Annotated in this window: 45 protein-coding genes and 1 riboswitch (1 of these 46 running past the window's edge); of the genes, 20 read left to right on the top strand and 25 right to left on the bottom strand. The window is 65.8% G+C overall.

Annotation, left to right across the window (positions count from 1 at the left end):
* A protein-coding gene (locus DOM56_RS15630) for an aldo/keto reductase (protein WP_110710001.1) crosses the window boundary here: on the bottom strand, positions 1-947 show its 5' portion. 40 nt of this gene lie to the left of the window's left edge; only the first 947 of its 987 coding nucleotides appear in the window; it begins with the start codon at positions 945-947; its stop codon lies off the left edge, out of view.
* A gap of 147 nt (positions 948-1,094) precedes the next feature.
* Here DOM56_RS15630 and DOM56_RS15625 point away from each other — a divergent pair, with 147 nt between their 5' ends.
* Genes DOM56_RS15625 through DOM56_RS15615 form a run of 3 tightly spaced genes read left to right on the top strand, consistent with a single transcriptional unit; the run spans position 1,095 to position 8,401 of the window.
* The gene (locus DOM56_RS15625) at positions 1,095-2,543 is read left to right on the top strand and encodes a hypothetical protein (RefSeq protein ID WP_110710000.1); all 1,449 of its coding nucleotides are present in this window, start codon (positions 1,095-1,097) and stop codon (positions 2,541-2,543) included.
* Positions 2,544-2,546: 3 nt separating this feature from the next.
* Entirely contained in the window at positions 2,547-3,488 is a 942-nt protein-coding gene (locus DOM56_RS15620) for a hypothetical protein (protein ID WP_232822330.1), read from the top strand.
* Positions 3,485-8,401 carry a hypothetical protein gene (locus DOM56_RS15615; RefSeq protein WP_110709999.1) on the top strand — a complete coding sequence of 1,639 codons (4,917 nt, stop codon included), beginning with the start codon at positions 3,485-3,487 and terminating at the stop codon, positions 8,399-8,401. Before DOM56_RS15620 ends, DOM56_RS15615 begins: the two co-directional genes overlap by 4 nt.
* Positions 8,402-8,545: 144 nt before the next feature.
* Here DOM56_RS15615 and cfa read toward each other — a convergent pair whose 3' ends face one another.
* Positions 8,546-9,697, bottom strand: coding sequence for a cyclopropane fatty acyl phospholipid synthase (gene cfa, locus DOM56_RS15610; protein ID WP_110709998.1), 1,152 nt, complete (start codon positions 9,695-9,697; stop codon positions 8,546-8,548).
* 475 nt (positions 9,698-10,172) lie between these two features.
* On the opposite strand from cfa, the gene DOM56_RS15605 reads away from it, so the two are divergent.
* Positions 10,173-10,472 carry an MTH1187 family thiamine-binding protein gene (locus tag DOM56_RS15605; protein WP_110709997.1) on the top strand — a complete coding sequence of 100 codons (300 nt, stop codon included), beginning with the start codon at positions 10,173-10,175 and terminating at the stop codon, positions 10,470-10,472.
* 195 nt (positions 10,473-10,667) lie between these two features.
* On the opposite strand, the gene DOM56_RS15600 is transcribed toward DOM56_RS15605, so the two are convergent.
* On the bottom strand, positions 10,668-11,051 hold the full coding sequence (locus DOM56_RS15600; RefSeq protein WP_110709996.1) for a hypothetical protein: 384 nt from the start codon (positions 11,049-11,051) through the stop codon (positions 10,668-10,670).
* Positions 11,052-11,214: 163 nt separating this feature from the next.
* Complete coding sequence (locus DOM56_RS15595) at positions 11,215-12,123, bottom strand: LysR family transcriptional regulator ArgP (RefSeq protein ID WP_110709995.1); 909 nt, start codon at positions 12,121-12,123, stop codon at positions 11,215-11,217.
* A gap of 103 nt (positions 12,124-12,226) precedes the next feature.
* On the opposite strand from DOM56_RS15595, the gene DOM56_RS15590 reads away from it, so the two are divergent.
* Entirely contained in the window at positions 12,227-12,841 is a 615-nt protein-coding gene (locus DOM56_RS15590) for a LysE/ArgO family amino acid transporter (RefSeq protein WP_110709994.1), read from the top strand.
* Positions 12,842-12,848: 7 nt separating this feature from the next.
* On the opposite strand, the gene DOM56_RS15585 is transcribed toward DOM56_RS15590, so the two are convergent.
* Together DOM56_RS15585 and DOM56_RS15580 are read right to left on the bottom strand one after the other, a co-directional pair.
* Complete coding sequence (locus tag DOM56_RS15585) at positions 12,849-14,216, bottom strand: TrkH family potassium uptake protein (RefSeq protein WP_110709993.1); 1,368 nt, start codon at positions 14,214-14,216, stop codon at positions 12,849-12,851.
* 79 nt (positions 14,217-14,295) lie between these two features.
* A complete protein-coding gene (locus DOM56_RS15580; RefSeq protein WP_198655813.1) occupies positions 14,296-14,952 on the bottom strand; it encodes a TrkA family potassium uptake protein in 657 nt (218 codons plus the stop codon).
* 239 nt (positions 14,953-15,191) lie between these two features.
* On the opposite strand from DOM56_RS15580, the gene DOM56_RS15575 reads away from it, so the two are divergent.
* Positions 15,192-16,637 carry a sodium-dependent transporter gene (locus DOM56_RS15575; protein ID WP_110709991.1) on the top strand — a complete coding sequence of 482 codons (1,446 nt, stop codon included), beginning with the start codon at positions 15,192-15,194 and terminating at the stop codon, positions 16,635-16,637.
* Positions 16,638-16,683: 46 nt separating this feature from the next.
* Here DOM56_RS15575 and DOM56_RS15570 read toward each other — a convergent pair whose 3' ends face one another.
* Entirely contained in the window at positions 16,684-17,502 is an 819-nt protein-coding gene (locus DOM56_RS15570; RefSeq protein WP_110709990.1) for an SIMPL domain-containing protein, read from the bottom strand.
* Between the two features lie 123 nt (positions 17,503-17,625).
* On the opposite strand from DOM56_RS15570, the gene DOM56_RS15565 reads away from it, so the two are divergent.
* Positions 17,626-18,543 (top strand): cobalamin-binding protein, encoded by a 918-nt coding sequence (locus tag DOM56_RS15565; protein WP_157958254.1) that lies wholly within the window; start codon positions 17,626-17,628, stop codon positions 18,541-18,543.
* Here the strand turns inward: DOM56_RS15565 and cobO are convergent.
* From cobO to DOM56_RS15545, 4 genes are all read right to left on the bottom strand, one after another.
* On the bottom strand, positions 18,537-19,136 hold the full coding sequence (gene cobO / locus DOM56_RS15560) for a cob(I)yrinic acid a,c-diamide adenosyltransferase (RefSeq protein ID WP_110709988.1): 600 nt from the start codon (positions 19,134-19,136) through the stop codon (positions 18,537-18,539). The genes DOM56_RS15565 and cobO overlap by 7 nt on opposite strands.
* A 47-nt stretch (positions 19,137-19,183) precedes the next feature.
* Entirely contained in the window at positions 19,184-19,492 is a 309-nt protein-coding gene (locus tag DOM56_RS15555; protein ID WP_110709987.1) for a winged helix-turn-helix domain-containing protein, read from the bottom strand.
* A gap of 88 nt (positions 19,493-19,580) precedes the next feature.
* Entirely contained in the window at positions 19,581-20,570 is a 990-nt protein-coding gene (locus DOM56_RS15550; protein ID WP_110709986.1) for an SDR family NAD(P)-dependent oxidoreductase, read from the bottom strand.
* A 58-nt stretch (positions 20,571-20,628) separates the two neighbouring features.
* Positions 20,629-22,251, bottom strand: coding sequence for a glycosyltransferase family 39 protein (locus DOM56_RS15545; RefSeq protein WP_157958253.1), 1,623 nt, complete (start codon positions 22,249-22,251; stop codon positions 20,629-20,631).
* 219 nt (positions 22,252-22,470) lie between these two features.
* Here DOM56_RS15545 and DOM56_RS15540 point away from each other — a divergent pair, with 219 nt between their 5' ends.
* Positions 22,471-23,133 carry a response regulator transcription factor gene (locus DOM56_RS15540; RefSeq protein WP_110709984.1) on the top strand — a complete coding sequence of 221 codons (663 nt, stop codon included), beginning with the start codon at positions 22,471-22,473 and terminating at the stop codon, positions 23,131-23,133.
* The gene (locus tag DOM56_RS15535; RefSeq protein WP_110709983.1) at positions 23,130-24,530 is read left to right on the top strand and encodes an ATP-binding protein; all 1,401 of its coding nucleotides are present in this window, start codon (positions 23,130-23,132) and stop codon (positions 24,528-24,530) included. The genes DOM56_RS15540 and DOM56_RS15535 overlap by 4 nt, the downstream gene beginning before the upstream one ends.
* Positions 24,531-24,642: 112 nt before the next feature.
* Here the strand turns inward: DOM56_RS15535 and DOM56_RS15530 are convergent, their stop codons facing one another.
* The 4 genes from DOM56_RS15530 to DOM56_RS15515 all read right to left on the bottom strand — a co-directional run bounded on the left by DOM56_RS15530 (position 24,643) and on the right by DOM56_RS15515 (position 28,794).
* Complete coding sequence (locus DOM56_RS15530) at positions 24,643-26,388, bottom strand: glycosyltransferase family 39 protein (RefSeq protein WP_110709982.1); 1,746 nt, start codon at positions 26,386-26,388, stop codon at positions 24,643-24,645.
* Positions 26,389-26,402: 14 nt separating this feature from the next.
* Positions 26,403-26,699, bottom strand: coding sequence for a lipid-A-disaccharide synthase N-terminal domain-containing protein (locus DOM56_RS15525; protein ID WP_110601067.1), 297 nt, complete (start codon positions 26,697-26,699; stop codon positions 26,403-26,405).
* Positions 26,696-27,493 carry a glycosyltransferase family 2 protein gene (locus DOM56_RS15520; protein WP_110709981.1) on the bottom strand — a complete coding sequence of 266 codons (798 nt, stop codon included), beginning with the start codon at positions 27,491-27,493 and terminating at the stop codon, positions 26,696-26,698. The genes DOM56_RS15525 and DOM56_RS15520 overlap by 4 nt, the downstream gene beginning before the upstream one ends.
* Before the next feature lie 233 nt (positions 27,494-27,726).
* Positions 27,727-28,794: a PA0069 family radical SAM protein gene (locus DOM56_RS15515; protein ID WP_110709980.1), complete on the bottom strand. Its 1,068-nt coding sequence runs from the start codon at positions 28,792-28,794 to the stop codon at positions 27,727-27,729.
* Between DOM56_RS15515 and DOM56_RS19970 the strand changes: the two genes are divergently transcribed.
* On the top strand, positions 28,793-29,008 hold the full coding sequence (locus DOM56_RS19970) for a hypothetical protein (RefSeq protein WP_232822329.1): 216 nt from the start codon (positions 28,793-28,795) through the stop codon (positions 29,006-29,008). The genes DOM56_RS15515 and DOM56_RS19970 overlap by 2 nt on opposite strands.
* Here the strand turns inward: DOM56_RS19970 and DOM56_RS15510 are convergent.
* From DOM56_RS15510 to DOM56_RS19960, 5 genes are all read right to left on the bottom strand, one after another.
* Positions 28,975-30,813: a TonB-dependent receptor gene (locus DOM56_RS15510; protein WP_198655812.1), complete on the bottom strand. Its 1,839-nt coding sequence runs from the start codon at positions 30,811-30,813 to the stop codon at positions 28,975-28,977. The genes DOM56_RS19970 and DOM56_RS15510 overlap by 34 nt on opposite strands.
* A 171-nt stretch (positions 30,814-30,984) precedes the next feature.
* Positions 30,985-31,266: riboswitch (cobalamin riboswitch) on the bottom strand.
* An 87-nt stretch (positions 31,267-31,353) separates the two neighbouring features.
* Positions 31,354-32,208: a flagellar motor protein MotB gene (locus DOM56_RS19965; RefSeq protein WP_110709978.1), complete on the bottom strand. Its 855-nt coding sequence runs from the start codon at positions 32,206-32,208 to the stop codon at positions 31,354-31,356.
* Positions 32,205-33,023, bottom strand: a complete 819-nt coding sequence (locus tag DOM56_RS15500; RefSeq protein WP_110601073.1) for a MotA/TolQ/ExbB proton channel family protein — start codon at positions 33,021-33,023, stop codon at positions 32,205-32,207. Before DOM56_RS15500 ends, DOM56_RS19965 begins: the two co-directional genes overlap by 4 nt.
* An 84-nt stretch (positions 33,024-33,107) precedes the next feature.
* Positions 33,108-33,908, bottom strand: a complete 801-nt coding sequence (locus DOM56_RS15495) for a glycerophosphodiester phosphodiesterase family protein (protein ID WP_110601074.1) — start codon at positions 33,906-33,908, stop codon at positions 33,108-33,110.
* A 239-nt stretch (positions 33,909-34,147) separates the two neighbouring features.
* On the bottom strand, positions 34,148-34,474 hold the full coding sequence (locus tag DOM56_RS19960; RefSeq protein WP_232822328.1) for a hypothetical protein: 327 nt from the start codon (positions 34,472-34,474) through the stop codon (positions 34,148-34,150).
* On the opposite strand from DOM56_RS19960, the gene DOM56_RS15490 reads away from it, so the two are divergent.
* From DOM56_RS15490 to DOM56_RS15445, 10 genes are all read left to right on the top strand, one after another.
* On the top strand, positions 34,464-36,503 hold the full coding sequence (locus DOM56_RS15490; protein WP_232822327.1) for a TonB-dependent receptor: 2,040 nt from the start codon (positions 34,464-34,466) through the stop codon (positions 36,501-36,503). The genes DOM56_RS19960 and DOM56_RS15490 overlap by 11 nt on opposite strands.
* 78 nt (positions 36,504-36,581) lie before the next feature.
* The gene (locus DOM56_RS15485; protein ID WP_198655811.1) at positions 36,582-37,469 is read left to right on the top strand and encodes an iron-siderophore ABC transporter substrate-binding protein; all 888 of its coding nucleotides are present in this window, start codon (positions 36,582-36,584) and stop codon (positions 37,467-37,469) included.
* Positions 37,466-38,491: an iron ABC transporter permease gene (locus DOM56_RS15480; protein ID WP_110709976.1), complete on the top strand. Its 1,026-nt coding sequence runs from the start codon at positions 37,466-37,468 to the stop codon at positions 38,489-38,491. The genes DOM56_RS15485 and DOM56_RS15480 overlap by 4 nt, the downstream gene beginning before the upstream one ends.
* Positions 38,484-39,512: an iron ABC transporter permease gene (locus tag DOM56_RS15475; protein ID WP_110709975.1), complete on the top strand. Its 1,029-nt coding sequence runs from the start codon at positions 38,484-38,486 to the stop codon at positions 39,510-39,512. The genes DOM56_RS15480 and DOM56_RS15475 overlap by 8 nt, the downstream gene beginning before the upstream one ends.
* A 3-nt stretch (positions 39,513-39,515) precedes the next feature.
* A complete protein-coding gene (locus DOM56_RS15470) occupies positions 39,516-40,304 on the top strand; it encodes an ABC transporter ATP-binding protein (protein WP_110709974.1) in 789 nt (262 codons plus the stop codon).
* The gene (locus tag DOM56_RS15465; protein WP_110709973.1) at positions 40,301-41,071 is read left to right on the top strand and encodes an IucA/IucC family C-terminal-domain containing protein; all 771 of its coding nucleotides are present in this window, start codon (positions 40,301-40,303) and stop codon (positions 41,069-41,071) included. Before DOM56_RS15470 ends, DOM56_RS15465 begins: the two co-directional genes overlap by 4 nt.
* A 139-nt stretch (positions 41,072-41,210) precedes the next feature.
* The gene (locus DOM56_RS15460; protein ID WP_232822326.1) at positions 41,211-41,786 is read left to right on the top strand and encodes a hypothetical protein; all 576 of its coding nucleotides are present in this window, start codon (positions 41,211-41,213) and stop codon (positions 41,784-41,786) included.
* Positions 41,787-41,887: 101 nt separating this feature from the next.
* Positions 41,888-42,865, top strand: a complete 978-nt coding sequence (locus DOM56_RS15455; RefSeq protein ID WP_110709971.1) for an NADPH:quinone reductase — start codon at positions 41,888-41,890, stop codon at positions 42,863-42,865.
* A gap of 101 nt (positions 42,866-42,966) precedes the next feature.
* Positions 42,967-44,763 carry an SLC13 family permease gene (locus DOM56_RS15450; protein WP_110709970.1) on the top strand — a complete coding sequence of 599 codons (1,797 nt, stop codon included), beginning with the start codon at positions 42,967-42,969 and terminating at the stop codon, positions 44,761-44,763.
* Between the two features lie 69 nt (positions 44,764-44,832).
* Positions 44,833-45,405 (top strand): septal ring lytic transglycosylase RlpA family protein, encoded by a 573-nt coding sequence (locus tag DOM56_RS15445; RefSeq protein ID WP_110710234.1) that lies wholly within the window; start codon positions 44,833-44,835, stop codon positions 45,403-45,405.
* Positions 45,406-45,487: 82 nt separating this feature from the next.
* Here DOM56_RS15445 and DOM56_RS15440 read toward each other — a convergent pair whose 3' ends face one another.
* From DOM56_RS15440 to betA, 5 genes are all read right to left on the bottom strand, one after another.
* Positions 45,488-47,956, bottom strand: a complete 2,469-nt coding sequence (locus DOM56_RS15440) for an acyl-CoA dehydrogenase (protein ID WP_110709969.1) — start codon at positions 47,954-47,956, stop codon at positions 45,488-45,490.
* A 255-nt stretch (positions 47,957-48,211) separates the two neighbouring features.
* Positions 48,212-51,316, bottom strand: a complete 3,105-nt coding sequence (locus DOM56_RS15435) for an efflux RND transporter permease subunit (protein WP_110709968.1) — start codon at positions 51,314-51,316, stop codon at positions 48,212-48,214.
* Entirely contained in the window at positions 51,313-54,468 is a 3,156-nt protein-coding gene (locus tag DOM56_RS15430) for a multidrug efflux RND transporter permease subunit (protein WP_110709967.1), read from the bottom strand. Before DOM56_RS15430 ends, DOM56_RS15435 begins: the two co-directional genes overlap by 4 nt.
* A complete protein-coding gene (locus DOM56_RS15425; protein WP_110709966.1) occupies positions 54,465-55,700 on the bottom strand; it encodes an efflux RND transporter periplasmic adaptor subunit in 1,236 nt (411 codons plus the stop codon). Before DOM56_RS15425 ends, DOM56_RS15430 begins: the two co-directional genes overlap by 4 nt.
* A 296-nt stretch (positions 55,701-55,996) precedes the next feature.
* Entirely contained in the window at positions 55,997-57,670 is a 1,674-nt protein-coding gene (gene betA, locus DOM56_RS15420) for a choline dehydrogenase (RefSeq protein WP_232822325.1), read from the bottom strand.
* Between the last annotated feature and the right edge of the window lies 1 nt (position 57,671).

The following is a 57,671-nucleotide window of genomic DNA, read 5'->3' as shown; positions in this document are numbered from 1 at the left end:
TCCAGTTTCTCGATCTCCTCCGCCGTCAGGGTGATATCCAGCGCACCCAGGGCCTGATCCAGATGATGCGGCTTGCTGGCGCCGACGATGGGGGCGGTGATCCCGGGTTTCTGCAGCAGCCAGGCCAGCGCGATCTGGGCGGGCGAGACGTTGCGCGATCCGGCGACTCCTTGCAGCGCCTCGATGACCGGGGCGTCACGCTCGAGCCCCAGCTTCCAGTTACGCATCTGCTCGTCGCTCCTGGCGCGGGTGGTGCTGCCTTCGCTGCCCACCGGTTTGCTGCCGGCGAGAATGCCGCGGGCCAGCGGGCTCCAGGGAATCACGCCCACACCCTGATCCAGGCACTGGGGGATCATCTCGCGCTCCTCCTCGCGGTAGATCAGATTGACCATCGGCTGCATGGTGGCGAACCGGGTCCAGCCGTTGCGTTCGGCGACGTGCTGGGCCTTGGCGAATTGCCAGGCGTGCATGCTGGAGGCGCCGATATAGCGCGCCTTGCCTGCCTTGACCACTTCGTGGAGCGCTTCCATGGTCTCCTCGATGGGCGTGTCGTAATCCCAGCGGTGGGTCTGGTAGAGATCGACGTAGTCCATCCCCAGGCGTTCGAGCGAGGCGTCGATGGCGTGGTGAATGTGCTTGCGCGACAAGCCGCACTCATTGGGCGACTTGTTGCCGGTGGGGTTGTAGACCTTGGTCGCCACGACCACCTCCTCGCGCCGGGCGAAATCGTTGAGCGCCTTGCCGACGACGCGCTCCGACTCGCCGTCGGAGTACATGTCGGCGGTATCGAAGAAGTTGATGCCGGCAGCCAGTGCCTGCTGGATGAAAGGGCGGCTCTCGGCATCGTCCAGTACCCAGTCGCGCCACTGCGGCGTGCCGTAGGTCATGGTACCGAGACAGAGGGGGGAGACCTTGAGGCCGGTGCGGCCGAGACGACGGTATTCCATGCGAGAACTCCCGGTGAAGCGTGGGTGAAGGGGGACTTCTCACCATAGCAGTCAATGGCGACTTCGTTACGCGGATCGCCATGACCCGACAGGCCATCCTTGGCATAATGCTGCGCTTTCTCTCGTTGTTCCCCGTCTGGAGTCGACATGACCGCCTGGAACAAGCTGCTGGTCGCGACGACGCGGCTGCTGGATCTACACGACAGCGCCCACGAACCGGGCTCGCCCTTCGTCCAGGTCTCCCAGGAGCAGCGTCGCGGCCTTCGCGATGGCTACTGGCTCGACCTGGGCTGCCTGCTGCTGGACTACCTGCTCGAGGTGGACTTCGCCACCAACAGCGCCTTCGTCACCCAGCGTCGCTGCCTGGCCCACCTGCGGGGGGATTATCCCGAGCTGCCTGCGGATGACCTGAGCTTCGTCATCAACCTGCTGGCGACCCCCAGCGAGATCCACTATCGGGAGTGGCAGCCGGATGCCGCCGACAGCGGTACCGATGAAGGCGAAACCTCACCGGGAACGCGCAGCGGCCGCAGCACCAAGCGCACGGCGTTGATCGAGAAGCAGGGCCAGACCGGCCAGGTGCGATTGACCCCCAGCGGTCGCCAGGCAGTCACCCTGGCCAGCCAGGTCGAGGACCTGCTCTATTCGGAGTATGACGCCGCCAAGGTCATCGCTGCGCTCTCGCGAGGGGACTACGCCCGCGTGCCCGACATCACCCAGCAGATCCTGATGGCGATCCGCGCGCTGACCCAGGAGCTGCGGCGGGTTCGCGAGAACCCGACTCACGAGGGCAAGCTGGCCGCGCTGCTGGACAACGAGCGTCACTACCACAATGCGTTGAGCACCATCCAGAGCACGCTGCTCAGCGCGCGTTCGCAGCTCTCGACGCCGACCCTGACCGCCCATTTCGAGGCCTGGGCCGAGCGCCAGGAGGAGGAGTGGGACCTGCGCATGCTCTCCGCCACCATCGGCCGTGTGTTGAACGCCATCGAGAACCTCTCCCGGCGACTCTCCGAGCTGCTGTCGGATATCGCCGAGGGGCGGATCCAGTCGATGGGCGTGATCGACTTCGCCGGGCTGGCGCACCAGTTGCTGCTCTCTCCGCCCCCCGAACGTCTGCAGGATGCGGTGGTCGCGCGGATGATGCCGCTCGGCACGCAGGTGGCGATGCCACGGGTGGAGACGCTGCTGCCGCTGGTGGAAACCCGTCGCGCCGAGCGCAGCGGGGCGGCGCTGGTCTTCGACGAGGCCAGTGACAGGCCCAGTGCCGATCCGCTGCTGGCGCGCTATCTCAAGGCGCGTGGCCCGGCCCTGCGCCGGCGTCTGCGCCAGTCGCCGCTGTCGCTGCCGGACGCCCTCAGCGAGGGCTGGCACCACTTCGAGATGGAGTCGGACTCGGTTCACGCCAAAACCCTGGACTGCCTGCCGCAGCTGCTCAACACCTTCGTCGATACCCAACTGCTCGACGACCAGCTGAGCGTCGGTATCGACGACACCCCATTCGCGATCGCGCTGCCCGACGGCCGCCGCATCGAGGGCGCGGTGACGCCCTCGCTGCGCCTGCGACCGGCGCCAACGAAAGAACAGGAAGTTTGACTGATGAACATGATGGAAATGGGTGAAGTCGTTGCCTATCTGTTGCGCTACCGAACCGCGGAACGAGTCCCCAGCGGCGGTCGCAAGCGCCGCGCCGCGCGCGAGGGCCAGCTCTCCGAGCGTGACGTCTGTGCGCTGATCGACGATGCCCAGGAGAACGAGCGCGAGGCGCTGCGGGACTTTCTTGCCGGCCAGGGGCTGCGGCTCAAGGCGTTCGAGTCCGGCGACTATCCGGGCATCGCGCCGGGATCGCGTTTCTTCGCGCTGCTACCGGATCCTGAACTCGAGCAGCCGCCGCTCTACACCCGTGAAGCGGTGTTCGAGGCGCTCAAGCTGCGCCAGGAGAGCCGGGCCGAGCTGGCATTGTGGTACCTGCAGCTGTGGCTGTTGCTGCACACCCTGATCTACACCCGGCTGAACCGCGCGCTCTCCGACGTCAGCCGCTATCAGGAGGCCACGTTCGTCACCCGCGAGCTGGTCGAACTGGTGCGCGATCAACTGGAGACGCTGCGCGGCCTGGGCGATCGGGCACCGGAGAACAGCCGGGTGCTGCTCGACGAGCGCGGCGAGGACATCCCTCGCCGGGTCAAGGCGTTCATCGATCTGCTGGTGCGTGCCGGCCATCTCGAGGCGGTCCGCGAAGCCGCCGACGAGGATGTCTGGCAGCAGACCCTGCTGGGCGCGCTGGAGGCCGAGCAGATCGGGGTCAACCACCTGACCCACCTGATCGAACTGACCTCCACCGAGCCCTCGGACCGGCCCTTCGAGGGTGCCGGGCAGGAACTCGCCGACGAGGCGCCGGCGCAGGATGCGGACGAGGGCTCCCGAGATGCCGACGTCGACGGCGGCGAAGAGTCCGAGACACGCGCCGCCGACATGTTCGACCAGCCGACGGAAGACGCGAATGGCTCGACGACCGAGAACGCCGAGGAGAATCGCCGGTGAGTGTCATCAACCGTATCGAGATCGCCAACCTGCTCAACAAGCACGGTGACATCGCTTCGCCCTGGGAAGCCAAGATGCGCCACCTGCTGCTGGACCTGCGCGGACAGTCGAGCGCGATCAGCATGGAGAACGGCTTCGGCAAGACCACCATGGCCGAGGCCCTGATCGGCATGCTCTCCCGCGATCGCCAGCTCCTGACCCGGACCCGGCGCAAGTGTTCGCCGTCGAAGGTCAACGGCGAGGGCCGCAGCTGGACGCACCTGCGCGTCGAGTTTCGCGCCCAGGACAGCGCCAGCCAGCAGGACGACATGCTGGCCGTGGCCGGCGAGGAAGTCGCCGGCGAGACCTTCGTGTTCGGCATGTACGGCTACAGCGACGGCAGCGGGCTGGTGTTCTACCACTATCCGGGCAGGCTGGCCGACGTGCCGGTGCATCACATCACCCGCGATGGCAAGCTGGCGCTCTACGCCAATGCCGACTTCCAGAGCACGATGCGCGCGCAGGGAGTGACCCGAGCCCACAACCGCGAGGAGTGGTTGGAAGCGGTGGGAGCGCATATCTCGCGCCGTGAACTGGCGCAGATGGCGGCGTTCCAGAAGGAGGGCGGTGCCGACAAGAGCCAGATCTTCAACGCGATCAAGCCGCGGGCCGGCGAGAAGGCCGATCAGGCGTTCTTCTACGAAGTGCTGGCGCCACAAATTCTCTCCGGGGCGACTCGCGGCGAGACCGACGAGGAAGAGGAGCTGATCGAGGATGTAATCCTCAACTCCGGCACCCGGATCACCGAACTTCGCCATCGGCTGGCGGAAGCCGAGAGCGATCAGCAGCGCGCCAGCGACAAGGTCGAGCGGCTGGCCACCTTGAACGAAGAGGGCGAGGGTCTGCTCGAGGCGCGTCGCCAGTTGACCGAGCTCGATGCCTCGCTGCTCGAGGCCGAGCGACTGCTGGGCGGGCAGGCGCTGGCGCCGCTGCCGGGCCTGCCGGGAGGCAGCGGCAGCGTCGAACAGGCAGCGCCCGCCAAGGAGGCGGCCGACAACGCGGCTGGCTTTGCCTGGGTGGCCGGCGATACCGAACGGCCGCGGGTCTCCACCTGGCTGCTGGCCAAGCTGTCGCGTCAGGCCGAGCGCAACGTGCGGCTGGCGCTCTCCGAGCGCGGCGCGCGAGTCGACACGCATCGTCGTCTGATCCACCTGCCGCAGGCGGCCTGGACCACGGCCCGCGACATCGGCCATGTCTCGTTCGACCAGGCGCGGGCCTGGCTGGCGGACAGCCACGCCTTCAATGACGACGCCTCGCGCTATCGTGCTCTCGGCCTGCTCGACGACGCCGCCGAGGCGTTCGAGTCGATGGATGGCAACCGTTTCCGCGAAGAGGTGATCGCCGACCGCGAATATCGCCGTTCGCTGCGCCTCGATGCCGAGCAGCTCGACGAGGAGATGGAGCGGCTGGAGCAGGAGCGCGAGCAGTTGGAATCGCGTCAGCGCGACTTCATCGACAATCAGAGCGTCTACACCCAGGCGCTGGCCGAGGGGCTCTTCACCGAGGCCGAACTGGAAACGCCGGAAGCCACCCGCGAGAGCGCGCAGGCGAGGCTGGCCGAGGCCCGCAAGGCGCATGCCGACCACCTGGGGCGAATCGGCGAGTTGAAGCAGCCGGCGCAGTGGTACGAAGCGTTCCTTGCCGAGCACCCCGATACCTCACCCGACGAACTGCTGGCGACCAAGGAAGCGCAGCAGGAGCAGCTGGAAGCGCAGCTTGACGATTGGGACGCGCAGGCAAACTCACTGGATAACCAGCGCGAGACGGTTCGCGAAGTGCTGCAGGCGCGACGCGAGCAGCGCCAGCGCCTGGAAGGGGAGCTGGCGCCGCTGGCCTCCGGCCGGCAGGCCTGGCAGACCTTCGCCGAACGCTGGCCCGAGCATTCGGCGGTGGGGTTCTGGAGCGAGCGCAAGAATGCGCTGGCAGCACACGAGCAGGCGCTGGCCGAGAGCCGGCGGGCCCAGAGCGATGCCCAGGCGCGTCTCGAACGGCTGGCGCCGCTCAGGGACGCCGCCGAGCGTTATCGTCACTGGCATGGCGAGGCCTCGCCGGTGCATCTGCGGGACACCCTCTATCGCCAGTCACGGGAAGCGCAGGATGGGCTGTATCGACTCGACCAGCAGGTCCAGCAGCTCGGGGTCCTGCGGCAGGCGCTGCACGACTTCCGGGAACTCAGTGAACAGGCGCCGTCGGCCTGGCTCAAGGATGCCAAGGCGCGCTATCCCCGCCTGCTGCGAGAGCAGGAGACGCTGGCTGCCGCCATCGACGCGCGCGAGCAGTATCTCGAAAGCTTGAGCGGCGACCCCCTGGCCCGGCTCGCTTCCGAGGCCGAAGCCTGGGCGTGTCTCGATGCCCGGGAGATCGCCTTTCGCCCCCTCCACGAGGTGCTGGCCGCTATCGAGGCGGAAGATGGCCAGCGCCGTGACTGGCTGGCCCAGGCTGCCGGCCAGCTGTTCGCCCCGGTGGTCGAAGGCGAGGACAACGCCCGCGAAGCGTCGCAGTGTCTGGTCGATGCCGGCTGCGGCGTTCCGGTGCTCGAGGCCGGTCGCCTGCAGGCAACGCTGGCACGTGGCGAGTTGCCGCTGGGGGCGGTGCAAGGTGTGGAAACGCTGGCGGTCAAGGCCGCGCTCGATCCCGCTTATCTGACCGCGCTGCGGGAGGAGACCCAGCAGCGTCTCGCGGTCGACCGTGAACGCCGGCTGGCGTTGGAAGCCGAGGTCCAGCGGCTCGACCCCCACGGCGAGCGTTTTCATCTGGCGCTTCAGGCCGACGAAGCGGTCAGCCAGGATGTCGAAGTGCAACTGGCGGCGCTGGAGGAGCAGCGCGAGCGGGCGGAGAGCGAACGGCAGGCGCTCGAGCCGCGCTTGAGCGAGGCGGCGATGAAATCGATCGACGATTTCCAGCGCTTTCTCGAGGAGGGCGGCGAGCCCGCGCTGGAAGCGGCCGTCGAGGAGAGCGAGACCGCCGCGGCTCGTATCGAGACGCTGAGCCCGCAGCGCGAGCAGGCCGCCAGGGAGCTGGAGACCCACGGTGAGCTCTGGCTGTCGGCAGAGCGATTCGCCGCGGCCGGCGGTGTCGAGCGGCTGGAGGAGATCGATGCCAGCCTGGCGGCGCTGACCGAAACCCTGACCGAGCACGAGGAACGGTTCGCCGAAATCGCGCTGCAGAGTGAAGAGTTGAACGCCCGTCGCGACGAGTGTCGCGAGCAGTTGCGTCATCTGTTCGCCGACGGAGAGCGTGAACGTCTGCGTCGCCTGGCAGCGTTCGTCGCCGAGGAGGGACCCGGCTTCATGCGCGATGCCGAGGCGCGGGAAACGGCGCTGGCGGCCGCCCTGGCCCAGGCCAGCCGACGAGCCGACTTCGATTTCGCGCGGATCCGGGCATTCCTGGATGTCCGCGACGACCAGGGGGGCAATCGCACCCTGGAACGCGATATCGGCCGCCTCAAGCAGTCGCTCAAGGAGGCTCGGGAGCGGCGCAAGGCCAATGGCCGCGAGCAGGGCGTGGTGGAAACCCGCGTGGCCCGTCACCAGCAGGCGCTGATGGTGGTGGATCAACTGGCGGTGGCGTGGCTGGAGGTCTTGCGTCAACTGCCCGAGGGCTGGCTGGAACGTGCCGCTGCGGACGCCACGGCCCGCTGGCCGGCGGTGGGTGTCGATGCGCCACGGCTCGACGCTGCCATGGACGAGTGGTGCCAGTGGCTGGCATCGGCACTGGATGATCCCGGCGAGGAGACGGATGCCGCCGCGCTCGACCTCGAGGCCTTGGAGACCTGTCAGCAGACCCTGCTGGAAGGGTTGGGCGGGCTCAACCTCGGCGAGCGTGCCCGCAATCGGGAGCGTCAGGCCCGCGATGTGACGGCCCGGGAGAAGGCGCTGGCCTTGTCGCTGGAGTCGGCCAGTGCCAGCCGGCTGTTCAACGAAACCGAGCGCGCGCGACTGGATACGCTGGAGGGCGTCAGCCACGCGGCGCTGGAGTCGCTGCGCGGCCTGCACCGTCAGTTGGGAGGGCAACTGGATGAGCATCGCCAGCGTGTGGCCCGGTTGCACGCCTCCCGGGAGCAGATCGAGGACACCCTGGTCGAGCGCCTGAGTTCGATCATCATCGACGCGGCCGGCAATCTGGAGATTCTCAAGCGTGTCGCGAAACGCTCCAGCGGTGGCGGCGCCTACTTCGAGGTCAAGGCCGACCTGATCGCCGACGAGTCGGTGCGGGAGCTGATCCAGCAGTTGCTGGCGGACATCGACGCCCATCTCGCGGTCCAGCGGCGGCGCCTAGAGCAAGCCGGCGATGGCGCGCAGGCCAAGGGCGGCCGCGACGACGAACTGACCCGCCAGATTCGCCGGCGCATCTACCGCGGGCTGTTCTGCGACGTCACCATCCGCCTCAAGCACGATGCGATCCGTCCCCACGGCCGGCTGTTCTCGCTCAACGAGGACATGTCGGAAGGCCAGCGCGAGGCGGTCTCGCTGATGTGGCTGGTGAAGCTCTCCGAATTCGCCATCGAGCGCGAGCTGCGCGAACTGCCCGGCAGCCACAAGCGGCGGGCCCGTGCCAGCCGCGAGAGTGTCATCCTGCTCGATGGCCTGTTCTCCAAGCTCTCCCACCGCCGCCTGATCCAGGATTCGCTGGAGTCGTTGCGCAACACCCGCGGGCGTTTCCAGATGATCGGCCTGATCCACAACCCCAACTACGAGAACGATCCGAGCATCTTCCCCACCTATCTGGTCGGCAGCGTGATCGGCGGCCAGCAGGGGCAGGGCGGTCACGTCATCGTGCGTGAGGGACAGGCAGTGGCTCCCGAGGAGACCGGTCGGGGCAGCGGCGAAGCCAGCCTGTTCGGTATCCACGTGACCCCGGCTCCGGTGGAGTGATCGGCAAGGCCCGGAAAATGGCCCAGTCTCATGACACTCGCGGCGATGAAGTAAGGTAAAGAAAAAGGGCTTGCCGCTGTGGCAGGCCCTTTTTCTCTCACGTGAGTTGCAGCCTTCAACACTCTTCGTCGCTCGTGGTCCAGATCAGCGCGGCGAGTCGTAACGTCCGCCGCGACCGTTGGAGTAGACCACCTGCCAGAGCTGGAGATCCCGCGCCCGGAAGGCGCCGGCGCAGGAGCCGAGATAGTAGAGGAACATCCGCTTGACCCGCTCCCCGTAGTTGTCGGCGATCTCGTGCCAGTGGGCGAGCAGATTCTCCTGCCACGCCATCAGCGTGGTGTCGTAGTCGGCACCGAAGTTCTGCCAGTCCTCCATCACCAACTTGCCTTCGCTGGCGTCGGCGACTTGCTGGACCGAAGGCAGGATGCCGTTGGGGAAGATGTACTTGTTGATCCAGGGGTCGACGCTGACATCGTTGGTGTTGGAGCCGATCGTGTGCAACACGAACAGGCCACCGGGCTTCAACAGCCGTTTGACGGTATCGAAGTAGGTGGCGTAATTGCGCTGACCGACGTGTTCGAACATGCCGATCGACACGATACGGTCGAATTCGCCGCTGAGCTCGCGATAATCCTCGAGCAATATCTCTACCGGCAGCCCGGCGCAGCGCTCACGGCCCAGCTTTGCCTGCTCCTCGGAGATTGTGATACCGGTGACTTCGACGCCGTACTGGCGGGCGGCGTGCTCGGCGAAGCTGGCCCAGCCGCAGCCGATGTCGAGCACCCGCATGCCGGGCTCGAGATCGAGCTTGCGGCAGGCGAGATCGAGCTTGGCGACTTGGGCCTCGTGCAGCGTTCGGGCTTCCTTCCAGTAGCCGCAGGAGTAGCAGAGCGTCTCGTCCAGCATGCGAGTGAAAAGATCGTTGCCGAAGTCGTAGTGCTCCTTGCCGACGATATAGGCCCTTGCCTTGCTCTGCAGGTTCATCAGGCTCGACTGCAGTTTGTAGACGATGCGCTCGGCGGTGGTATGCGCGATGCTGCCGAGGCCGTGGCGCAGCAGGCGATGAATCATCTCGTCGATACGATCGCACTCCCACCAGCCATCCATGTAGGCCTCGCCGAAGCCGATGGAACCCTGGCGGATGACTCTCGAGAAGAGATCGGGGTGGTGGACGCGGATATCCCAGGGTTGATTGCCGTTGAGGGTGACGCCGGAGCCCTCGAGCATTCTTGCGAGGGTCTGGCGGGCGCGGGTATCGGGCAACGCGACGGGGGCGATAGGCGTATTACTGGTCATATTGTTTCCTAGCAAGGGGCGCAATGCGTCCCCCGGCCGCCTGAAAACATCGTTTCGTTCGAACGACGAAAAATAACCATGTGACTTGCGGATTCGACCGCGCTGACGCGTTTTTTCGGTCATTTTCCACTCGCTTGAAACGGTCCGAAGGATCAAGCTATGGCGGCGGAGGCGTGGTGCGCCACGGTCCCTGTTCCCTACTGGCCATGCGGTACCCGAAGCCGCCGTGTTCGCCGACGTTTCAGACACAGCCCAGCCTGGTGGTATTAGCCGTATTTACATTGCGTGCTAACGTCTTTGCCGTCAATAAGCCTAGCGCTATTGTCACGATAGTCCAGACCGGATTGCGCTTTTTACAGAGGATCCGTTGCATCGATACACTGGATCGGCCCCGGTCGAATCCACCCACCGGCGGGGTCGGGATGCGAACGGCACAGTATCGCGCAACGGAAAAATCGATCAGAGGAGCGAAATCATGCACGTCATCGTCGATCTATGCGTCGTGCCGCTGGGGGTCGGGGTCTCGGTGTCGACCCATGTGGCGGAGTGTCAGCGAATCATCGAGGCGTCCGGTCTCCATCACCGGATGCACGCCTATGGCACCAACATCGAGGGGCCATGGGACGAGGTGATGACAGTGGTCAAGGCGTGCCACGAAGGGGTTCATGCGATGGGAGCGCCGCGTATCACCACGACGTTGAAGATGGGGACGCGGACGGATCGCGAGCAACGCATGGACGACAAGGTCGAAAGTGTCGAGGCGCTGCGCCGCTAGCGCTACCTGACAATTACGCCGTCTGAAGAACGCCTACGCTCACCCTTGTCGCGTCAGAACCGGCCCACCGAACCACGTTCGGAACGGCCCGGTCTCTCCCTTGCTGGCGGTTTTTTAGAATGGAGCCTTGACCGCGTCGACGGATGGTCAAGGCCAGGAGGGTAGTCGCCGGCCGTGACGGCCGGCGAGAGGGGATCAGCCGCAGCGGATGGTCCAGGTCACCTTATAGCCATCGCCTTCCTGGGTAGCGGCCTGGAGTTCGGTATCCTCGTCTACCGTCGCACCCTCGAGTTGCTGATCGGTGCTGGCGGCCTTGCTCGACTCCTCGCCGGGCCCCATCGTCTGCTGTTTCACGATCACGAACTTGTCGTAGTCCTGCGCCTCGCACTGTTCTAGGGCGCGCTCCTTGGCGTTGCTCATCGCCTCGTCCTGATCGTCGCCCAGCCCGGTCACGACATAGCGAGTCGCCTCTTTCTCGATCGAGCTGCTGTCGCTGGCGCAACCCGCGAGAGTGCCCAGCGCCAGCAGGCCGACCAAGGCCATCCAGGTCGGTGTCGTTGCCATCGTCTTCTTGCTCATGTCACTACTCCTTGTGTCACGGTGTTCCATCGGCTCGCCATGATGCACTGCAATGCCGGATGATCATTTCAGTTTAGAATCTGGGCCGCCATTCGCAAGTCCGTGAATGACGTAAGTCTTTCTATGGCCGGGAAAATGTCGCCTTTATGCGACGCGTTGCCGATCAGGCCGAGGCAGTCGGCGTCGCTTCCGGCGCTCTCAGCCACGTATCGCCGGCGGACAGCAGGTGCGCGGTCAGGGCATCGAGCAGCTCGCCGCCGTGACGCCAGAAGTGCCAGTAGAGCGGCACATCCAACGGGCGTTGCGGGTCGAGATCGACCAGGTCGCCGCTAGATAGCCCGTCGCTGCCCTGGCACTCGGGAATCATGGCATAGCCGATACCGGCGAGAGCCATGTGCAGCACGCCTTCCGACGATGGGCAGAGGTGGTGCGGAAACGGATCCTTGAACCCGTGCAGGTCGAGATAGCGCTGATGCAGACGATCTTCCGGTCCGTAGAGAATCGCTGGCGCCCGCTCCAGCGCCTGCTGGGAGATGCCTTCCGCGAAATGACGCTCGGCGAATCCGGGGCTGGCCATGACGCGATAGCGCATGGCGCCGAGGGCGCGGGACCGTGCACCCTGGACCGGCCGCGCGGTTGCACAGATGCAGCCGGCCACCTCGCCATCGCGCATGCGGCGCAGCGCCACCTCCTGATCGTCCACCACCAGGTCCAGCAGCACTCCGCGACGATGGCAGAAATCGCCGAGGGTCGGTGCCCACCAGGTTGCGAGACTGTCGGCGTTGATCGCTAGCCTGAGCCGTTGCGTTCCCTCGCCCAGCGCCGGAATTCGATCGAGCAGGTCATGCTCCAGCAGTCGCACCTGTTGGGCGTGATTGAGGAGTCGCTGGCCCAGCGGGGTCGGCAGCAGGCGCGGCGTGCGAACGACCACCGGCTGGCCCAGACGCGCTTCCAGCAGCTTGATGCGTTGGGAAACTGCCGATTGGGTCAGGTTGAGCTGTTGGGCGCCACGATCGAAGCCACCTTGATCGACGATGGCAGAGAGCGCTTCGAGGAGTTTGTAATCCAGCATCAAGTTTTCTAATGCCTCATTAGCTGATTCATTTTTATTAATAGCCGATGTCGCCGCATGATGCGAATCCCCGTGCTTTCACGCCGTCATACGAGACACCGCCATGATCACGTCCATCATCCAGGGGTTGCTGATCGGCTTCACGCTGATCGTGGCCATCGGGGCGCAGAATGCGTTCGTTCTGAGGCAGGGGCTACGTCGCGAACACGGCTGGCTGGTGGCCGGGATCTGCGCCTGTTGCGACTTGGCGCTGGTAGCCGCCGGGGTGGCGGGCCTCGCACCGCTGATCACCTCGAGCGCTACCGCGCTGCAATTGGCTCGGTGGGGTGGCGTCGGCTGGCTCGTGTGGCAGGCGTCGATAGCGTGCCGTCGTGCAATGCGCCCCCGGCACCTGGAGGTGGCAGCGACCGCGAACGGCCTCCCCGCGATGGCAGCAAGGCCGGTGATCCTGGCCACCCTGGCGGTCACGCTGCTCAATCCCCATGTCTATCTGGACACGGTGGTGATGCTAGGCATCATCGGTGGCCAGCAGCCGAGTCCGGCCGGGTTCGTGGCCGGCGCCTCGCTGGCGTCGCTGGTCTGGTTCTTCGGCCTGGTCGGAATGGCCCACTGGCTGTCGCCCAGACTTCAGGACCCGCGATGGTGGCAGGGCATCGATATCGCCGTCGGTGCGATCATGCTGCTGGTCGCCTGGCAGCTCGCGACCCGTACGCTGTGAACAGGGGCTAGCCAATCTGAATTTCGCCCCTGGCGTAGCGCACGCCCCTTGCCTGCCGCGTCGCCAGGAAGTAGCCGACGGAGAGCGGGCCCACACGGCCCAGCAGCATGGTCAGCCCCAGCAGGAACTGTCCCGGCAGCGAGAGATCGCTGGTGATGCCCCGGGAGAGTCCCACGGTGCCGAAGGCAGATACGGTCTCGAACGCCAGGTCGAGAAACGACTGCTCGCCGTCGGTGATGGTGAGCCCGAACAGCGTCAGCACTACCAGCAGCACCCCGGCCAGCGCCACCGTGATTGCCTTGATCACCGTCTCCTGGGGGATCGAACGGCCGAAGGCCGTCGGGTGTTCGGTATTGCGGTAGAACGCGCGGGCCGTCAGCAGCAGTACCACGAAGGTGGTGATCTTGATGCCGCTGGCGGTGGAACTGGAGCCGGCGCCGATGAACATCAGCACCATCACCAGCAGTGTCGAGGCGTCGGTCAACGCACCGGTCTCCAAGGTGTTGAAGCCGGCCGTACGCGGGGTGACGGCCTGGAACCAGGCTGCCTGCAGCTTGGCGAAGCCATCTTCCAGACCGCCCAGGGTGCCCGGGTTGGACCACTCCAGGCCGAGCAGGATCGCGGTGGCGATCACGTTGAGCCAGAACGTGGCCAGCAGGACGACCTTGGTCTGCATCGCCAGGCGCGACCAGCGACGATGACGATAGAGATCGCTGACGACCACGAAACCCAAGCCGCCGACGATGAACATCAACGTCACCGTGGCATTGACGAGCGGGTTGCCGACCTCCTGGATCAGGCTGTCGGAAAAGGTCGAGAAGCCGGCGTTGTTGAACGCCGAGACGGCGTGGAAGAGGCTGTGCCACAGGCCCATCGCCAGCCCCTGTTCCGGCACCCAGTGGCAGGCCAGCAGCAGCGTGCCGATGGTCTCGGTGATGAAGGCGAAGGCGATCACCAGCTTGACCAGGTCGCGGATGTCGCTGAAGGCGATCTCCCCCAGCGCCTCGCGGACCAGGTTCTGCTGGCTCAGCGGTAGTCGCGTGCCCAGCAGCAGCACCGTCAGCGCGGCGAAGGTCATGAAGCCCAGGCCGCCGACCTGGATCAGGACCAGGACCACCAGTTGGCCGATGAATGTCAGGTCCTTGCCCACGTCGATCACGCTGAGACCGGTGACGGTGACCGCGGAAGTCGCCGTGAACAGGGCCTCGTGCCAGGCCAGGGGATGCGTCGCACTGCCGGGAAGCCACAGCAGCAAGGCGCCGGCGGCGCAAAGCAGGGCGAACCCGAGCAGCAGTATTTCCGGCGGCGAGAGCCTGATCACACCGCCGTGCGGGGCGCGGCGGAAGGGCTGCTTGAGTCGTTGCCAACGTCTCACGTGCGAGCTCCAGCATCCCCATTGGGGCAATTGGCGAGCGCCTCGAGACCGTCTCGGTCGGCGGATGAAGACGACCCGCTCATATCTGCTTGCCGATTTCGCGCAGCGCTTGCAGGTCGCCCATCAGGATCAGGCTGTCGCCGGAGCGGAGTGGCGTGTCGTCATCCGGATTGCGAATCACCTCTTCGCCCCGCTTGATCGCGACCAGGAACAGCGCCTCGGGGTCGATCGACAGGTTGGCGACGCTGGCGCAGTTCTCTACCAAGCGGTCGGTGGTCTCGATCTCGACGATGAACTGGCGCTCGCCCAGCCGGATGAAGTCGACCATGGCGTGATAGTTGAGGCTCTCCGCGACCCGCACGCCGACGTCGTATTCCGGGTAGACGACCCGATCGGCGCCCAGCCGCTTGAGCAACTTGTAGTGGGCATCGGAGTGCGCCTTGGCCCAGATCTCCTTGGCGCCCAGCTCCTTGACGTGGAGCGTGCAGGTGACGCTGGCCTCGACATTGTCGTCGACATCGATCACCACGACATCGTAGGCGTCCAGGGAGAGCTCGCCGAGCGCCTTCTCGTCGGTGAGGTCGGCGATCACCGCATGATCGAGTATGTCCGACAGCGCGTCGACCCGCGTCTCGTCGGCGTCGACCCCTAGCACCTGGTTCTGATGACGTTTCAGTTCGCGTGCAACGGTGCTGCCGAAGTAGCCCAACCCCAGAATGGCGAAGTGCCGGGACATCGGAATCTCCTTGTCGATCGATGCCGGTAATGCCGACCGGCGAGTGGGCGGGATCATCGCTGTGGGCCAAGCTTTGCACAAGCCCCGGCATCCTAACAATCACGACCCGGTCGCGCATGTCATGCGCCGACGCTACAATCCTCCGCCGCATCGTCCGCCATCGGGCGACGCCTTGCGCCGCACCCGGCTTCGATACGGGCTGGCCCATTCAGGCCGTCCACTGGAACGAAAGAGGAAGCATGACCGCAATCGCACGACCCAAGAACCTGTGGCTGGGACGCTGGGGCTTCGTCCTGGCGGCGACTGGCTCGTCCGTGGGCCTGGGCAATATCTGGAAATTCCCGTACATGACCGGCGAATACGGTGGCGGCGCCTTCGTCATGGTCTACCTGGTCTGTATCGCGGCCATCGGCGTGCCGGTGATGATGACCGAGATCGCGCTGGGACGCAGAGGCCGGGGCAGCCCGGTGGATGCGATCCGGCGGGTGGTGCGGGAGTCCGGGCGCAGCGGCCTGTGGTCGGGACTTGGCTGGATGGCGATGCTGTGCGGTTTCATGATCCTGTCGTTCTACGTCGTGGTTGCCGGCTGGGCCGTCTCCTATCTGTGGAAGTCGCTCAGCGGCGGCCTGACGGCCGACAGCGTCGAGGGCATGGCGGCCATCTTCGGTGCCAACAACGCCAACCCGTGGAATCTCGGCTTCTGGAGTACGCTCGTCACCGTGGCGACGATGGCGATCGTCGGGCTGGGTGTCCAGGCGGGCATCGAGCGCAGTGTGCGCTGGATGATGCCTGGGCTGGTGGTCATGCTGGTGGTGATGATCGTGTACGCGGTCTTCTCCGGCAGCTTCGGTGCCGGCGTGCAGTTCCTGTTCGCCTTCGACCCCGGCAAGCTCACCGGGCAGGCCATTCTGGCGGCAATGGGGCACGCCTTCTTCACCCTGTCGCTGGCCTCCGGCGCGATTCTCACCTACGGCGCCTACCTGCCGGCGGATCAATCCATCGGCCGCACCACGCTGGTGGTCGCTCTCTGCGACACGCTGGTGGCACTGATGGCTGGGTTGGCGATCTTTCCCGTGATCTTCGCCAACGGCATGGACCCGGCTTCCGGTCCTGGTCTCATCTTCATGAGCCTGCCGCTGGCATTCCAGCAGATGCCGCTGGGCGGGGTGATCGAGACGATCTTCTTTTTGATGCTGACCGTGGCCGCGCTGACCTCCGCCATCTCGATGATCGAAGCCACGGTCGCGTGGCTGAACGAAAGTCATGGTCTGTCGCGGGTCAGGGCGGCCTGGGGCGTCGGCATCCTGCTGTGGATCGTGAGCACGCTGGCGATGCTGTCATTCAATGTCGGGGCGGACTGGAAGCTGGCGGGGCGCCACTTCTTCGACTGGCTGGATTTCCTGACCTCGCGATTCCTGATGCCGCTGGGCGGCCTGGGGACGGCGCTGCTGGCCGGCTTCGTGCTACGTCGAGAGAGCCTCGAGGAGGAGTTGGGGCTGCCATCGGCCCTCTACGCCCTGTGGCGGTTCACCGTCCGCTACGTCTGTCCGGTGGCGATCGTGATGGTGTTCCTGGATGCTCTGGGGGTGCTGAACTCAGGTTTCGACTGGCGTTGGCTGGCAATGGTGCTGGTGCTGGCGGTGCTGGCGGAGGTAGCCCTCGCTCGCCTGACACGTCGGGCGTGAGCCTGGTGTCACGCCATGGGCGAGCCTTGCGGCCCGCCCGACATCGTCAGTCGTCGATTTCCCAGGTCACGCTGACGCCGGCGTCGATACTGATCTCGCCGCTGCGATATTCGGCCGAGCTGGCGCTGTCGGCCTCGGCGGCGCGCATCATCATCTGCGGTTGATAGCGGGGCGCCGTGGTCTCCTCGATATTGACGACGTCGCCCAGGTCGACATTCAGGGTGTCGGCCATCATCTCGGCCTTCTGGCGCGCGCGCTCCAGCGCCTGCTTGAGGGCACGGTCGTCGGCCGCGTTGCTGTCCTGCAGGCCGTAGCTGACACCGTCGAGGGAGTCGACGCCAGCGGTGGTCAGGGCATCGAGCACCCGTGGCAGCCGGTCGAGGTCGTTCAGCGTCAACGACACCGACCGCTCGATCCGGGTGCGCACCTTCGACGGCGAGTCGCCGTCGCCCCGGCTGCCGGTCTGGACGATATCCGGGCGCACGCTGAGGGAGCCGGCACGGATCTGCTGGCTGTCGATGCCGGCACTCTCCAGGGTACGGATCAACTCGCCGGTGCGGCTCTCCAGCCGGTCACGCGCGGTCTTGATGGCGTCACTGTCGCCCGAGGACTCTTCTCCCTGAACCTGGGCCGGCGTCAGCTCCCACAACCGCGCATTCAGCGTTGCCTGATCCGGCGCGACATCGATCGTGGCATTGGCCTGGACATGGAGCTGGTGTGGCGTCTTGTCGGCGAGCGCCGGCGTGGCCAATGCCACGGTCGCCATCATCCCGGCGAGCCCCAGGCCCAGGTGACGGGCCAGGCGACTGCGGCGGGATGAGGTGTGAGTGTGGGCCGAACGATTGAACAGAGCGTCTCGAGACATGGAACTTCCTCTATCGAAAAACGGATGTCGTGCAAGATGTGGGCGCTGCATAGACGCCTCCGGCGTCATTCGGTTCCCATGCTATGCTCGCCGACACCTTCAGCCCAACTCGCAGAACCGATGATGCGCTCTCTTTCCCCATTGCGGCACGCCGCGATGTCGTGCTTCCGGTGGTGGCCGGCGCTCGCTGTCATCGGCGCGCTGTTGTTGCCGCTGCATGCGCCGGCGGCGAGCGATGCCATCAGCGTCGTGGACGACAGCGGACGTACCGTCGCGCTGGCCCGACCCGCCCAGCGGATCGTGGCGCTGGCGCCGCATCTGGTGGAGATGAGTTACGCCGTGGGTGCCGGCGGCCAACTGATCGGCGTCATCGAGGGCAGCGACTATCCATCGGCGGCGAGAGAGATCGACCGGGTCGGCAGCTACCGTGGCATTCCCCTCGAAGCGATCGTCGCCAAGCAGCCGGATCTGGTGCTGTCCTGGGGCAGTGGCACCCCGGCATCGCTGGTCGAGCAACTGGACCGGCTGGGCATCCCCGTCTACCGCAGCGAACCGCGGCGCCTCGAACAGATCGCCGGCGATCTGCGCGATATCGGCCGACTGACGGGGCACGACGCTGCCGGAGAACAGGCCGCCTCGCGGTTCGAGGACGGGCTGAGACGCAGTTCACAGACGTTGTCGCCGGCACCGCGGGTCTTCTACCAGTTGGGGCAGTCGCCATTGACCACGCTGGCCGGCGGGCAGATCGTGACTCAGGTCATTCGTCACTGCGGTGGCGTACCGCTGTTCGAAGAGGCCTCGGTGCTGGTGCCGCAGATTGGCTGGGAATCGCTGCTCGAAGCGCAGCCGGAGATCATCCTGGCAGCCGGTGCCGACGACCGCTGGAAAGCGTTCTGGACCGGCCATGACGAGCTGCCGGCGGTGCGTAACGGCGCGTTGTACACCCTGGACCCGGATACGATCAGCCGCCCCGGGCCGCGCATGATCCAGGCGGTGCGAGAGGTGTGCAGGGCATTGGGCGGAGATCGCTTTTCTCAGTAGTCGATGCCGCGGCGCGCCTGCACTCCCGCATCGAAGGCGTGCTTGGTGTCGTGCATGTCGGTGACCGTGTCCGCCATTTCGACCAGCTCGCGATGGGCGTTGCGCCCGGTGACGATGACGCTCTGCTCCGGTGGGCGATTGGCGATGGCGCGCTTGACCGTGTCGATGTCGAGATAGCCGAACTTGAGCATGTAGGTGATCTCGTCGAGTACCACCAGATAGACCTCGGGGTCGGCGAGCAGCCGCTCGGCTTCGCGCCAGACCTCGAGGCAGGCGGCGGTATCGCTGGCGCGGTTCTGGGTATCCCAGGTGAAACCCGTCGCCATGACGTGGACCTCGAGATGGGAGTCCTCGATCAGCCGCTCGCGTTCGCCGCACTCCCAAAGTCCCTTGATGAACTGGATCACGCCGATACGGTAACCGTAGCCCAGCGCCCGGGTCACCGTGCCCCACGCCGCCGTGGTCTTGCCCTTGCCGTTGCCGGTGAAGACCAGCAGCAGGCCGCGCTGCTCGGTAGCGGCGGCGACCTTCTCGTCGACATGGGATTTGAGCTTCTGCATGGCTTGCTGATGACGCTGCTGGCGATCGCTCATGGGCGACTCCGGTTGCTGATGGTCGGGAGGGCGGCGGCGTGGCGAACTCAGGGCCTGGGCAGCGGATAGCCCAGGGCACTGGCGATCTGCTCGACATGGTCGTTCACCCAAGTCGAGGAAATGGGGCCCCAGTCACGGATCACGTAGCGGCCGATCTGGTGGCGTTCGCCGCGGGACTGCTCGAACTCGCAGCGGATATCGAGTTCCGCGAGCGCCGCCAGGGTGTCCTGGGCCGTGCGGCGCGGCATGCCACTGAGCTCGACGATGGCCGGAACGCTGGCGGCGAGGCCGGCATCGATCAGGTGGGCGACGTAGAGGCGGCGATAGAAACTGGTTCGGGTCTTGCTCAACGGCATGCTTGGACTCGTCGTTCGGGGAGTTGTGCCAGATGCTACGCCAACGCTTCCCGTTCGACGACCACCGAACTTGCGGTGGTGACGGCTATCAAGCGGCCATGGCATCCAGCATCAGCTCGCGGTAGTCGAGCAGCCAGGTGACGAACTGGTCGATTCCTTCCTCGAGGGAGACTCGAGGGGTGTAGTCGATGACCGATCGCAACTTGTGAGTATCCGCCCAGGTTCGCTCGACATCACCCGGCTGCATCTGCTTGAAATGTCTCGTGGCATCAACTCCCAGACGCTTTTCCAGCGTGTCGACGAAGTCGAGCAGGGCGACCGGCTTGCCGCGGCCCAGGTTGTAGATTTCGTGGGGCGCGGGCCGGTCAGCATCGGGGTGTGGTGCATGAGGCAGCAGCCGCACGATGCATTCGACCACGTCGTCGATATAGGTAAAGTCCCTTGCCATGCGACCGTGATTGAAGATCTCGATAGGCTCTCCCCGCAACAGGCTCGACGCGAACAGGCAAGGTGCCATGTCCGGGCGTCCCCACGGGCCATAGACCGTGAAGAATCGCATCCCGGTGGCGGGCAGCCGGTGAAGGTCGGCGTAGCTGTAGGCCATCATCTCGTTGGCGCGCTTGGTGGCGGCGTAGATCGACGCGGGCTGGTCCACCGGGTCGGTTTCCCGGAAGGGCAGCGTCTTCTGGCGCCCGTAGACCGAGCTGGAGGAGGCGTAGAGAAGATGTTCGATGTCGTGTCGCTTGCACACGTCGAGCAGGTTGAGAAATCCCGTCAGATTGCTGCGACCGTACTCGTGGGGATGCTCCACGGAGTGGCGTACCCCGGCCTGCGCCGCGAGATTGACGACATGGGTGAAGCGTTCGCGTGCGAAAAGCGTCTCCAGCGATTCGAGGTCCGCGATATCCATGCGATGGAAGGGAATGCCCGTCAATCGTTCCCTGCGCGCCTGCTTGAGCGACACGGCGTAGTAGTCGTTGAGATTGTCCAGCGCGACGACGCTGTGGCCCTCGCGAGCGAGGCGGTCGGCAAGGTGAAAGCCGATGAATCCGGCCGCGCCGGTGACGAGAATTTTCATGCTGGTTCCTGTATTGAAAGAATCTTCACCGCTCGGGCCGGTGAGCCGCGACCGAATTCTACCAGTCGCAAGCGGGTCGTCGGGGACTAAATGACAGCGCAGTGACAGGCACGATGTCCAGCTTTCCGCCACGATAGTCGAATACGTGGGCGGCGCCATCCTGGGCGATCAGCGGGCCCAGGTCGCGATCTCGACCCACGATCCAGCCGGTTGGAGACTGTTGCCCGAACCGGCAGAGGTCTGCGGGATTGCCGGAAAGCGTGACCAGTGGCCTTTCCAGGCGTCCGGCAAACTGGAAGGTGGCCTGATAGTTGTCGCCATTGAAGGCGACGGGAACACCGCTGGCTTCGAGCCTGGCCAACAGCCTGCTCGGCGCGCCGATGTCGTAGTGGCTCCAGAGCGGGGCCAGCACCAGCTGAGCCGTTATCAGCGTGGCGACAGCCGTGCCCAGCGCGAGGCCGCGGGTAGCCTGGGCGCTGCTTCGCCAGCGTTGCCGCCATACGATGGCGGCGAACGCGAGCAGCACCAGTGCGCCGAAAGGCGAAATCATCGAGCCGACGACCTCGGCGCGGCCGAACCCCGCCAGGCCGAGCGCCGCCACGCCCAGCAGCATCATCGCCGTTGCCGCCGACCGTAGGCGGAATGGCTTGTCCGGGGCGACCTGACCCAGGCGGTCCATGACCAGCAGCGCCAGTGCAGGCAGCAGCGGCATCAGATAGTGGATCTGCTTGCCGCTGATCAACGAGAAGACCAGTAACGGTGCGATCAGCCAGATCCAGGCCAGTCGCTGATGGCGCTGCCGTGGGAGGCGTGGCCACCCGGCGGGCCACAGCGACCACGGGAAGGTCAGCAATGGCAGCCACGGCAGGTACCACCACGCCGGGCGCGCATGGGCCATGGCGTGCTGCAGGCGGTCGACACTCTGACCCCAGAGCAGGTCCTTGGCGTAAGCGGCACCGCCCAGCCAGGCGGCGGATAGCGCCCAGGCCAATAGCATCGAGATCCCGAGCACCAAGGCGAAGGCCAGGCGCCGCCGGCCGGGCCCGCCCAACGGAGAGGCGCGCCAGAGCGGAATCGACAGCAGAATCGGCGCCAGCGTCACGAAGGCCGCCGGCCCCTTGGCCAGCAGCGCCAAGCCTAGCCACAGTCCACTGATGATGGCCTTGCGTGAGGTGAACTGACCCGCTATCAATGGCGAGATGGCGCCCAGCAGGCAGGCACTCAGCAGTACGTCGAACATCAATGCGCCAGCGTAGAGATTCCACATCAGCATGGCGCCAAGCACCATCGGCGCCAGGCGCGCCTGACTACCGGCGTACCCCAGTCGGCGTGCGATTCGATAGAGATGGATCATCGCGATCAGCGAGGCCAGCGGCGAGATCGACTTGGGCCACCAGTCATTGACGCCGAACAGCGTCCAGCCTGACTGGATCAGCCAGAACAGCAGCGGAGGCTTGTCGGCGTAGGCTTCGCCATTCATGAGCGGCAGCCAGAACGAGTGGTTGTGCCACATCTCCCAGGCCACCGAGACGTAACGCGTCTCGTCGATCGGCATCAATGGCCTGAACAGCGCGCAGGCCAGCGACATCGCCCACAGCACGAGGATGACGAGGGCGTCTCGATGCCTGGCCTGCAACCGTAGCGTGTACGATAAGGGCGAAAATTTCTGGATGCTGATCACGCGATGACGTCCCGAGGTGGCTTTGAGAGGCCACTTTGGCGCCGCTGGCTTAACGAAACATTATCCGGCAGGCAAGACGGTCGGCATCCGGCCGGGTAGCCCACCCACAGGAATATCGAGGCAGGATGTGATAAGAAATCGTTAAGCCAGGTGTGCCTCAATATGGAAGAAGAGCGAGATCCCCTGGATCTCCACGGGTAAACCAAGACGGAAACCGCAATGCGCGTATTGTTGGTGGAAGATGACCCCTTGCTGGGTGACGGCATCCGCACTGCCCTGATCCGAGAGGGCTACGTCGTCGATTGGCTGCTGAAAGGTCGCGACGCACTGGAAGCGGTGCGCGTCGAACCGTTCTCGCTGGTCATTCTCGACCTGGGGCTGCCGGATATCGATGGGTTGATGGTATTGAAGGAGATGCGTCGGCAGCATTCGATCCCAGTCCTGATCCTGACCGCACGCGACGCCGTCGAACAGCGCATCCAGGGGCTGGATGCGGGGGCCGACGACTACGTCCTCAAGCCGTTCGATCTGCAGGAGCTGCTGGCGCGGATGCGGGTAGTGACCCGGCGCGCCGAGGGGCGTTCGACCCAACTGCTCTCGATTGGACAGTTGACGATCGATGAGTCGCAGCATGTGGTCAGTTGGCGAGGCGACACGATCACCCTCGGGCGCCGTGAGTTCGCGTTGCTGCTGGAACTGGCCAGAAACAGCGACAAGGTGATGTCCCGGCCCAAGCTGGAAAGCCTGCTCTATGGCTGGGGCGAGGAGGTCGGCTCCAACGCGCTCGAAGTCCATGTCCATCACTTGCGGCGCAAGCTCGACAAGCACCTGATCACCACCGTCAGAGGGATCGGTTATCGCCTGGATAGCCGCGTGGCATGACATCGATTCGCCGCTATCTCAATTTTACCCTCGCTGGTGTTCTACTTCTGGTCATGGCCCTGGCCGTGACCGCCGCCTACCTGATCACCCGTCATGAGATGGAAGAGATATTCGACGCCCAGTTGAGCCTGCAGGCGCGCGTGGTGTCGGGGCTCGTCGATACCGACACCACGCCGCAAGCCTATGCCGCCATCGCGGAGCAGCTCTCTCAGCCGGGCCATTTCGCCCACTGGTATGGCCAGGCCGAGCCGCAGCTTTCTCCGGATACCGATCCGAAGCTTTACGATCACGAGGAGCGGATGCTGTCAGTGGGCTTCTGGGACGACGAGCTTCACCCCATCCTGCTGGGTTCCCGCTGGGGCGAAAATGACGAGGGATTTCCTCCCCCACGTAAGACCGGACATCGCTGGGTCACCTACGAGGGGCACCGGTGGCGGGTCTTCAGCATGCCGGTAGACGGTGGTCGCTGGATCAGCGTCGGTTTGAGAGAGTCTTTTCAGGACGAGCTCTCCAACAAGGTCGCGCTGGGCAATTTCGTGCCGTTACTGCTGGCATTGCCTGTTCTGATCTGGCTGATCGCGCGGCTGATCCGACGTGGTCTGGGGCCCATCGATCATCTGTCGCGCCAGGTCAGATCACGGGACGAAAAAGACCTCAGCCCGATCCGGGTGGCGGTACCTAGGGAGTTGCAGACCCTGCGTGGCGCGCTCAATGACTTCATCGATCGACTCGGGCAGACGCTGGAGCGCGAACGCCGCTTCACCGCCGATGCCGCCCACGAGCTGCGCACGCCACTGGCCGCGATGAAGATTCATCTGGACAACGCCCGCTTCGGTGAGCCCAGTGCGCTGGACAAGGCCTACAACGGCATCGAGCGGTTGCAGCGAGTGGTCGAACAGCTACTGCTGCTGGCCCGGCTCGATATCGATCAGCCGCGACCGGCTCCCGAACCGGTCGCGTTACCGGCGCTGGTCATGGATCTGGCTGCCGATCTATGGCCGCTGGCCGAGTCGCAGCAACAGGCGCTGGAAATCATCGAGGGCAAGCCCGTCACCGTGATGGGCAACGCCACCGAGCTGGGGATCCTGATCCGCAACCTGATGGACAACGCGCTGCGTTACACCCCGCCGGGAGGGCGGGTCGTCGTTACCGTGGGGATCGACGGCCAGCGACCGTGGTTGAGCATCGAAGACTCCGGGCCGGGAATCCCCGAATCGATGCTGGAAGCCGTGACCCAACGCTTCCAGCGGGCTTCCGACCAGCGCATCAGCGGCAGCGGTCTGGGGCTGTCGATCGCCGTCGAGATCGCCGAGCGCCAGCGTCTGAGCCTGTCTCTCGCCAACCGCGACGACGGCGGACTGAGGGTGCGGCTCGACTGGTTGGATACCGTGGCCTGAGTCCCTGCCTCGAGCCATGAGTCTGGCCCCGGTTTCGGGGCGCCAGATTCAACGCCTCGCAAGGTGCCCGGATCCCAGTGGAGCCCTCCCTGGGGCGAGAAACCCGTTGTCGTCAGACCCTGGGCGCGCTGCCGGTGTGATCCGGCAGCGTGGTGGGTGCCACGAACACCGGTGCTGCGTTGGCGTCGCCCTGGCACCGATCGACGGCGGTTGCCGGGATGAGCCACCAGTCGTCGCCGTTCTGAATGCCCAGGTCATGAATCTGGTCCCGGTCGATGCAGTCGTAATCCTCGGCCTGGCGCTGCATCGCGAACATCCAGCGGCTTCGATCCTGCTGCAGCCAGGCGAACGCCCGCCGGAACTGGGCGCTGGCGGGGGTGCGGTCGCCGAACTGGATGCTGGGCTGGCGGGACTGGAGCAGGAATTCCTCGTCGAAGTCCGGCATGGCCAACCAGGCGTCGGCGCCAGTGATCGACCGCACCTGCGCCATCATGTCACGCGGCGAGCGCGCATGATCCTGCAGCGCGTAGCCCCAGGTCGACCAGCTCACCCAGAACACCACCAGCCAACTGGCCAGTGCCCAGAGTCCGCGGCGAGGCCGCAGGGCGACTAGCAGCCCCACGGCGATGGCGCCGATCACGATCCACCAGGCCCACGGGGAGACGGCGTGACGCTCGGCGACCTTGGTCAGCGCGGGCAGACCGGCAGCGCCGAGAATGCCCGCGGCCAGCAGCAGCCCGCCCAGCAATGCCAGCAGGCCGAAACCCAGCCACTGCAGGCCCTTTCGGGTGACGAGCCCCGGCAGCAGCGGTGCCATCGCCAATACCAGCAACGGCAAGGTCGGCAGCATGTAGACGCCGCGCTTGCCGGGCGAGAGGGAAAAGAAGGTCACGATCAGTATCACCGAACTGAGCGGCAGCAGGATTCGCGGATCGGAGCGTCGCAGCCGACGCCACCAGGCGGGGAGTGCCCACGGAAAGGCCAGGACCAATGGCATCCATGCCCAGGGCAGCACGCTGACCAGGTAGTAATACCAGGGTTCGAGGTGGGTCCAGGAGTCGGCATACCGCTGGCCGGTCTGCTTGAACAGAATGTTGTCTCGGTAGGCTGCCAGCGAGGGATCGTCTCCCCAGGTCGCCATCACGATCATCGGCACGGCCCAGGCCGCGATGCAGGCCACCATGACGGCCACCCCCTGGAGGGCAGCCTTGAGCGTAATGGGGGCGATTCGTCCCCGAGCACGCCTGGAGTAGGCCAGCCATAGCCAGGCCGGAAGCAGCGTCAGTGGCAGGATGCCGACACCTTTGGTGATGATGCCCAGCCCCATCGCTGCCCAGCCCACCAGCCACCAGCGCCGGGCCGGGCCCAGCAGGGCGTGGCGGAGCAGGCCATAGGTGGCGAGCGTGGTACAGAAGGTCAGCATCATGTCGATCTGTGCGGTCTTGGCCTGCAGCACGAACTGGAACGCGCTCAGCAGCGCCAGCCCCGACATCAGCGCGATGCGACGGCCGTACAGGCGGCGACACAGATCGACCGTCAGCAGCAGGGTGCCGATACCCGCGAGCGTGGTGGGGATCAAGAATCCCCAGCGCACGGAGCCGGTCAGCCAGATGCTCAGCGCCGACGCCCACATGAACACCGGCGGTTTGTCGGGATAGAGTTCGCCACCGCGATGGGGAAACCAGAACTGGCCGGTGCGCAACATCTCCAGCGCGTTGAGGGCGAAACGCGGTTCGTCGGCCGGCCAGGGGTCCCGCAGGCCGATACCGATGCCCAGCAGCACGGTGGTGAACAGCAGCAACAGCAGCCAGGCGCGCCGATAGTGGGCCTGTGAGGGATCGGACAGGAAGCGCCGCATGAGCGAGATCTCGTTCAGGAATTCGAGGGGGTTTCCGGGACGCTAGCCTGGTGCTTCTCCCGCCGGATCAGCATCAGATTGCGAACGTAGATGACCAGACCGGCACCCTGACCGGCGATGAACACCGGGTCGCGACGGTAGATCGCGTAGGCCAGCAGGGTGGCACCGCCGCCGATGCTGAAGAACCAGAAGGCGACGGGAATGATGCTGCGCCTGGCGCGCTCGCTGGCGAGCCACTGAATGATGAAACGGGCCGAAAACAGGGTCTGGCCGATAAAGCCGATGATCACCCATATCCACTCTTGGCTCATGATGTCGCCTCCTCACCGTCGGGGTGCCGGTGATCGGCCGCGTCACCCGGCGCCGTCATCGTGCCCGTCAGCTCGAGGCACGCCGCGGGCAGCCGGCTACGGCGGCGCAACCACATGACGCCGACCATATCCACCAGCCCGACCCACAGGCGATTGTTGAGCCCGTAGTGCGACGTTCCGGTCCCCCGAGGGCGGTGGTTGACCGGAACGGAGACGCACTGGCCGCCCTGGGCGCGGATCAGCGCCGGCAGAAAGCGGTGCATGTGGTCAAAGTAGGGGAGTGACACGAAGGCATCACGGTGCACCACCTTCAGCCCGCAGCCGGTATCCGGCGTGGCGTCGTTCAGCAGCGCCGAGCGCACGCGATTGGCCACCTTGGAGGACAGGCGCTTGATCCAGTCGTCACGGCGATTGGTGCGGTGTCCCGAGACCAGCGCAACATCCCCGCGCCGGGCGCGTTCGAACAGCCTGGGGAGATCGGCCGGGTCATTCTGGCCGTCGCCATCGAGCGTGCCGAGCCAGACACCTCGTGCGGCCCTGGCCGCCTGCCAGACCGAGGTGCTCTGCCCCGCACTCCGGGCGTGACGCATCGGGCGCAGGCGAGGGTTCCGCGCGGCCCGACGTTCCAACAGATCCCAGGTGCCGTCGGTCGAGGCGTCGTCGACCACGATGACTTCGTGATCGATATCCGCCAGTGCCTGCTCGATCTCATCGAGCAGGCTTGGCAGATTGCCGGCCTCGTCCTTGGCCGGGATCAGGATCGAGAGCAGGGGAGAGCGAAGGGATGAATGCATTGATGGCAATTTCCTGGCGAGTTGACCGATGGCCTGGGCAATGGATGAAACCCGCCTCTCTGGACTGATGGCCCAAGCGGTTCGGTCTGGCGCGGTTGAATCGTGTCGCGGAGCGCGCGAGCGGCGTGCCGCCATGGTCGCGGGACAGACTTAACGGAAGCTTAAGCGATAAACGCGACAATGACATTCCTACCATGGAACGTCGTCGGCAGGTGCTGGCCGGTTCCCGAGAATCAGCCGAACAGGTCCTGCTGGGCGTGAGGCGCGCGGAAGCGGGTGGTATCGAGACCCATGTCCGCCCGTCGACCCATCCCTAACCGCTTGGCCGCGCGGCGGAAGCGCTGACCGATCATGTCCACGAACAGGCCCTCGCCACGCATGCGATGGCCGAAGCGACTGTCGTTGGCGTGGCCACCGCGGGACTGGCGGATCAGGCTCATCACCTTGCCCGCACGCTCCGGGTAGTGCTCCTCTAGCCAGGCCTCGAACAGCGGCGACACCTCGCGCGGCAGGCGCAGCAGCGTCCAGTTGGTGGTTCGGGCGCCGGCGTCGGCGGCCCGGGCCAGAAGGGTCTCGATCTCGTTATCGTTGATGGCAGGAATGACCGGCGCCACCAGCACGCCGACCGGTATTCCCGCCTGGTGCAGCTCCCGGATGACCTTGATGCGCGCCGCCGGAGAGGCGGTACGCGGCTCCAGGGTGCGTTTCAACTCATTGTCGAGCGAGGTCAGACTGACGAAGACCCTGACCAGACGCTGGCGCGCCATCTCGGCCAGCAGTTCACGGTCGCGCAGAACGAGCGCGCTTTTGGTCACCAGCGTGACCGGGTGGCGACACGCCAGCAGCAGCTCGAGCAGCGAGCGCGTCGTCCCATGCTGGGCCTCGATCGGCTGGTAGCAGTCGGTGTTGCCGGAGAGATTGATGGGGCGGCAGACGTAACCGGGCTTGCACAGCTCCTCGCGCAGCCGGTCCACCATGCCGGACTTGGCGATCAGCCGGGTCTCGAAATCGATGCCGGGAGAGAGATCCCAATAGGCGTGGCTGGGCCGGGCGTAGCAGTAGATACAGCCGTGCTCGCAGCCGCGATAGGGGTTGAGCGAGCGATCGAACCCCAGATCCGGCGATTGATTCCAGGAGAGCGCCGTGCGAGGCGCCTCGAACTGGACCTGGGTAGCGATTCGCGGCGGCAGCTCCTCCTGCCACCAGCCGTCGTCTTCACGGGTGCTGTGGGTCGGCTGAAAACGGTTGTCGGGGTTGTAGGTCGCGCCGCGGCCTTTCATGGGCCTGGAGGGAGACGTCATGCCAGCGACTCCTGTGGTGACTGTTTATATATACAGTATCACCGGGCGCGAAGAGGGAGAAGCTGTTTCAAGAGGGAAGAGGGAAGAGGGAAGAGGGAAGAGGGAAGAGGGAAGAGGGAAGAGGGAAGAGGGAAGAGGCAGCGGCGCCGGGGAGTCGGCGCCGCTGGATGTGAAAGGCAGTCAGAAGCTGAGCTTCACGCCACCTTCGAGATAGCGGTCCTGGGTGTTGTAGCCATCCACCAGCTGATAATCCTTGTCGAAGGCGTTTTCCAGCTTGGCTGACAGTTCGACGGTCGGCGTGACCTGCCAGGCGGTGCGCAGGTCGACCACGCCGTAGCCAGCGTTGATGGTATCGCTGTAGTCGCTGTCGGGACGCTCCTGGGATCCGCGAAGCGTCATCCCGACACTGACGGCCTGATAGCTGTAGTCGGCATCGATACGACCGTAAAGTTCGGCTCGTCTTGCTAGCTGATCGCCGGTTTCACGATTTTCAGGATCTTGCCGGGTTAGCGCCGCGCTTAACGTCAGGCCGCCAGAGGTCCAGCCGCCCGAGAGTTCTACACCGCGAACTCGGGCTTCGTCGACATTGTAGTAGCGGTAGAGACCGTCCGAGCCGAGCTCGGTGTTAAGTAGGTCATCGATACGGTTTTCGAATACGCTGACCCGGGCGCGCCAGCCATCGCGATCGTAGGCCCAGAAGAGCTCAGTGCTTTTGGACTTCTCGGCATCGAGGTCGGTATTGCCATAGGCGCTGTAGAGCTGGTAGAGCGTGGGCGCCTTGTAGGCCGTGCCATAGCTCGCCCCTAGCTGCTGGTAAGCGGTGAGCTGATAGGCGTAGGCCACGTTGCCGGTCGTTTCGTCACCGAAGAGGGAGTCGTCATCGTATCGCAGCGAGCCGCTCAACTGGTGGCGGCCGTATTGACGCTGAATCAAACCGTAAACGCCATAATTGTCGCGGCTATCGCGATCGATCGTGTCAAATGTGCTGTCGTAGTCGATAGCATCGTGGCGATAGTCGATACCCAGGCTCTCGACGCCGTTATCGTGGATGAAGGTGTGCTGCAGGCCCAGTTCGTCACGCTTCGTCTTGGCCAGGGTCTGACGAATTCCGGCATTGCGATCATCGCGTCGTTCATCGAAATGACCGGCTGTCAGCTGCATGTTCCAGGTCGGCTCCAAGGCGATATTCAAGTCGCCGCTGAAGTTCTGTTGATAGCCCTCGCTGGTGTAGTCACTCGCGCCGAAGCTGTCGTACTCACTGTCGAAGTCCTGACGCAGAGCTTGGACACTGCCATCGACGGTATCGCTGAACCGATGCGACAGGCCGACCTGGGCGCCTCTGGCTTGGTAGCCATCTCTTTCGCCGCTGGTATCGGCTTCGGTGGCATTGAACCCATCGCCATCGCGGTGAAAGAGCGTTGCATTCAAGCGCGTATCCGTATTGCCTGTCGACAGGTGGGCGCTCTGCTTGCCGAGACTGTTCTCGCCCGCTCGCAGGTTCAGCTCACCATGGGTGCCTTCGCCACCTTGACGAGTGAAAATCTGGATGACACCACCGATGGCATCGGCCCCGTAGGCGGCTGCTCGTGGGCCGCGCACGATCTCGATACGCTCAATGGTCGCCGGATCGAGAAATTCGAGGCTGGTCGCTCCATTGGAAGAGGCTGCCGAGTTGATTCTGACGCCATCGACCAGTACGAGCGTGTGATTCGAATTCGTGCCGCGCATGAATAGGCTGGAAACAGTTCCTGCCGGCCCACTCTGGGTGAGTTCGATGCCGGCGCGACCCTGCAGCAGTTCGATCACGCTGTCGGCCTGGCTGCGCTCGATCTCGGCGCGGTCGATGATGGTGGTGCTGGCCAGCACGTCGGCCTGCGATTGCGGCAGGCGATTGGCGGTGACCTGGACGTCGTCGAGCTGCTGCTGTCGGGCCGAGACCTGCTGGGCATGGGCCGGCAGCGTGGCCATGGCCACCGCGAGCGCTACGCCCGAGGTAACGGCGCTTTTCTTGTAACGCATGTGATGTGATCCCCAACTGCGTGGCGCCATCGACTACCGCCGCTGGTGGGGCGAGGCCGATGGGGCTGAATCCTGACGAGAACGCAATGGGAGGACGGACGTGACGAGACCCGCCCCAGGCGTCGGAGCCCTCGGGCAGGTGGGGTCGTCACTGGATGAGCCCTCCGCATCAACCAGTGAGGAGAAACGCGCCGGTCTCCGGACTCTCGCGGGGTGACCCTCGGGTCATCCGATACACACGCCTTCCCATGACCCCGGACGTTCCCTTGACACGAACGCTTTCGAATCGATATCCGGTGGATCACAGTGGCTGGATGGCTCGATGGCGCATCCCGGTGGTATCCAGGGAAATGCAACATTCCCAACGCGATTACCGTTGCGGGGGCAGTGCGGGGTTCTCACCCGCTTCCCGTGCATACGTCTCTCGACGGGGCGGATTGTCGCAGCTTCCTTCCCACAAGTGAATTCAGGATCGGCAGGGATGGCCGATGGCATTCCTGCGCGGGGCGGCGCTCGCGGCGCCGCGATCCGGGGCAGTCGTCACGGCGTCGGCGAGTTCGATTCCTGAAGCACCAGCTCCACGCGGCGATTGCTGGCGCGACCGGTGGGGGTGTGGTTGCTGGCCAGAGGGTGGGTCGAGGCGTAGCCGATCGCTCGTAGCCGATCGCCGTCGATGCCGGCCAACCGCAGCACGCGCACCACCGCCGAGGCCCGCGCCGCCGAGAGCTCCCAGTTGGAGGGGAAGCGCGGGGTCGAGATCGGGACGCTGTCGGTATGGCCTTCGACCGAGATGGTGCCGTTGAAAGCCTGCAGTGTCGGAATCAGCCGTTCGACCAGTTGTCGGCCGCTGTCGCTGAGCCCCACGGCGCTGCTGTCGAAGAGCAGGTGATCCTGGATCCGCAGGTTGAATCCGTGGGGAATCGCGGTGACCTCGACGCCGTCGATCTGCGGCAGTGCGGCTGCGGGCGTGGCGTCGGGCAGGTCGAACAGCGGCACGCTGAACACCATCGGTGCCTCGGCCACCCTTTCTTCTGGGACCGCGACCGGGCCGGGCGAATAGAAGCCGACATCACTTGCCAGCGGCGCCGGGGCGAGCTGTCGCGGTGGGCGATAGAAGTCGCCGACGGTCGCGGCGGGGAGAGGCGCCGGGGGGCGAACCGCCGGCACGTGCAGCGGCAGGGCCGTGACCGCGGACGTCTCGAGGTCGCGATCGACGAGCTGGCCGCCGTAGAGCGCCAGCATCAGCACGAAGAAGGTGATCAGCAGCATGAGCATGTCGAGATAGCTCATCAGCCAGGAGTCGCTCTCGCTGCTGCGGCCGGCGTCGTCGAAGGGGCCGTCGTCGAACAGCGGGTCGGAGAAGGGGCCGCCGGGGGAGATTGCGGCCAGGCTCATGCGGATTCGGCCGCGGCGTCGGCGGGCTGCGGGCGTCGCGCGTCGCGCATCTCGTCGCGATGTTCGGCACGGTAGGTGTTCAGCGCCTCCTCGATGAACGCCGGCAGACGACGCTTGCTGACCATCATGATCCCTTCGAGAAGCAGCGTCATGGCCATCAGCCGGGCCTCGGTGCGGCGTTCGAGCTTGACCGCGATCGGCTTGAACAACAGGTTGGCCAGCAGAATGCCGTAGAAGGTCGACATCAGTGCCACCGCCAGGCGTGGGCCGATCACCGCCAGGTCGCCGGCCTGGATCACCTCGAGCATGTTGATCAGTCCGACCAGCGTGCCCAGCATCCCGAATGCCGGCGCATAGACCGCCATGGTTCGCAGGATCTGCGCCTCGGTGCGCTCCTTGGCCTTCACCCGCACCATGCGCCAGCGCAGCATTTCACGGATCTCCTCCTCCCGGGTGTTGGCGATCACCATCTGTATGCCGGTCCGCAGGAAGGGGTTGGTGGTGCTCTCCAGTGCGCCTTCGATGGCGCGGATATTGCCACGGCTCCAGTGGCGCGACATTTCGATCAACTGCTCGAGGTCGCTCTCCAGCTCGCTGGCCTGGGGCTCGCGTCGAAACACGACGGCGATCTGGCGGCACAGCCGCTGCATCTCCCGAAGCGGGTAGCTGATGAAGCTGGCCGCCAGCGTGCCGGTGAGCACGATCGCGAGCCCCGGCAAGTTGAAGAAACTGCTCGGGGCCTGAGCGGTGAATAGCACGACGGTCGCCAGCAGCAGTGCGCTGGCGATGATGCCGATGAGCGTGGATGGGTTCATGAACGGCTCGCGACCTGGAAAACGGGCATGGTGCCCATCTTATGCCCAGGAAGGCGCCGTCAAAGGTTCTAAATGACGGGTGTATCAGGCGCTTTTTGTCTCCGACGCGCGGGCGGCGGCCTCTCCCGCGTGGACGACGAAACGCGTGGGATCATCGCTGATCACGCCATCGACGCCCCAGTCCCAGAGCTTTTCGAAGGTGACCGGGTCGTTGGCGGTATAGCAGAACAGCTTGATCTCCTCGTCGGCGATCTCCTGGGCCCGCTTGATCTTCAGCTTGCGCCAGTCCAGGTGCAGGCTGTAGGCCGAGAGCCGCTCGGTTTCCAGCCACCAGCGCTTGGGGGCCTTGTCGTCGAGCACGCCGAGGCGCAGCCGGTCGGGATCGGACTCCAGTGCCCGTGCCGCCGTGAGGGCGTGACGATCGAACGAGGAAACGATCAGTTTCTCCGCCGGCAGCGCTTCCAGCGTCGGCGGCAGGGCGGCCTGCACGAGCTCGATGGCGTTGCGGCCGCGACAGACCTTGAGTTCCAGATTGAGGCCCAGGCCGAGTCGCGTGATCAATGCCAGCATCGCTTCCAGGGTCGCCATGGCCTCGCCCCGATACTGCGCGCCGAACCAGCTGCCGGCATCCAGCTTGGCGGCGCTCTCGGCATCCAGCTTCACCAGCTTGCCACGGCCATCGGAACAGCGCTTGATCCCCGCGTCGTGCCAGATCACGGGGGTGCCGTCGCCAAGCAACTGGACGTCCAGCTCGACCCACTCGCAACCGGCGTCGTACGCCGCCTGCACGGCCGCCAGGGTATTTTCGGGGGCGCGTGCGGACAGGCCGCGATGCGCGATGTAACGGGGGGCGTCGCTGGCTGGCGCGGTCACACTCTGAGTCATTGCGTCGAGGTCTCCGGCGACTACCGTCTGCGGCACTCGCCAACAATCCATGTTCCAGTGATAGAGAGCTCCCCTGTCGCGGCGCTGGCGCACCGAGGCGCTGCGGATCACACCGGGGAAATGCAGGCGCGGCCATGGGGCGCCGTGCCAAGGGTTGACCTTCGGCTACGCGGGGGCCGTCGTCAAGCTGAACCGTCGGATGAGGACCGCAAACGTTCAAGCGTAGCGGTGCCGGGGCGTCAGGCGGAAAAAATAGCGCAGCAAGATGACGATTGCGTGATCCCGCCATCGATTTTCATATGAGAATGTTTATCGTTAGTTGTTGCGTTTGCATATTGTTTGCAATAATGCGCCGCCAGTCTCTCCGGCCAGTCGGCGCGAGGCGAGGCGAGGTTGAAAAATAACGACGAGAAAATCGGCGAGAGGCGGATCATGCGGATGAACGGCGAGAGGGTATTACTGGGAACGTTGCTGATATCGGCGGGGTGGGGCGCGGCGGCGCAAGTCTTGGCGGCCGATGCCGCTTCCACCACGGCGGACGTCTCGAACGAAACGATGGTCATCACGGCGACGCGCTCCGGTGCCGAGCGACAGGACTCGCCGCAGGTGATTCGCGTGATCACGCGCGAGGAGCTCGAACAGCAGCAGCGGATCACCTCTGACTCGTCGGAGGTGCTCAGCAACCTGCTGCCGGACTATTCGCCCCCGCGCCAGAAGATGAGTGGCAGTGGCGAGACGCTGCGCGGGCGTGCGCCACTGGTCATGATCGACGGTATTCCGCAATCCAACCCGTTGCGCCCCACCGGGCGCGAGCTGCACACCATCGACTTCTCGATGATCGACCATATCGAGGTCATCAAGGGGGCGAACGCCACCAATGGCCTGGGCGCTGCCGGTGGCGTCATCAACCTGATCACCAAGCGACCCGAGCCGGGCGCGTTCAATCAGCACTTCGAAGCCGAGGTGACCACGCCGACGTCGGAGCTGAACGGGGACACCATCAGCTATCGCACCAACTATGGTTTCAGTGGTAACAAGGACGCCCTCGACTATCTCTTCTCGCTGAGCTACGAGGACCAGGGGCGCTACGTGGATGGGGACGGCGATCCCATCGGCGTCGACAATACCCAGGGCGATCTGATGGACTCCGACGCCTACGACGTGTTCGGCAAGGTCGCCTACTGGTTCGACGATGACCGCCGGTTGCAGTTGAGCGTCAATCACTATCGCCTCGAGGGGCAGAACCACTACGTCAGCGTCGCGGGCGATCGTGAAGCAGGGGTGCCCACCACTTCGGCGCGTGGTGACCCCGAGGGCCACAGCCAGTACAACAGGGTCTGGACCACGGGCGTCACCTGGGACGACTACGATCTGGCGGGAATGCACTTGAACGTGCTGGGCTTCTACCAGGATTACGAGTCGCTGTTCGGTGCCACCGATTCGGGGTCGTTCCAGGATCCTGCCATCGCGCCGGTGGGAACGCTCTACGACCAGACGATGGCGGAGACGCAGAAATACGGGCTCAAGACGTCGCTGACCAAGGATGGCCTCTGGGACGATCGCATCAAGCTCACGCTCGGTCTGGATCTCATGCGTGACGATACCGAGCAGTATCTGTGGGGCACGGGTCGCACCTATGTACCCAAGGTGAAATACACCGATCTGTCGCCATTCGTGCAGGTGGATTTCAGTCCCATCGATTCGCTGACGCTCTCGGCCGGTGCGCGCTACGAGTATGCCAAGCTCGATATCGACGGCTACCGGACCGTTGCCGCGAACAACGGTGTCGAGGTCGAGGGCGGTTCGCCCGACTTCGAGGAGACGCTCTACAACGCCGGTGTGGTATGGCGCCCGATTCAGCACTGGAGCCTGTTCGCCAACTATTCCGAAGGCTTCGTGATCCCCGACGTGGGGCGCGTGCTGCGTGGCATCCGCACGCCCGGGCAGTCGGTCGACAACTTCTCGAACCTGCGGCCCATCGTGACCGACAACGTGGAGACCGGCGTGCGCTACGACGACGGGCGACTAAACGCCGAGTTGAGCTACTACGTCTCCTCTTCCGACTTCGGTTCGCGAATCGCGACGCAGGGCGACGCCTTCGTCATGCAGCGTGAAGAGACACGGATCGATGGCATCGAGGCTTCGGTGGGCTACCAGTTCAACGAAGCGCATTCCGGCAAGCTGGCGTACTCCCACATGCGGGGCCGCTATGACAGCGACAACAATGGCACGCTGGATGCCAAGCTGGATGGCCTGAACGTCTCTCCCGATCGTCTCGTCGCCAGCTGGTCGGCCCAGTGGTCGCCACTGTGGACGACTTTCGTGCAGCTCAACCACGCCTTCGACAAGGACTTCGACGACAGCGACAACGGCTGGGATCGTGATTTCGATGGCTACACCCTGGTCGACGCCGCCGTCGGTTACCAACTGCCGGTGGGCGAACTGAACGTCGGCATCGCCAACCTGTTCGACAAGCAGTACATCACCTACTACTCCCAGAGCGCGCTCGACAGCCCCAATGCCGACTACATGAACGATCGCTATTTCGCGGGGCGCGGACGGACGCTGTCCGTGGGCTACAGTGTCGACTTTTAATCAATGGCGCGGCAAGCGACCTGGTCCTGGGGATCGGTGGCAGGCAAGGGCCCGATGACGCGGCGCGAGTTATTGGTCATGGCACTGGCCCTGGGGGTGGCGCCCGGTGTGGCATTCGCCGCAGGCGGCAAGCGCGACGCGTCCGCGCCACGCATAGTGACGCTATTTCAGGGCGCTACGGATACGGCGGTCGCGCTGGGGGTGTTACCGGTCGGGGTCGTCGAGTCTTGGCTCGACAAGCCGATCTATCCTTACCTGCGCTCGGCGCTGTCGGGGGCCACCCTGGTTGGCCTTGAGACCCAGCCGAGTCTCGAGGACATCGCGCTGCTCGGGCCCGACCTGATCGTGGCGTCGCGCTTTCGTCACCAGCGCATCGAACCGCTGCTCTCCCAATTGGCGCCGGTGGTGATGTTCGATGAAATCTACCGCTATCGGGAGACGCTGACGGTGATGGGGGAGGCACTGTCCAGGCAGGCGAACGCGGCGGCGTTGTCGACCCGACTCACGCGGCGGCTGTCGCGGTTGCGTCGGCGCCTGCGCGAGCATTTCGGGGCGCGCTGGCCGGTGACGGTATCCCTGCTCGACATCCGGGCCAATGAGGTGCGCAGCTATCTCGCCGAGAGCTTCGGCGGATCGGTTCTGGCCGCATTGGGTTTTCGCTGGAACGATGTGCAGCGTGATCTTTCCGGCGTCTCGCTCAAGCTGAGCGGCGTCGAGGGCCTGCCGGCGCTGGACGCCGACGTGTTCTTCGTCATGCGTCACGGTCGCGGTGCCGCCGTGGCGGACCACTACCGACGATTGAGGGCCCACCTGCTATGGCAGCGGATGGCCGCGCCGAGTCAGGGCGAAGTCTGGGAAATCGATGCCATCGACTGGAGCCTTTCCGGAGGCATCCTGGGCGTTTTCGCCATGCTCGACGACATCGACGCCTGGTTGACGGACGCTGAGCGGCGGGGGCGTGCATGAGTGGCGATATCGGTCTGGAATCGACGCCCGCACGGTCCTGGGTCGCGCCGGGTCTACTCGTACTGTCGCTCGTGCTGGTGATGTCGGTCAGCCTGATGGCCGGGCCGCAGTGGCTTGGCTTCGGCAAGCTCTGGCACGCGCTCTGGTCGCCGTCGCCGACCAATGTCGATGATCTGCTGATTCGTACCACACGGCTGCCGCGGACGCTGCTGGCCGCGGTGGTCGGGGCCAGCCTCGGGGTGGCGGGTGGCATCATGCAGACGTTGACACGCAACCCCCTGGCCGCACCCGGCCTGCTGGGGGTCAACGCCGGCGCGCTGTTCGCCGTCGTCGCCCTTGCCACGATGGGAGGTGGCTTGCCGGCAGCGGTGGCCAACCTGGGAGCGTTTGCCGGCGCGGCGCTGGCGGTCGCGCTGGTATGGAGCCTTGCCATGCGTCGAGGTCCAACCGCCGGGCCGCTGCGGCTGCTGCTGGCCGGCGCGGCATTGACAGCGCTGTTCCATGCTTTCAGTCAGGCGCTTCTGGTGGTCGATCAGCAGGGCCTGGATTCGGTGCTCTTCTGGCTTGCCGGCTCGGTCGCCGGCCGGCCGCTCACGGACACCTGGCCGATGCTGATACTGGCGCTGGTGGCACTACTGGCTTGCGTGCCCTGGCTACGCCAATGGGACGTGCTGGCGGCCGGGGAGGCCGTCGCCGTGGGCGCCGGGGTATCCGTGAGGCGTCTGCAGTTGGCATCGATCACGCTGATCGTGTTGCTGGCGGGGGCCTCGGTCAGCATGGCGGGCAATATTGCCTTCGTCGGTCTGATCGTGCCTCACATCGCGCGGCGTCTGGCGACGCCGGATCATCGCCATTGGCTCCCGCTGGCCGCATTGATCGGCGCCGTCCTGCTGCTGTGTGCCGATATCGCCGCGCGGACGTTGATCCCGCCCGGTGAGGTACCGCTGGGTGTGATGACCGCGTTGGTCGGTGCCCCGTTTTTCATGCTGCTGGTAAGACGACAGGGCGTTCGCCATGGCTGAGATCCAGGCGCTGAGGTTGGGCCGATTCTCGCGAGCTATCGTATGGCGTCCATGGTGGCGCGTGGTGATGGCCTGGGGAGTGGTGGGTGTGGCGCTGGCGGGCTGCCTGTCGCTGGGCAAGATGGCGTTGACGCCGCGTGAATTGCTAGCCGCGCTGTCGGCGCCGCTCAGCGACACGGGACTGATCGTCTGGCAACTGCGTTTGCCGCGGACCCTGCTGGCGGCGCTGGTGGGCGGGGCGCTGGCGCTTTCCGGCTGGCTGCTGCAGCAGGTCATGCGCAACCCCCTGGCATCGCCCGATACCCTGGGCGTGACCAGCGGTGCCAGCGCCGCCGCCGTGGCTTATTTCTCGCTGTTGGCCGCCGACCTGGGCCATGCCTGGCTTCCGTTGGCGGCGGCCGGGGGCGCCTTGATGGCGGTCGGCATCGTGTACTGGCTGGCCTGGCAGCAGGGTGTGACGCCGTTACGGCTGGTGCTGATGGGAATCGGGCTCTCCGCACTGCTGACCGCCGCCACCACGTTTCTGCTGGTCTCCAGTCCGTTTTCGACCACGCTGTCGGCCTACGTGTGGCTGACCGGGAGCGTATACGGCGGCAACTGGTCCGAGGTCGCGCGCCTCTCGATCGGTCTCGCCCTGGCGCTCGTCGCGATGGCACCACTGGTACGGTACGCGTTGCTGGCGGCCGTCGACGACGCCCTGGCGGTCGGCATCGGGGTACGCGTGCAGCGGATGCGGGGTGCGCTCACGCTGCTGGCGGCGGTGCTTGCCGGCCTGGCCGTGGCCTGGGGCGGGGCGATCGCGTTCGTGGGTCTCATTGCCCCGCACCTTGCCAGACGTCTGGTGCCCGTGCCGGGCGCGGCGCAGATCGTGATGGCGATCGCCGCTGGCGCGATCGTGGTCATGCTGGCGGACCTGGTAGGGCGGACGCTATTTCTGCCGCTGGATCTACCGGCGGGGATTTTCGTGGCGGCCATTGGCGCGCCATTCTTTCTGATGTTGCTGATCCGACAGGTGCGTTGATCCATGGCGATGCTCTCCGCGAACGATCTCACGCTGGGCTACCAGCGTCAGGCCATTCTGCGTCATCTCTCGCTGGAACTGCCTGAGAGCAAGATATCGGTGCTGGTGGGCAGCAATGGCTGCGGCAAGAGCACGTTGCTGAAAGCTCTGGCCCGACTGTTGACGCCTTGGCAGGGCGGTGTCGCGCTGGATGGCAAGAATATTCATCGCCAGCCCACCCGGATCGTGGCACGGACGCTATCGCTGCTGCCGCAGCACCCGGTGGCCCCGGAAGGGATCACGGTCCGCCAACTGGTGAGTCTGGGACGCCATCCGCACCAGAGCTGGCGCGCCCAATGGTCCGAAGAGGATGAGCGGCAGGTGGAGCGAGCGCTGTCACGCACCGACCTGCTTGGGGCTGCCCACCGCAGCGTGGAGACGCTCTCCGGGGGGCAGCGCCAGCGTGCCTGGATCGCCATGGCGGTGGCCCAGGATACGCCCCTGATGCTGCTCGACGAGCCGACCTCCTTTCTCGACCTCGCCCATCAGATGGAGGTACTGGAGTTGCTCGCCAGCCTCAACCGCGAGTCGGGCAAGACGATTGTCTTGGTGCTGCACGATCTCAACCTGGCTTGCCGCTACGCCGATCATATCGTCGCCCTGCGCGACGGCGCGATCCTGGCTCAGGGGACGCCTCGGGAGGTCATCACGCGGGAGCGGGTCAAGGCGATCTTCCAGCTCGATTGCCAAGTGATCGACGATCCCTATTTCCATACGCCGCTGTGCATTCCGTTCGCCAGGCAGAAGGCATGAGCGACGCGCCCCGTACCCACGGTTTCGACCCCGCGCACTGGCGCTATCTGTCGGACACGCTGCGCTTGAAGCCGGCCGAACGGGCGGACACGCGCTCGATGAACGTCGCCGATTTCCTCGATGCCAGGCGCTGTCGCGAACTGCTCGACCACCTGGGCCCGACGATCGGCTCCCCCGAACGGCGCACGACGGCATCGTTGCTGTCGAAACGCTTGGGCTTCCTGCTTACCGGTGCGCCGCTGTACGCCCTGTCGATCTGCGATCGTGGGCTCGATCTCTCCGCCGCTAATTGCGTCATCGAGTATGCGCACGACCAGGGCGTGTGGACGTCGTCGTTGCCGCTGTGGACGCTGGAGAGCGAGGCGCTGACGGCCTCGCGACGCCACAGTGCCCGCCGGGAGATCCTGCACACGCTGTTTGCGCAGACGATCGCCCCGCTATGGCGCACGCTTCGCGAAGCGGGGGGCGTGCCGGAGCGTATCCTGTGGGAGAACCTGGCGGTCAGGATCTATTCGCTCTACGAACGCCGCCTGAGCGACATCGGGAATGCCAGGGCGAGAGAGCGCCGCGAGGCGGATTACGATTTCCTGCTCACCGCCGAGCCGTCGCTTTTCGGACTCGATTTCAATCCCCTGGCGCGATTCTTCCACGCCCATACCGCTATGAGCGATGGCGACGAGGTTCGCTTCCGCCGGACCTGCTGTCTCTATTTCAAGGCCACCTGTCCACGGGAATACTGTCGGGCCTGCCCGCTGATCAAGCCGTGAAAGCCTGGATGAACGCCGATGCGGATCTCGGCTGGCGTCGCGGCGGGCCCGCTGGGGGAGAGTATGCTAGGCTGCGCGGCTTACTACACCGGCCCGGAGCCGCCGGCGGCGCGCCACAAGGCAACCAGTCAGGAGAAGCATGATGAAGGTCGTTCACGTCAAGAATCCCGAGACCCGCGAGGCCTGTCTCGCCAAACTCTGTGCCAGCGTCTACGGCCAGGAGGCGGGTCTGGCACCGCTGGTGATCTTCGCCGGTACCCAGAGCGTGCTGTTCGAGCAGGAGGCGGCGCGACTGTTTGCGTTGACCGAGGATGACGGCAGCGTGCTGTGTCTGGCCCTGATCTCGTCCGATGTGGACGGCGGGACCATGGAGGTGGACATGCTGTCGACGCCGGAGGGCAAGGGCGACACCCGACACAGCCGCCATCTGGTCAAGACCCTGGCGGAGAAGGCCCCGTTACGCGTGACGGCCGCCGACGAGGCGGGCGAGGCGTTCTTCCGACGCTGCGGCATCGAGCGCTGGATCGACGGAGAGGGGGGCCTGCGTATCGGTCTGGGCCCGCTCCATCCGGCGCCGGTGAACGGTGTACTGCCCAGCGTGGTGCGCTTCAATGGCGACGGTATCGTACGCACCTTCAAGCAGGAGCCCGAGACCTTCGAGGCCTACAAGTCACGCTTCGTCGCGGCCCTGGAGCGCTATTCCAACATCGCCTGACATCGATCGACCCTGACGTGGCCTCGCCCGTCGACTTGACCCGCTCCGGGAATGGCGCTTGGATGACAGACCGAGAGTCACCAGCCCAACAAGGAAACGTCATGGCCAAGCGCATTCAGTTCGCCCGCACCGGCGGCCCCGAAGTCCTCGAGACCGTCGAGGTCGAGCCGGCCGAACCCAAGGCGGGAGAAGTCAGGGTCCAGAACCACGCCATCGGTCTCAACTTCATCGATATCTATTTCCGCACCGGGCTCTATCCGGCGCCGGCCATGCCGTCCGGGCTGGGGACAGAAGGTGCCGGGATCGTCGACGCCGTCGGCGAGGGCGTGACCCACCTCGAGAAGGGCGATCGCGTCGCCTATGCCCAGGGCCCCCTTGGCGCCTATTCGCAATACCACGTGCTGCCGGCGGACAAGGTCGTGCAGTTGCCGGAGGACATTCCCTTCGAGACCGCCGCGGCCGCCATGCTCAAGGGGCTGACCACCCAGTATCTGCTGCGCCAGACGTTCCCGCTGGAAGGGGGGGAGACCATCCTCTTCCACGCTGCCGCGGGCGGCGTCGGTTCGATCGCCTGCCAGTGGGCGAAGGCGCTGGGCGTCAAGGTGATCGGCACGGTCGGCTCCGCCGAGAAGGCCGAGCTGGCGAAGAAGAACGGCGCCTGGGCGACGATCAACTATCGCGAGGAGAACGTGGTCGAACGCGTTCGCGAGCTGACCGGCGGTGCGATGGTGCCGGTGGTGTACGACTCCGTCGGCAAGGACACCTGGACGACCTCGCTCGACTGCCTGGCGCCCCGGGGGCTGATGGTCAGCTTCGGCAATGCGTCCGGCGCCGTCGACGGCGTCAACGTGGGCATTCTCAACCAGAAAGGCTCGCTCTATCTGACCCGCCCCAGCCTCAACGGCTACGCCGACACGCGCGAGCGCTTCGAGGAGATGTGTCTCGACCTGTTCGACATGCTCGAAAGCGGCAAGGTCAAGGTCGACATCGCCCAGCGCTTCACGCTGGACGAGGCCGGCAAGGCGCAGGAGGCGCTGGCGTCCCGCCGGACCACGGGATCGACGATTCTGATTCCGTAAAGCCCGCGCGCTTTGTCGTATGATATCGAAGCCGACGCCGCGATCACGCGGCGTCGGCTTTTTCGGTCCGGGTGGCCTTCGTTCGCACAAGGAGTGTGTCGATGCAGGATGCATATTGGGTCTTCCTCGTACTGGCGTTGACGCTGGCGGCCTTCGTCTGGGGTCGGTTCCGCTACGATCTGGTGGCGATGGCCGCGCTGCTGGCCTGCGTGCTGCTGGGGGTCGTTCCCGCCGACGAGGCGTTCTCGGGCTTCGGACATCCGGCGATCATCACGGTGGCGGCGGTACTCGTGCTCAGTCGCGGTTTCGAGCACTCCGGCGTCGTCGACTGGATCGCGGAGAAGACCCTCAAGGCGGGGAGCCAGCCGATCTGGCAGCTGGCGGTGCTGACCACCACGGTCATCCTGCTCTCCGCCGTCATGAACAACGTCGGTGCGCTGGCGCTGTTGCTGCCGGTGGCGGTTCGCGTCGCCCGCGAACACGGCACCTCGCCGTCGCTGCTGTTGATGCCGCTGGCTTTCGGGTCGCTGCTGGGCGGCCTGATCACGCTGATTGGTACGCCGCCCAACATCATCATCAGCGCCTTCCGTGCCAGCCAGGGGGAAGGCGCGTTCCGAATGTTCGACTTCGCCCCCGTGGGCGGTGGCGTCGCGCTGGCCGGCCTGGCGTTCATGGTGCTGCTGGGCTGGCGCCTGACGCCGCGGCGGCAAGGGCAGGCCTCCGCCGACGAGCTGTTCGAGACCTCGGCCTACCTGAGCGAACTGACGGTCGGGGAGGAGTCCAAGGCGGCAGGCTGGACGCTGCGCCAGCTGCGCGAGGTCTGCGACGAGCCGGTACCGGTCCTTGGCGTCGTCCGGGACGGCGAACAGCTTTCCGGCAGCCGTTTCTTCGGCACCCTGCGGGCCGGCGACATCGTGCTGCTCGAGGCGGACCCCGACGATCTCAAGCAGCTGGAGGACAAGGCGGGGCTGACCATCGGTGCCCAGGATCGGGACGCCGACGGAACCGACGCCACCGAAGCGCCCAAGCTGAATACGGAAGACCTGCAGCTGGTCGAGGCCGTGGTGCGCACCGATTCGATGATGACGCGGCGAACGGTGTCGCAACTGCGACTGCTCGATCAGCATGGGCTTCACCTGGTCGCGGTATCGAGGGATGGGACACGGCTGAAGCAACGGCTGCGGGAGGTGCGCTTCCAGCCAGGAGACGTATTGCTGCTGCAGGGTGACGAGAACGGGCTCAGCGAGAGCCTGGCGGCGCTGGGTTGCCTGCCGCTGGCCAGCCGCAAGCTGTCGTTGGGGCGCCCGCGTCAACTGCTGCTGTCGGTCGCGATCTTCGCGGTCGCGATCGGGGCGATGATGTTCGATCTGCTGCCGGCGGCGATCGCGCTGGCGCTGGCGGCGCTGGTCACGCTGGCGCTGGGCGTGCTGCCGCTGCGTGAAGGCTACGACGCCATCGAGGGGCCGGTGATCGTGCTGCTGGCGGCGATGTTGCCGGTGGGAACGGCGCTGGAAACCAGCGGGGGCGCCCAGATGGTCGCGGATGGGATGATGGCGCTGGGCAGCGGTTGGCCGCCGGTGGTCACGCTGGTGGCGCTATTTTCGATCACGCTGCTGCTCTCCAACGTGATCAACAACGCCGCCGCGGCACTGCTGATGGCGCCGATCGCCGCCAGTCTCGCCAGTGGCCTCGGGGTCTCCCTCGACCCGTTCCTGATGGCGGTGGCGGTCAGTGCGTCGTGCGCCTTCCTGACGCCGATCGGTCACCAGTCGAATACGCTGGTCATGGGCCCTGGCGGTTACCACTTCCGAGACTACTGGAAGCTCGGGCTGCCGCTGTCACTGGTCGTCATGGTAACGGCAATTCCCTTGATTTTGCTCATTTGGCCGCTATCGTGAGCCGATCTTCGATTATGATTGTCGAATTCCGCAATACGCCATGTTCAGATGACGTCAGGTATCCGAATGATGACGACCGATTCCGCCGACGCCGTGACTGGGTCGCCCAACCGACCCCGGTCCCGAAAGAGGCTTCTCGCCGCCGCGCTGACGTCGATCCTGCTGGCGGGCTGTGCAACGAACCCGCATCCGCCGGGGTGGGACTCCCCCTCATCCGGGCAGCCCGCATCGGCAGCGACCAGCGCCAAGGCGGGCGCGAAATCCGGTGCCAAGTCGAAGAAGGCGGTGGGCAACGACCCCGGCGCGGTCTCTGGTGACGAGCAGGCTCGCTCGACGCAGCCCACGGGAAAGAAGCGGCTGGGCGAGGCGACGTTCTATGCCTCCTACTTCGAAGGGCGGCTGACGGCCAGTGGCGAGCCCTACGACAGCCAGGCGATGACGGCGGCCCACAAGACGTTGCCCTTCGGCACTCGGGTGAAAGTGACCGCGCTGGACTCCGGCGAAAGCACGGTGGTGCGTATCAACGATCGCGGCCCCTTCGTCGATGGCCGCATCATCGACCTCTCGCGAAAGGCCGCCGAGCAGCTCGGCATGATCCAGGACGGTGCCGCCGACGTGCAACTGCAGATCCTGGAGCAGTAATCGCCAGGGTGGCGATCAGACGAAGAAGCCCCCGTCCTAGGACGGGGGCTTCTTCGTCTTGCCTGTCGCGCCGACCGCGCTGCTAGGCGGTGGCCTCGTCCTCGATTCCTGAAGTCTCTCTCGTCTCTCGACGCGTGACGAAGGCATCGAAGGCAAAATCGTCCACCGTCAGCATCTCCAGGACTTCCGCCTCGTGGGCGCGCATGAAGGCGGCGTCCTCGTCGTTGAGCAGCCCGGTTTCGTGGGCGGCATCGATCCACTGCTCGGGATGCAGCGCGACCTCGGGCAGCGCTTTCTTGACCCGCGCCTTGTTGAGCGTGCGATAGATCGTCTCGGCCCGTTCGGCGTTGGCCAGCAGGGCGTTGTAGCGCGCCAGCGCATTCTCCTTCTGACCCTCCTCCCAGCTGTCCCAGGTATTGCTCGTCAGCTTGTGGCGCAGCGCACTGTCGGTGGAGATCGCCCTGGCGATCTCGCGCGTCAGCGTATCCTGCGGCTTGTGCCAGCGGCGCCCCAGCGGCTGGGTGACGAACGACAGCGTGTTGCCCAGGGCGCGGTTGGGTAGATTGTCGAACAGGTCGACCAGCGCCTGCTCGGCACGATTCAACAACAGCCGGCAGCTGTAGTGGAACAGCGCCGCCTCGTTGTCGACGCGGTCGGTTTCGTGCCACTGCTTCAGCACCATCGACAGCAGGTAGAGATTGGAGAGCACGTCGCCGAGACGCGCCGAGATCATCTCGCGCTGCTTGAGTTTGGAGCCGAGGCTGGCCATGGCGGCGTCGGCACACAGGCTGAAGGCGGAAGAGAGTCGCGCGGCATCCTGGGCATAGGGCGCCGCAATGGCATCGAACGGGACGTTCGGCTTGCCGAGACCCAGGGCCTGGGTGAAGGCGCGGGCGCCGTTGCCGAAGATCAGCCCGATGTGGCGGAAGAACAGCCGATCGAAGGCCTCGAAATCGTTGGCATCCTTGGCCGCCAGCTCCTCGAGGACGTAGGGATGGCAGCGGATCGCGCCCTGACCGAAGATCATCAGGTTGCGGGTCATGATATTGGCGCCCTCGACGGTGATCGAGACCGGGTTGGCACTGTAGCCGATACCGAGATAGTTGCGCGGGCCCAGCGTCACCGTGCGGCCGCCGTGGACATCCATGGCGTCGGCCAGCACGTCGCGCTGGAACTCGGTCAACTGGCTCTTGAGAATCGCCGACGGCACCGCCGGCTTGACGCCGTGATCGATGGTGTTGGCAGTCTGCATCACCGCGGCCTGGGAGATGTAGGCCTTGGCGGCGATACGCGCCAGTGGCTCCTGCACGCCCTCCATGTCCGCCACGGCGATGTTGAACTGGCGACGAATGCGGGTGAAGCCGCCGCTCCAGCCCACCGCATAGCGCCCGATCCCCGCGGCGCCGGAGGGCAGGGTGATGCAGCGGCCCACCGAGAGGCACTCGACCAGCATGCGCCAGCCCTGGCCGGCCATGTCGAGCCCGCCGATCAGGTAATCGAGGGGGATGAACACCTCCTTGCCACGAATCGGCCCGTTCATGAACGGACTGCCGATCGGATGGTGGCGGCGGCCGATCTCCATGCCCTCGGTGTCACGCGGGATCAGTGCACAGCTGATGCCGATGTCGCTCTCGCCGCGCTCCAGCAGGTTGTCCGGGTCGAACATGCGGAAGGCCAGGCCGACCACGGTGGCGATCGGCGCCAGGGTGATCCAGCGTTTCTCGAAGGTCAGCTTCAGCCCCAGGACCTCCTTGCCGTCGTGCATGCCGCGGCAGACGATGCCGACATCCGGGATCGAGGTGGCGTCACTGCCGGCCCGGGGACCGGTCAGGGCGAAGCAGGGGATGTCGCGGCCGTCGGCGAGGCGCGGCAGGTAGTGATCCTTCTGCGCTTCGGTACCGTATTTCAGCAGCAGCTCGCCTGGCCCGAGCGAGTTGGGCACGCCGACGGTGCTCATCAGGGTTTCGTTGAAGGCGAGCTTCTGCAGCACGGCGGACTGCGCCTTGGCAGAGAATCCCAGGCCGCCGTAGGCCTTCGGGATGATCATGCCGAAGAAGCGCTCGTTCTTCAGATACTCCCACAGCGCCTCGGGCATGTCGGCGCGCTCGCGGGCGATCTCCCAGGCGTTGCACATGCCGGCGGCGACGGAACACTGGTGGTCGACGAAAGCCTGCTCCTCCTCGCTCAGCCCGGCATTGTCGAAGTCGAGCAGGCGCTGCCAGTCGGGCCGGCCGCTGAACAGCTCGCCGTCCCAGGCAACGGTACCGGCATCGAGGGCGACCCGCTCGGTCTCGGAGACCCGCGGGGCGATCTTCTTGAACAGCGCGAACAGGCGCGGCGACAGCCACAGCCGACGAATCGGCTTGAGGCCGCAGGCGGCGACGCCGATCGCTGCGATCAGCAGCAGCGTACCGATGACGCCGGCGCCCAGCGCCAGCCCGACGACACCCAGCACGGCGAGTACGGCCAGTGCCGCGAGTGCGCCGGCCTCGCGACGCATGACGACCAGACAGCCAATGACGGCCAGGACGATGAGCAGCAGTGTGATCATGACGAACTCCGAGAGGGGAAAACGAAGAATTCAGACGATCGTTTGAATTTGGTTTTCAGACTAGCGGATCGCACGGCGGCTGACTAGGCCGGCGTGCTTATCCTTTGGGCTAGAGCCACGAGCCACGAGCTGCGAGCCACGAGCCACGAGCTACGAGCTACGAGCTACGAGCCACGAGCCACGAGCGACGAGCGACGAGCGACGAGAAGGGCTTGCGGGCCGGAGCCCCGTCAATGGCGCCCCGTAGCCCGAGGCTCACGCTTCGCTGGCACGCTCCGAGCCGATCTGGCTTGGGCGCAGTCGGCGATGAAGCCTGTCGAGGTAAAGATAGACCACCGGGGTGGTGTAGAGCGTGAGGATCTGGCTGACGATCAGTCCGCCGATGATGGTGATCCCCAGTGGCGCGCGCAGGCCGGCATTCTCGTCGGTGCCGAGCAGCAGCGGCAGGGCGCCGAGCAGCGCGGCGAGGGTGGTCATCATGATCGGCCGGAAACGGACCAGCGCCGCGTGGCGAATCGCCTCCTGGGGCGTCATGCCCTGGTCGCGTTCGCAGACGACGGCGAAGTCCACCAGCATGATCGCGTTCTTCTTGACCACGCCGATCAGCAGGATGATGCCGATCAGCGCGATCAGGGTGAATGGCGTGTCCAGCGCCATCAGCGCCAGCAGCGCGCCGACCCCGGCGGAGGGCAGCGTCGACAGGATGGTCAGCGGGTGGATGTAGCTCTCGTAGAGAATGCCCAGTACCAGATAGACCGTCACCAGAGCGGCGAGGATCAGCCACGGCATCGCTTCGATACCGCTCTGGAAGGTGCCGGCGCTGCCCTCGAAGTCGACCTGGAGGGCCGTGGGCGGGTGCAGCGCATCGACGGCCTGGCGAATGCGCGCGGTCGCTTCTCCCAGCGACACGCCCTCCTCCAGGTTGAACGAGACCGTCGAGGCGGCGAACTGACCCTGGTGGTTGACCGTCACCGGGGTGGTGCTGCGCTCGACATGGCTGAACGCCGAGATCGGGATCATCTCGCCATCGCTGGCGCTGACATGGAGGTCGCCGATGGCATCGGGGGCCTGGCGGTAGGGGGCTTCCACCTCCATCACCACGTAGCGCTGCTCATCGGCGTCGTAGAGGCTCACCACCTTGCGCTGGGCGAAGGCGTTGCCCAGGGCTGTGTCGATGGTGCTCATGTCCACGCCGAGACGCGAGGCGGTGTCCCGATCCACGACCAGTCTGGCGGCCAGGCCGTCGCCGCGGTTGTCGCTGTCGACCCCGGTGATGCCGTCGACCTGCTGCATCGCCTGCTGGATCTTCCTCGACCAGTCGCCCAGCAGCTCGAGGTCGTCGCTCTTGAGCGTGATCTCGTACTGGGAAGCGCTGCTGGAGCGTCCGCCGATGCGGATATCCTGCAGCGGGAACATGAAGGTGCTGACCCCGGTCAGCCCCTGCAGACTGGCCATCAGGCGATTGCCGATCGCCTGGGTCGAAGCCTGGCGGTCGGACTTGAGGGTGATGAACAGCGTCGCCGAGGAGCCGCCGCGGCCCGGGCCGCCGCTACCCATGAACCCCAGCACGCTGGCGACGGCGGGATCGGCCTGCAGCCGCTCGCGTACCTGGCCGAGCTTGTCCGAGACGGCGTCGAACGACAGCGCCTGGTCACCGCGCATGGTGCCGAGCAGGCGTCCGGTGTCCTGATCCGGGATGAATCCCTTGTCGACGGCGGTGTAGAGATAACCGTTGAGCACGATCACGGCGACCAGTGACAGCAGTGTCAGACGGCGGTGCTTGAGGGCGATGTCCAGGGTCCTGGCGTAGCCACGCACGAAGGCGTGACCGATGGCGGTCAGGAAGCGCTCCCAGCGGGGCTGCCGCTGGCGTTCCGGATGCGGCTTCAGCCAGCGGGCGCACAGCATCGGTGTCAGCGTCAGTGACACCAGCAGCGACACCCCGATGGCCAGCGACAGTGTCACCGCGAACTCGTGGAACATCCGTCCGATGAAGCCGCCCAGCAGCAGCAGCGGGATGAACACCGCCACCAGCGACACGCTCATCGCGGTGACCGTGAAGCCGACCTCCCTGGCGCCGAGCAGCGCAGCCTCGAACGGCTTGACGCCCCGCTCGATATGCCGAGCGATGTTCTCCACCACCACGATGGCGTCGTCGACCAGGAAGCCGATCGAGACGATCAGCGCCATCAGCGACAGGGTATCCAGCGAGAAGTCGAACGCCCACATCATCGCGAAGGTGCCGATCAGCGACACCGGAATCGCGACACTGGGGATGATGGTGGCGCGGGCATTGCGCAGGAACAGAAATACCACCAGTACCACCAGCACGACGGCCAGCAGCAACGTCAGTTGCGTCTCGTGCAGCGATGCCTGGATGCCGGGTGCCCGGTCGAGCTGCACGCTGAGGTTGACGTTCTGCGGCAGCAGGCTGCGCACCTCGTCGAGACGCTCCCTGACGCCGGCGATGGTATCGATGATATTGGCGCCGCTGGCACTGCTGATCACCAGCAGCACGGCAGGGAGATCGTTCTGGAAGCCGACGTTGTAGCGATCTTCCACCCCGTCGACGATCCTGGCGACGTCGCCGAGTCGCATCAGCGAGCCGTCGTCGCCCTTGGCGATCACGATCTGGCTGTAGTCGCTCGCCTTCAGCAGCTGGGAGTCGGTCTGGACCTCCCAGCGGTGCTCGACGGTCTGCACGAACCCGGTGGGCGACTGGGTCGTCGCCGCGCGCAGGGCCCCGGCCACGGCATCCAGCGCGATACCGGCGTGGTTTAGCTTGCGCGGATCGATCGACACCCTGACCGCCGGGGAGGAGCTGCCGCCGACGTTGACGTCGCCGACGCCGGGCACCTGGGCGATGGGTGGCGCGATCTTGCTGTCGGCGAGGCGATAGAGCTCGCTGGTGGGGAGGGTGTCGGAGGTCAGTGACAGGATCATCACCGGCGCCGAGGCCGGATTGAGCTTGCGATAGTGCGGCCGGCTGGTCATGGCGCTGGGGAGCAGCGGCTGGGCATCGTTGATCGCGGCCTGGACCTCCTGGGCGGCCACGTTGATGTCCTTGTCGAGATCGAACTGGATGATCACGCTGGTGGAGCCGTCGGAACTCGACGAGGTCATCTGGGTGATTCCGGGAATGCGCCCCAGCGAGCGCTCCAGCGGCGTCGCCACCGTCGATGCCATGGTTTCCGGGTTGGCGCCGCTCAGGCTCGCCGAGACCAGGATGGTCGGGAACGACACGTTGGGCAGCGGTGCCACCGGCAGCCGCTCGTAGGCGAGCGAGCCCAGCAGCACGATGGCCAGCGCCAGCAGGATGGTGGCGACGGGCCGGCGGACGAAGGGCGCCGACAGGCTCACGGCGACACTCCGTCACGACGCGCTTCATCACGACCCGGCGCATCGCGCTCGTCGTCATGGCGCTGGGCCCGGCCGAAGCGTCCCGCGAGGCGGTCGAAGAACAGGTAGATCACCGGCGTGGTGAACAGCGTCAGCAACTGGCTGAACAGCAGCCCGCCGACCATGGTGACACCCAGTGGCTGGCGCAGCTCGGCGCCGTAGCCGCTGGCGAACATCAGCGGCATGGCGCCGAGCAGCGCGGCGAAGGTGGTCATCATGATCGGCCGGAAGCGCAGCAGCGCCGCGGTATGGATCGCCTGCGCCGCCGACATGCCGCGCTCGCGCTGCGCCTCCAGCGCGAAGTCGATCATCATGATGGCGTTCTTCTTGACGATGCCGATCAGCAGGATGATGCCGATGACCGCTACCAGGCCGAGCGAGTAACCGCCGATCTGCAGCGCCAGCAGGGCCCCGATGGCGGCGGAGGGCAGCGTCGACAGGATCGTCAGCGGGTGGATGTAGCTCTCGTAGAGCACCCCCAGCACGATATACATGGTGACGATGGCGGCCAGGATCAGCCACAGGGTGTCGCCGGTGGAGTCGGTATAGGCCAGTGCCGAGCCGCGATAGGTGAGGGTGGTCTGGTCGCTGAGCGTGTCCGCCGCCGCCTGATCGACGGCCGTGAAGGCCTCCGACAGCGAGTGACCGTCGGCGACGGCGAACGACATCAGCGCCGAGGGGAACTGGTTCTGGCGCTGCAGCGAGAGCGGGGTGGTGCGTTCGGTCAGGGTCACCAGGGTCGACAGCGGCACCAGCTCGCCGTCGTCGTTGGCCACGTAGAGACGCGACAGCGCCTGCGGGCCTTCGCCGTCGGTGGCGCTGGCGGCCAGCACCACCCGATACTGGCTGGCCTGGGTGAAGATGGTCGAGATCAGGCGCTGGCCGAAGGCGTCGTAGAGCGCGTCGTCGATATCGGCGACGCTGATCCCGAGCCGGCCGGCGCGGCCGCGGTCGATGGTCACCTCGAGCTTGCGTCCTTCGTTCTGGACGTCGCTGCTGACGCTGGCGATGGCGGGGGAGCGCCCGAGGGCCGCGAGCAGCCTGGCGGCGTCGTCGTTCAACGCCGCGCGGTCGCCCTGGGTCAGGGCGAACTGATAGGGGTAGCGACTGATCGTATCTTCCAGTGTCAGGTCCTGCACCGGCTGCAGCGACAGGGTCAGCCCGGGAATGTCGCGGCTTTGGGCGCGCAGTCGCGCCAGGATGCCGTCCAGGTCGCCGCGTTCGTCCAGCGGCTTGAGATTGATCGAGAGGCGGCCGCTATTGAGCGTGGTGTTGGTACCGTCGATGCCGACGCTGGACGAGACGCTCTCGACGGCGGGGTCCTCGAGCAGGCGCTCGACCAGTCGCTGCTGGCGCGCCGACATCGCCTCGAACGAGGTCGACTGGGTCGCCGTGGTGATACCGCGGATGACCCCGGTATCCTGCACCGGGAACAGCCCCTTGGGCGTGGCGATGAACAGCAGGGCGGTGACGCCCAGGGTGGCGACCGCCACCAGCAGCGTCAGCGTCTGGTGACCGAGCACCCAGTTCAGCGCGTGTTCGTAGCCGCGGGTGAGACGACCGAACAAGCCTTGCCGGCTGCGCACCATGGCTTCGTCGTCCATCTCGTCGCCGCTGCGGCCGGCGGTCTCCGGACGCGGCTTCAGCCAGCGTGCGCAGAGCATCGGCGTCAGCGTCAGCGAGACGAAGGCGGAGATCAGGATCGAGATCGCCAGGGTCAGCGCGAATTCGCGGAACAGGACACCGACCACGCCACTCATGAACACCAGCGGTATCAGCACGGCGAGCAACGAGACCGTCAGCGAGAGTATGGTAAAGGCGATCTGGCGCGAGCCCTTGAGCGCGGCGGCGAGCGGTCTCTCGCCCTTCTCCACGTAGCGGGTGATGTTCTCCAGCACCACGATGGCGTCGTCGATGACGAAGCCGGTGGCAATGGTCAGCGCCATCAGGGTCAGGTTGTTGAGGCTGAATCCCGCCAGATACATAGCGCCGAAGGTGCCCACCAGCGACAGTGGCACCGCCAGGCTGGGAATCAGTGTGGCCGGGATGTTGCGCAGGAACAGGAAGGTCACCATCACCACCAGCCCGATGGCGAGCATCAGTTCGAACTGCACGTCCTCCACCGCGGCGCGGATGGTGGTGGTGCGATCGGTGAGGATCCTGACGTCGACATTGGCCGGCAGCGTTTTCTCCAGCGCCGGCAGGCTCCGCTTGATGCTGTCCGCCACGCCGACCACGTTGGCGCCGGGCTGGCGCAGCACATCGATCAGGATCGCGCCCTCGCGATCGGCCCAGGCCGAGAGGTAGGCGTTCTCGGAACCGTCCTCGACCCTGGCCACGTCCGACAGCCGCAGCACCGAACCTTCGTCGTTCTTGAGGATCAGGTCGCGGTAACCGTCCGCCGACAGCAGTTGATCGTTGGCATCGATGCTGTAGGCGCGATAGGGCCCGTAGAGCGTGCCCTTGGCCCGGTTGACGTTGGCGGCATCGACGGCGCTGCGCACGGCGGCGAGATCGAGGCCGTAGGCGGCGAGCTGGCGCGAGTCGACGGTGATGCGCACGGCGGGCTGGTGGCCGCCGGCCAGCTTGACTTGGCCCACGCCGGTGATCTGGGCGATCTTCTGCGCCATGCGCGTATCGACCAGATCGTAGACCTTCGTCAATGGCAAGGTGTCCGAGCTGACCGCCAGGGTCATGATCGGGGTATCCGCCGGGTTCACCTTGCTGTAGCTGGGGGGGCGGGGCAAATCGTCGGGCAGCAGTGTCTCGGCCTGGCTCAGCGCCGCCTGGACCTCCTGCTCGGCGACGCCCAGGTCGGAGTCGAGCGAGAAACGCAGCGTGATCAGCGAGGCGCCGCCGGTGCTGGTCGAGCTCATGTCCTCCAGTCCCGAAATCTCGCCCAGCTGATCCTCCAGCGGGGAAGTGACGTGGGAGAGCATCACGTCGGGCCCGGCGCCGGGGTAGAGCGTGGTGACCTGGATGGTGGGGAAGTCCACCTCCGGCAGCGACGAGATCGTCAGCAACCGGTAGGCCATGGCGCCGGCGATCAGGATCGCCAGCATCACCAGCGAGGTGGCGACCGGGCGCAGGATGAACAGGCGAGACGGATTCATGAGGCCCGGCCGTCACCACCGTCGGCGGCGTCCATCACCTCGTCGCTCGATTCGCCCGGCAGGGCATCGCTGACCACGCGAACCCTGGCGCCTTCGCGCAGGCTGTCGACGCCGTCCACCACGACCCGCTCTCCGGCTTCGACGCCGGACGACAGCGCGCTCTGGGAGTTCTGTGTCGCGGCCAGGGTCACGTCGCGCCGGGTCACGGTGTCGTCATCCTTCACCACGTAGACGTAGTTGCCCTCCTGGCCGGTCTGCACCGCCGGTTCGGGGACGATCACCTGGTCGCGGAGGATCTGCGACACCAGGCTGACGTCGACGTAGGCGTTGGGATAGAGCCCGCCGGTCGGGTTGTCGAGGATGGCGCGCAGGCGGATCGTGCCGGTAGCGCTGTTGACGTTGCTGTCGATGCTGCTCAACTGGCCCGAGTGGGTTTCGCCGTCGGTATCGGTCACGTTCACCGCCGGGTGGTCGCCGGCGACCAGGCGGCCACGGACGATATCGACAAAGCGACTGGGCAGCGAAAAGATCACTGAGATCGGATCCAACTGGGTGATGGTGACGATCGGCTCGTCGTCGCCGAGCTGGACGATATTGCCGGGGTCCACGTTGCGAATCCCCACCACGCCGGCGATCGGCGCGGTGATGTCGGTATAGTCGAGCTGGACCTGGGCGCTCTTGACGCTGGCCTGGTCGCTGGCGACCGTGCCCTGGTACTGACGCACGAGCTGGCGCTGCTGCTCCAACTCCTGGCGCGAGACATAGTTGGTCTCGATCAGCTTCTCGTAGCGGGCCAGATCTTCTTTTGCCGAGGCCAGTTGGGCCTGATCCTGGGCCAGTTGCCCCTTGGCCTGGTCCAGTTGCGCCTGGTAGTCCCGCGGGTCTATCTGGGCGATCCGCTGACCTTTCTGGACCGTTTGGCCCTCCTCGAAGTCGACCGAAATCAGCTCGCCCTCCACCCGTGGCCGCACGGCGACGCTCGAGAGCGGTCGCACCGTCCCCAGCGCCGTCAGCTCGATCGGCAGGTCCCCGCGGCTGGCGGCCACGGCGGAGATGGCCGTGGCGGGCATGCCGCCGGCGCCTGGCTGCCCAGGGGATCCGTCGTTACCCTCGGGCGCGTCGTTCCTGCCGACAAAGTAGTAGGCGACGCTGACCGCGACGAGGATCAGCAGCAACCACCATAGCCAGCGTAGCGGCCGGCGGGGGCGAGACGACGTGGAGGAGGATGACATGACGAAAGACGTTCCTTGTACGGACTTTGTGACGTGCGCGTTACACGGCTCGAACGAGCTTGGAATCGGACTAGCCTAAAGCCGAACCCAGTGTAACGGAACACTGTTCGCACAATGCGCAATTAGCGCGCAAATAAATTAGCGGCGCCAGGCCGATGATGGCACCGATGAACAGGGTCGACGAAAAAAGCCCGGCGTCGGGGCCGGGCCAGGGGAAGAGGCAGGGTAGGCAGCCAGCGTCGCTCGACACTGGATCGTCGAACGCCAACCGCCGACCGGGAAGCGCTCGAGCGACATCACACGCTTCTGGCGGGCGCCTGGCGAGCCGGCGCGCCATCGGCGACGTAGTAGGGCGCCTCCGAGGCCGGCAGCGGCTCGCGCCCGCGTACGCGATCGGCGAGCTTCTCCGCGATCATGATGGTGGTGGCGTTGAGATTGCCGGTCACGATCTGCGGCATGATCGAGGCATCGATCACGCGCAGCCCCTCGATGCCGTGAACGCGACCCTCGCCATCGACCACGGCGTCGTCGTCGCTGCCCATGCGGCAGGTGCCGCAGGGGTGGTAGGCCGTTTCGGCATGCTGGCGGACGAAGGCGTCCAGCTCCTCATCCGACTGCACATCCGGCCCCGGCGAAATCTCCCGGCCACGGTAGGCATCCATGGCCGGCTGCGCGATGATCTCGCGGGTCAGGCGGATCGCGGCGCGAAACTCCTCCCAGTCGCGCTCGGTGGCCATGTAGTTGAACAGGATACTGGGCGCGCTGCGCGGATTCCGGTCGCGCAGCTGCACCCGCCCACGGCTCTCGGAGCGCATCGAGCCGACGTGTGCCTGGAAACCGTGGGCCTGGACCGCGCTCTTGCCGTTGTAGCTGATCGCGATCGGCAGGAAGTGATACTGCAGGTTGGGCCACGCCTCGCCGTCGTCGCTGCGGATGAAGCCGCCGGCCTCGAACTGGTTGCTGGCGCCGATGCCCCTGCCCAGGAACATCCACTCCGCGCCGATCTTGGGCTGGTTGTACCACTTGAGTGCCGGATAGAGCGAGACCGGTTGCTTGCACTCGTACTGAATGTACATCTCCAGGTGGTCCTGCAGGTTCTCGCCGACGCCCTTGAGCGGATGCACGACGGGAATGCCGAGCTTTTCCAGCAGGGCCGGGCTGCCGACCCCGGAGCGCTGCAGGATCTGCGGCGAAGCGATCGCGCCACCGCACAGCAGCACCTCGCGACGGGCCAGGGCCTGGTGCGGTTGGCTGTTGTTGAGACGGTCGTGCAGGTAGTTGACGCCGACGGCCCGCTGATCCTCGAACAGGATCCGGTCCGTGGTCGCATGGGTGACGATGGTCAGGTTCTCGCGCTGCTTGGCGATGTCCAGATAGCCGCGCGCGGTGGAAGAGCGGCGGCCGTTGGGCGTCGTCGAACGGTCCATCGGGCCGAAGCCCTCCTGCTGGTAGCCGTTGAGATCCTCGGTGCGCGGGTAGCCCGCCTCGACACCCGCCTCGATGAACGCCTGGTAGAGCGGGTTGTTGTCGGGTTTCGGCGTCGCCACGCTCAGCGGTCCGTCGCCGCCGTGATAGTCGTTGGGGCCGATATCGCGGCTTTCCGCCTTGCGGTAATAGGGCAGGCAGTCGCGGTAGCGCCAATCCTCCAGGCCCGGCTGCTTGGCCCAGTTGTCCAGGTCCAGGGCGTTGCCGCGGATGTAGCACATCCCGTTGATCAGCGACGAGCCGCCGAGCCCCTTGCCGCGGCCGCACTCCATGCGACGGTTGTCCATGTGCGGTTCCGGATCGGTCTCGAACGCCCAGTTGTAGCGTTTGCCCTGGAGCGGGTAGGCCAGTGCCGCCGGCATCTGGGTGCGGAAGTCGGCGCGATAGTCCGGACCGCCGGCTTCCAGCAGCAGCACGCTGATGGCCGGGTCCTCGGTCAGGCGGGTGGCGAGCACGTTGCCCGCCGAACCCGCGCCGATGATGATG

It is taken from the genome of Salinicola sp. CR57, assembly GCF_003206585.1.
Classification (GTDB): domain Bacteria; phylum Pseudomonadota; class Gammaproteobacteria; order Pseudomonadales; family Halomonadaceae; genus Salinicola; species Salinicola lusitanus.
The sequence above is the reverse complement of the archived record's forward strand: the minus strand, read 5'-3'. Positions and strand labels throughout refer to the sequence as shown.

Bases quoted from the DNA above. Each gene is read 5' to 3' on its own strand.
- DOM56_RS15625 (WP_110710000.1), top strand. From the start codon at position 1,095: ATGACCGCCTGGAACAAGCTGCTGGTCGCGACGACGCGGCTGCTGGAT.
- DOM56_RS15620 (WP_232822330.1), top strand. From the start codon at position 2,547: ATGAACATGATGGAAATGGGTGAAGTCGTTGCCTATCTGTTGCGCTAC.
- cfa (WP_110709998.1), bottom strand. From the start codon at position 9,697: ATGACCAGTAATACGCCTATCGCCCCCGTCGCGTTGCCCGATACCCGC.
- DOM56_RS15605 (WP_110709997.1), top strand. From the start codon at position 10,173: ATGCACGTCATCGTCGATCTATGCGTCGTGCCGCTGGGGGTCGGGGTC.
- DOM56_RS15600 (WP_110709996.1), bottom strand. From the start codon at position 11,051: ATGAGCAAGAAGACGATGGCAACGACACCGACCTGGATGGCCTTGGTC.
- DOM56_RS15595 (WP_110709995.1), bottom strand. From the start codon at position 12,123: ATGCTGGATTACAAACTCCTCGAAGCGCTCTCTGCCATCGTCGATCAA.
- DOM56_RS15590 (WP_110709994.1), top strand. From the start codon at position 12,227: ATGATCACGTCCATCATCCAGGGGTTGCTGATCGGCTTCACGCTGATC.
- DOM56_RS15580 (WP_198655813.1), bottom strand. From the start codon at position 14,952: ATGTCCCGGCACTTCGCCATTCTGGGGTTGGGCTACTTCGGCAGCACC.
- DOM56_RS15575 (WP_110709991.1), top strand. From the start codon at position 15,192: ATGACCGCAATCGCACGACCCAAGAACCTGTGGCTGGGACGCTGGGGC.
- DOM56_RS15570 (WP_110709990.1), bottom strand. From the start codon at position 17,502: ATGTCTCGAGACGCTCTGTTCAATCGTTCGGCCCACACTCACACCTCA.
- DOM56_RS15565 (WP_157958254.1), top strand. From the start codon at position 17,626: ATGCGCTCTCTTTCCCCATTGCGGCACGCCGCGATGTCGTGCTTCCGG.
- cobO (WP_110709988.1), bottom strand. From the start codon at position 19,136: ATGAGCGATCGCCAGCAGCGTCATCAGCAAGCCATGCAGAAGCTCAAA.
- DOM56_RS15555 (WP_110709987.1), bottom strand. From the start codon at position 19,492: ATGCCGTTGAGCAAGACCCGAACCAGTTTCTATCGCCGCCTCTACGTC.
- DOM56_RS15550 (WP_110709986.1), bottom strand. From the start codon at position 20,570: ATGAAAATTCTCGTCACCGGCGCGGCCGGATTCATCGGCTTTCACCTT.
- DOM56_RS15540 (WP_110709984.1), top strand. From the start codon at position 22,471: ATGCGCGTATTGTTGGTGGAAGATGACCCCTTGCTGGGTGACGGCATC.
- DOM56_RS15535 (WP_110709983.1), top strand. From the start codon at position 23,130: ATGACATCGATTCGCCGCTATCTCAATTTTACCCTCGCTGGTGTTCTA.
- DOM56_RS15530 (WP_110709982.1), bottom strand. From the start codon at position 26,388: ATGCGGCGCTTCCTGTCCGATCCCTCACAGGCCCACTATCGGCGCGCC.
- DOM56_RS15525 (WP_110601067.1), bottom strand. From the start codon at position 26,699: ATGAGCCAAGAGTGGATATGGGTGATCATCGGCTTTATCGGCCAGACC.
- DOM56_RS15520 (WP_110709981.1), bottom strand. From the start codon at position 27,493: ATGCATTCATCCCTTCGCTCTCCCCTGCTCTCGATCCTGATCCCGGCC.
- DOM56_RS19970 (WP_232822329.1), top strand. From the start codon at position 28,793: ATGCCAGCGACTCCTGTGGTGACTGTTTATATATACAGTATCACCGGG.
- DOM56_RS15515 (WP_110709980.1), bottom strand. From the start codon at position 28,794: ATGACGTCTCCCTCCAGGCCCATGAAAGGCCGCGGCGCGACCTACAAC.
- DOM56_RS15510 (WP_198655812.1), bottom strand. From the start codon at position 30,813: ATGCGTTACAAGAAAAGCGCCGTTACCTCGGGCGTAGCGCTCGCGGTG.
- DOM56_RS19965 (WP_110709978.1), bottom strand. From the start codon at position 32,208: ATGAGCCTGGCCGCAATCTCCCCCGGCGGCCCCTTCTCCGACCCGCTG.
- DOM56_RS15500 (WP_110601073.1), bottom strand. From the start codon at position 33,023: ATGAACCCATCCACGCTCATCGGCATCATCGCCAGCGCACTGCTGCTG.
- DOM56_RS15495 (WP_110601074.1), bottom strand. From the start codon at position 33,908: ATGACTCAGAGTGTGACCGCGCCAGCCAGCGACGCCCCCCGTTACATC.
- DOM56_RS15490 (WP_232822327.1), top strand. From the start codon at position 34,464: ATGGTCATCACGGCGACGCGCTCCGGTGCCGAGCGACAGGACTCGCCG.
- DOM56_RS15485 (WP_198655811.1), top strand. From the start codon at position 36,582: ATGGCACTGGCCCTGGGGGTGGCGCCCGGTGTGGCATTCGCCGCAGGC.
- DOM56_RS15480 (WP_110709976.1), top strand. From the start codon at position 37,466: ATGAGTGGCGATATCGGTCTGGAATCGACGCCCGCACGGTCCTGGGTC.
- DOM56_RS15475 (WP_110709975.1), top strand. From the start codon at position 38,484: ATGGCTGAGATCCAGGCGCTGAGGTTGGGCCGATTCTCGCGAGCTATC.
- DOM56_RS15470 (WP_110709974.1), top strand. From the start codon at position 39,516: ATGGCGATGCTCTCCGCGAACGATCTCACGCTGGGCTACCAGCGTCAG.
- DOM56_RS15465 (WP_110709973.1), top strand. From the start codon at position 40,301: ATGAGCGACGCGCCCCGTACCCACGGTTTCGACCCCGCGCACTGGCGC.
- DOM56_RS15460 (WP_232822326.1), top strand. From the start codon at position 41,211: ATGATGAAGGTCGTTCACGTCAAGAATCCCGAGACCCGCGAGGCCTGT.
- DOM56_RS15455 (WP_110709971.1), top strand. From the start codon at position 41,888: ATGGCCAAGCGCATTCAGTTCGCCCGCACCGGCGGCCCCGAAGTCCTC.
- DOM56_RS15450 (WP_110709970.1), top strand. From the start codon at position 42,967: ATGCAGGATGCATATTGGGTCTTCCTCGTACTGGCGTTGACGCTGGCG.
- DOM56_RS15445 (WP_110710234.1), top strand. From the start codon at position 44,833: ATGACGACCGATTCCGCCGACGCCGTGACTGGGTCGCCCAACCGACCC.
- DOM56_RS15440 (WP_110709969.1), bottom strand. From the start codon at position 47,956: ATGATCACACTGCTGCTCATCGTCCTGGCCGTCATTGGCTGTCTGGTC.
- DOM56_RS15430 (WP_110709967.1), bottom strand. From the start codon at position 54,468: ATGAATCCGTCTCGCCTGTTCATCCTGCGCCCGGTCGCCACCTCGCTG.
- DOM56_RS15425 (WP_110709966.1), bottom strand. From the start codon at position 55,700: ATGTCATCCTCCTCCACGTCGTCTCGCCCCCGCCGGCCGCTACGCTGG.